Consider the following 57,380-nt stretch of genomic DNA (forward strand, 5'->3'; position numbering starts at 1 on the left):
CCACGGCTCGGTGGACGTGGCGGTGGAGGCGATGCGCCACGGCGCCTTCGACTTCCTGACCAAGCCCTTCGATGGCAAGCGGCTGTGTGCCACCGCGCGCAATGCCCTGACTCATCAGCAACTGAGCTCGCTGGTGGCCCAGTATCGGGAAAACTTCGAGCGCAGCTCGTTCGCCGGCTTCATCGGTGCCTCCATGCCGATGCAGGCGGTGTACCGCATCATAGAAAGCGCGGCGCCGAGCAAGGCGACCGTGTTTATCACCGGCGAGAGCGGTACCGGCAAGGAGGTGTGCGCCGAGGCCATTCATCAATGCAGCCCGCGCCGGGAGCAGCCCTTCATCGCACTGAACTGCGCCGCCATTCCCCACGACCTGATGGAGAGCGAGATCTTCGGCCACGTGAAGGGATCCTTTACCGGCGCCCAGGGGGATCGCAAGGGGGCGGCCAGTCTGGCGGACGGCGGCACCCTGTTCCTGGACGAGATCTGCGAGATGGACCTGGATCTGCAGAGCAAGCTGCTGCGCTTCATCCAGACCGGCACCCTGCAGCGGGTCGGTAGCGGCAAGCTGGAGACGGTGGATGTGCGTTTCGTCTGCGCCACCAACCGGGATCCCCTGGTGGAGGTGAAGGCGGGGCGTTTCCGGGAGGATCTCTACTATCGCCTGCACGTGATCCCGCTCGGCCTGCCGCCCCTGCGGGAGCGCGGCGAAGACATACTGTTGCTGGCGCGGGATCTGCTGCTGCGCTATGCGAAAGAAGAGAATAAACGTTTCAGGGACTTCGATGCCGAGACGGCGCGGGTGTTGCTCGATTACCCCTGGCCAGGCAACGTGCGCGAGCTGCAGAACGTGGTGCGCAATATCGTCGTGCTCAACGACAGGGAGCTGGTGAGCCCGGACATTCTGCCACCCCCCCTCAACGGTGCCCGGGCCGGTGTCCTGCCGGTGCCAGCGTTGGCCGACTTGGATGCCACGACCGCCCCGGCGCGGCCCAGCGCCCCGATCCGCCCGCTCTGGCTGGTGGAGAAGGAGACCATAGAGCAGGCCATCGCCAGCTGTGATGGCAACATCCCCAAGGCCGCGGCCCTGCTGGAGATCAGCCCCTCCACCATTTACCGCAAGAAACAAGGCTGGGAAGAGGCGAGCCAGCGTTAAAAGGAGGGGGCTGGAGATCAGCCCCTCCACCATCTATCGCAAGAAACAAGGCTGGGAAGAGGCGAGCCAGCGCTGAAAGGCGGGGGCTGGAGATCAGCCCTCTTTCCCTATCCATTCATGCAAGAAGCCGGTTCGATCCAAGGCTCCCCCTTACCGCTTAATACACCATGGCCAGGCTCATCAGCATCAGGCCGAGGGCGGCGAAGGCCCCCTCCTTGATAGCCAGACGGGGCACCAGCGCCTTGGGCAGGGCCGGGAACAGGCTAAGTGCAAAGCCAAGGCCGGGCATCAGCCAGTGAAAGCCCGGACTGCGCTGGGCGGGGTCGGCGGCGCCATTGATGATGATAAGCAGGATGAACAGGGTGAAGGCGGGCAGGATAAACCAGCGGGCGCTGCCCGAGGCGACGGCCCGCAGCGGTGAGATGCGATAGAGCACCAGGGTCACGATGAACAGCACCAGGGGGGCCAACAGATAGAGTGGGGCCGGATTCATGACGGAAGTTCTCCAGATGATGGCAGGTTGAAGGAGGCCGAGCTCATCGGCCTGCTGAGGGTGACGGCGATCAGGGCTGTCACCGCTTGATCGGGGATCCCCCAAGGCGGGTCTCCAGACGATGGGGAGCGAGTTTACTCAGCCCTGGCGAGGGATGACCAGCCTGGTTGCCCCGGCCTGTGAAGCCGATCCCAGGGCAAAGGTTTGCCTGTGCCGGGATCAGCGCAGCCAGAACCAGGCGCCGGCAAACGCCAGCCAGCTCAGCGCCAGCAGTATCCAGGGCAACGGGTGCTGGCGGGAGATCTCGATCACCTCGAGCTCGCTCTCTTCTTCCTGTTCACCTTGCGGCAGAGACTTCGCCTTGGCGTGCAGTTTCTTCTGGCGATTGGCCTCCCGTGCCCGCGCCTTCATCTGCTTCTTGTATTCATCTATGCCCTTCTGGATCCCTTGCGCGATCAGCTGGGTCTGCTCCTTGGTCTGGCCCGGTTTCTGGTTGGCGCGGGCGATCTTCATCGCCTCTTGCTGGGTCTCGGGGGAAATCTTGTCGTACTTTGCCATTCGAGGCGCTCCTTGGCGTCGGTTGGCGGGAAGTATGCCATAACTGCTGCCCGCAGACTGCCATTTGGGCCGACGAAATAACCCGGTGCCGCGCCGAAAAAGGGCCTGGATATCAGAACGCCAAATCAGGTTGCGCGGGTGATCACATTTAGCGGAATTTGTGAGTCGTCGATGAAAAATCGTCACATGTTGTTTGTTATATTACCGCCCGACCCGAGGCTGGGTCGTCCAATAACAAAATAACAAGGTGATATGGAAATGAATTATAAATTTATCAAAGGAAGTGTCGCACTGGCTGTACTCGCCGCTCTGAGTGGTTGTAATTCCTCCAAGAATGAAAGTGTCGCCCCCTGTACCGAGAATGTCTGCAAACTGACCGTCCTGCACACCAACGATACCCATGGCCGTTTCTGGCACAACGTCGATGGTGAATATGGCATGGCGGCCCAGAAGACCCTGGTCGAGCGGCTGCGCGCCGAGGCCAAGGCGGCGGGCAGCGAGGTGCTGGTACTCTCCGGTGGTGACGTGAACACCGGGGTGCCCGAGTCGGATCTGCAGGATGCCGAACCCGATTTTATCGGCATGAACAGCATCCGTTACGATGCCATGGCGGTGGGCAACCATGAATTTGACAACCCTTTGACTATCCTGGAAAAACAGCGTGAGTGGGCCAAGTTCCCCATGCTGTCAGCCAACATCTATGACAAGGCCAGCGGCAAGCACTACTTCGACCCCTACAAGGTGTTCAAGCTGGAGAGCGGCCTCAAGGTCGCCGTGCTGGGCCTGACCACCGAAGACACCGCCCAGTTGGTGGATCCCAACAACGTTAAGACCCTGGAGTTCCGCGATCCGACCACGGAGGCGGCCAAGCTGGGCAAGCAGATACGCGCTGGCAAGGAAGCCAACTTGGTCTTCGCCATCACCCACATGGGCCACTACGCAGATGGTCAGCACGGCAGCAATGCCCCTGGCGATGTCGAGATGGCGCGCGCACTGCCAGCCGGTACCCTGGACGCCATTATTGGTGGTCACTCCCAGAACCCGGTCTGCATGGAGCCGGGTACCCCCGACAAATACGCCAACTTCCAGCCGGGGGACGACTGCCTGCCGGATCAGCAGAACGGCACCTGGATCATGCAGGCCCACGAGTGGGGCAAGTATGTGGGCCGTGCCCAGTTTGACTACCAGAATGGCAAGCTGACCCTGACCAGCTATGAACTTATTCCGGTCAATCTGGTGAAGCGTGATGCCAAGAATGCTGTCATTAAAGACACTAATAATAATGTGCAGTTTATTCAGGACGAAATTATCAAGGACCCTGATCTTTACTCCACCTTGCAAGTATTCCAAGAGAAAGGAGAGGCTGAGTTAGGCGTAAAAATTGCCTCCACCGATGATCTCCTGTTAGGGGAGCGTAAAAATGTTCGCTTTATGCAAACCAATTTGGGGCGGCTTATTACTACAGCCACAGCTCAAAAGCTGGGTGCTAATTTTGGCATCGTAAACTCGGGCGGCGTGCGTGCGTCAATTCAGACCGGTGATATTACCTACCGTGATGTACTCACAGTTCATCCCTTCGGTAACACGGTTAACAAAGCAACCATGAAGGGTTCTGAGCTTGTCGATTACCTCGGCAAGGTCGCTACCTTGACCAGTGGTGGATATCCCCAATTTGGCGGCATCAACATGGAAGTCAATTGTGGTGCCAAGAGCGTCACCATTGCCTCCATCGGTGGCAAGGCATTCGATGCCAATGCAAGTTACAGCTTTGCCATTCCGAGTTTCAGTGCTGCGGGTGGCGACAAGTATCCTGTCATCAACACCATCAACGCTGGCCTCGTCGATGCGGGTGTGCTGAAAGAGTATCTGGAAGCCAAACAGAACATCCATGCTGCTGACTACCAGCCTGCGGGTGAAGTTACCTTCATCAACAACACTATCAACCCGGCCAACACCAATAACTGTGGTCAGGAAATCATAGGTAACTGATCATCGCTGAGACCAAAACCGGGGCCATAGCCCCGGTTTTGGTCGTGCGAATAGTTTGACTTGTATCGACGTGGGCAAACAATGGCGCGGTGCCAGTGTGAGTCACATGAAGCCATAGTGATACGTAGTAAAAAGGCGACCCTGAGGTCGCCTTTTTGAGATTTACCGGAGGGAGGCTATTACAGCTGCTCGATACCGGCGATGTGCCAGGGAGCGTTGTCCTTGGCCAGGTTGCGCTCGAGGTGCCACACCTCTTTGATGTCCTCCTCGACCTGCTCCTGGCGATCCATGTAGCGGCCGCTGAAGCGCACGCTGACCTGGGCCCAGTCGCTGCCGTAGTCGGCACGGACCAGCTGGGTGTCCACATACATCACTTCGGTATGCTGCTCGCCGGTCAGTTCGGCGCGCTCGGTCTTGAGCTGCTCGAACAGCTCAGGGCTCACGTACTCGCGTACCTTCTCCAGATCGTTCTTGTTCCAGGCCTCTTGCAGGGTGCGATAGTGATCGCGGGCACCGGACAGGAAACCATTCATGTCGAAGCCCGGGGGCAGACGGAAGGGCACGTCGCTGTCGGCAAAGCCGGTGGCCTGCGGGGCGCTGTGGCTCTGCTCGAACTGCTGCGGGGCCTGGGGAGGCTGATAGCCCGCATAGGCCGCCTGTGGCTGGGCCGTCGCCGCCTTGTTCTTGCGCATGGCGCGGAACAGGAAGACGGCACCCAGGGCCAGCATGGCGATCAGCAGCATGTCCATGCCCTGCAGACCTTCGAAGGCGCCGCTACCCAGCAGGTAGGCGAACAGGCCGCCGGCCAGCAGGCCGCCGAGCAGACCGCCCATCATGCCGCTCTTTTTGGGCGCCGCGGCCAGGGTCGGGTTCTTGCCGTTCACTGGTGCTGCGGCCGGAGCCGGTTGGGCCGGCGCCGTCTTGTAGCTTTTGCCAAAGGATTTGCCGCCACCAAATTTCTTGGCTTCGGCGATGGGTGCCCCGAGGCCAATGGCCAGGATCACGGCAAACAGGGTCAGCATCTTTTTCATTTTGACTCTTTTCACTCTCATGTGGATGGGGGCATGCTCTGCTTGTACGAGGCGCATGGCAGGCTGCCAGTCCCTTTTTGTGGTGCAGCTTGCGACTATGATTAACATGTTTGGCATGAATTATTCATGAACAGATTGTGCCCCATCCAGGGGCTTTTGCAGGAGAAGCGCTATGAAAAACAGACGACCGAGCCGGACGGTGCGCAGACAACGTAACAAGGCGAGAGCCAAGGCACAGGATCAGGTGCTGGTGTGGCCCTTTCTCGTGTTGTGAGGCGGCCCCATAGTCCCGAAGCACGATGAGCGCAGGCTTCGCCAGCAACCACCAAGAGGAGGGTGAAGTGAATGGCGAGCATTAGCGCTCGCGGTGGCGGGGTTTCTTTTGTAAAATTCCCGTCCCCTTCCCGCTGCGGTTTTTATGTGTATGGCAGAGCAAGTGACGGCGAAAAAAGACGCCAAGACACAACAGCTGAAAGTTCCCCCCCACTCCTTTGAGGCCGAGCAGTCCGTACTGGGCGGCCTGATGCTGGATAACGAGGCCTGGGACAGGGTCGCCGAGCGGGTGATCGACAAGGATTTCTACAGCCGTCCCCACCGCCTCATCTTCCAGGCCATGACCCGCCTCTCCAACGCGGGCAACCCCATCGATCTCATCACCTTGCAGGAGGAACTGGAACGCTCCGAGCAGTTGGAAGAGTCCGGTGGCTTTGCCTACCTGGTGGAGATCGCCAAGAACACCCCGAGCGCCGCCAACATCAACGCCTATGCCGAAATCGTGCGTGAGCGGGCCGTGGTGCGGGAGATGATCTCGGTCGCCAACGAGATAGTCGAGGCGGGTTACGAGCCTCAGGGCCGTACTTCCGGCGATCTGCTGGACTTGGCCGAGAGCAAGGTGTTCCAGATTGCCGAGCAGCGCACCAGCGCCAACGAGGGCCCCCAGCCCTTGAAGCTCATCCTGGAACAGACGGTCGACAAGATTGAAGAGCTGTTCAAGACCCCCCACAACGGGGTGACCGGGGTCTCCAGCGGTTACGGGGATCTGGACAAGATGACCGCCGGTCTGCAGCGCTCGGACCTCATCATAGTCGCGGCCCGTCCCTCCATGGGCAAGACCACCTTTGCCATGAACCTGTGCGAGCACGCGGCGCTGACCGCCGACAAGCCGGTGCTGATCTTCTCCCTCGAGATGCCCTCCGAGCAGATCATCATGCGTATGCTCGCCTCGGTCGGTCGCATCGACCAGACCAAGGTGCGGACCGGCCAGCTCGACGATGAGGATTGGGCGCGCCTCTCCTCCACCATGGGGCTCTTGCTCGAGAAGGGCAAGATGTACATAGACGACGCCTCCGGCCTGACCCCGACCGACGTGCGCTCCCGTGCGCGCCGTATCGCCCGTGAGCACGGTGGCCTCTCCATGATCATGATCGACTACCTGCAACTGATGCGGGTGCCTGCGCTGTCTGACAACAGAACTCTGGAAATCGGTGAAATCTCCCGCTCCCTCAAGGCGCTGGCAAAAGAGCTGCAATGCCCCGTGGTGGCGCTCTCCCAGTTGAACCGAAGCCTGGAACAGCGCGCCGACAAGCGCCCGGTCAACTCGGATCTGCGGGAATCCGGCTCCATCGAGCAGGATGCGGATTTGATCATGTTCATCTACCGCGACGAGGTCTATCACGACGACAGCCCCGACAAGGGGATCGCCGAGATCATCATCGGCAAGCAGCGTAACGGCCCCATAGGACGAGTGCGTCTCACCTTCCAGGGCCAGTTCTCCCGGTTCGACAACTACGCCGGCCCGGCCTTTGACGACGATTACTAAACCGGAGCGAATCGCTCCCCCGATGACAAGACACAGTTTTCCCGGTTCGACAATTCTGCCGGTCCGGCCTTAGACGATGACAATTAAGGGCTGACACCCCCCGGTGCCTGGCGCATTCAAGCGCCATCATGCCCTCGTAAGGGAAAACAGATGAAAGCGGCTATTGCCCAAATCGATACAGCGGCCCTGCGCCACAACCTCGCCGTGGTCAAACGCCACGCCCCTTCCTGCAAGATCATCGCCGTGGTCAAGGCCAACGCCTATGGTCATGGCCTGCTGCCGGTCGCCCGTACCCTGGTGGATGCGGACGCCTACGCGGTGGCCCGCATCGAGGAGGCACTGATGCTGCGCTCCTGCGCCGTGGTCAAACCCATAGTGCTGCTGGAAGGCTTCTTCTCGAGCGCAGACTTGCCGGTGCTGGCGGCCAACAACCTGCAGACAGCCGTGCACACCTGGGAGCAGCTCGAAGCCCTGGAGCAGGCCGAGCTGCCGGCCCCCGTGGTGGCCTGGCTCAAGCTCGATACCGGCATGCACCGGCTCGGGGTGCGGGCCGACGAGATGCCCGCCTTTATCGAGCGCCTCGCCAAGTGCAAGAACGTGGTGCAGCCGTTCAACATCATGACCCACTTCAGCCGCTCCGATGAGCTGGAACAGGCCACCACCCGCGAGCAGATCGACTTGTTCAGCAAGTTGACCGCCCCTCTGGCGGGCGAGCGTGCCATGGCAAACTCCGCGGGGATCCTGGCCTGGCCGGACTCCCACTGCGACTGGGTGCGCCCCGGCGTCATCCTGTACGGCGTGTCGCCCTTCCCGAACACGGTGGCGGCGGATTACGACCTTAAGCCGGTGATGACCCTCAAGACCCAGCTCATCGCGGTGCGGGATCACAAGGCGGGCGAGCCGGTGGGCTATGGGGCTAACTGGGTGTCGGAGCGCGACACCCGGCTCGGGGTCATCGCCATCGGCTACGGAGACGGTTACCCGCGCATGGCGCCCAACGGTACGTCCGTGCTGGTCAACGGCCGCATAGTGCCCCTGGTGGGCCGGGTCTCCATGGACATGACCACGGTAGACTTGGGCCCAGGCGCCACCGACAAGGCCGGCGACGAGGCCGTGCTCTGGGGCGAGGGTCTGCCGGTGGAACGGGTCGCCGAGGAGATTGGCACCATTCCCTATGAGCTGATCACCAAGCTGACGTCCAGAGTCTTTATGGAGTACGTCTAGACGAATCCCCCTCATCCCTGGCCCTTCTCCCGAGAGGGGAGAAGGGAGCAAGAGAGTGATAACAGCCGTTTTCTCTTCGCTGGGAGAGGTATAAAGCATAAAAAAGGCCGCCCTTATCGGGGCGGCCTTTTTTATTCTCTGCCGATGGCTGTGTGGATATGAAAAAGCCCCGCATCGGCGGGGCTCGATTCTGTGCCGTCAAGCGGGGCGCTTAGCCGATAGTCATCAGGCTGGCGTTGCCACCGGCGGCGGCGGTGTTGACCGAGAGGGCGTGCTCGATCAGCAGGCGCTCCAGCGGGATATCGGTCTCGCCACGGTGCAGGCCGTGCACGCCGACGATGGCGCCAGCACGGGCGGCGGCGAGCTTGCTCACCTCGATCAACTGATCCGAGTCACCGTGGTGCAGCAGGGCATCGAAGGCGATGTCGCCGTTGGCCCAGTCTGCCACCAGCTGGATGCGTCCGCGCACCTCGGCCGGCAGGCCGGACTGCAGGGTGCGGTTCTGGGCGTTGTCCTGCCACAGCACCTCGGTCCCGACCGCGAGACAAGCCGCCAGCTGGGCCAGCAGATCTGCTTTATCCTCGGCCAGACAGAGCACCCGCTCCCTGGGCAGCAGGCTGTAAGTGTTGCGCTCGCCGGTGGGGCCGACCAGCACCTGGGTCAGGCCGCTCTGGGCCAGCTCGCCATACTGGTCGCACAGGGCTACCAGCGCTTTCTCCTGCTTGGCTGCCCAGTTGCGCAGCGCTTGCAGGGCCGGCTTGGTCGCCTCGGTGCGCTGGGTGGCACCGGACTCCTGACGCAGCTGGCTGGCCACCGCATCCTGCGGGCGGGTCGCCAGCAGGCGGTACATGTAGAGCGGGCCGCCTGCCTTGGGACCGGTGCCGGAGAGGCCCTCGCCACCGAAGGGCTGCACCCCGACCACGGCCCCGACGATGTTGCGGTTCACGTAGAGGTTGCCGACCTTGGCAGTGTTCACCACCTGGGCTATGGTCTCGTCGATCCGGGTGTGGACCCCGAGCGTCAGGCCGTAGCCGCTGTCGTTGATCTGGCTGAGCAGTTCGCCGAGCTTGGCGCGCGGGTAGCGCACCAGGTGCAGCACGGGGCCGAACACCTCGCGGCCGAGTTCATCCAGGCTGTCGAGCTCGATCAGCGTCGGCAGCACGAAGGTGCCGCGGCTGTAATCGGCGCCTTGGGCACGGGCAATCTGATGCACCTTGCGGCCCTTGTCGCTCATGGCCTTGATGTGCTGCTCGATGTTGGCCTTGGCCTCGGCATCGATCACCGGACCTATGTCGGTGGAGAGGTGCTCGGGGTTGCCGACCTTGTACTCGGCCATGGCACCCTTGAGCATGCGGATTACCCGATCCGCCACGTCTTCCTGCACGCACAGCACCCGCAGGGCGGAGCAACGCTGACCGGCGCTGTCGAACGCTGAGGAGATGACGTCCATCACCACCTGCTCGGTCAGGGCGGAGGAGTCGACGATCATGGCGTTCTGGCCACCGGTCTCGGCGATGAGGGGAATGGTGCGACCCTGGGCGTCGAGGCGGCCGGCCAGGTTGCGGGAGATGATGCCCGCGACTTCGGTGGAGCCGGTGAACATGACGCCGCGCACCCGCTCGTCGGCGATAAGGGCGGCGCCCACGGTTTCACCGCGGCCCGGCAGCAGTTGCACCGCGCCGGCCGGGACACCGGCTTCCAGCAGGATGCGCACCGCCTGGGCGGCGATGAGGGGGGTCTGTTCGGCGGGTTTGGCCAGCACAGTGTTGCCGGCGGCGAGGGCCGCGCAGACCTGGCCGCTGAAGATGGCCAGCGGGAAGTTCCAGGGGCTGATGCAGACCACGGGGCCCAGCGGCCTGTGGCTGTCGTTGGCGAAGTGATTGCGGGCCTGGGTGGCGTAGTAGCGCAGGAAGTCCACCGCCTCGCGCACCTCGGCGATGGCGTTGCTGAAGGTCTTGCCGGATTCACGCACCAGCAGGCCCATCAGGGGTTGCAGCTCGGATTCCATCAGATTGGCGGCGCGCTCCAGCACGGCGGCACGCTCGGCCGGCGGGGTCGATTGCCAGATCTGGCCGCTGGCCAGAGCACAGGTTAGCGCACTGTCGACCAGCTCGGGGGTGGCCTCGCTCACCTGACCGACCACATCCCGGTGATCCGCCGGGTTGACCACAGGCTGGAACTCGGTCGGTGCCGTGCTCTCACAACCCAACATGGGCAGCGCCTGATAGCGGGTATTGGTGCTGCCGAGCAGGGCGGCGGAGAGCGACCCCAGGCGGTGTTCGTTGGCGAGATCCAACCCTTCGGAGTTCGGGCGCGCCTCGCCGTACAGATCTCGGGGCAGGGGGATGCGCGGGTGCGGCAGGCCCAGGGTGCCTTCGCGGGCGGCCATCTGCTCGATCTGCTGCACCGGATCCTGCACCAGATCCGAGAGGGAGATGTTGTTGTCCGCGATGCGGTTGACGAAGGAGGTGTTGGCCCCGTTCTCCAGCAGGCGGCGCACCAGGTAGGCGAGCAGGGTCTCGTGGCTGCCGACCGGCGCATAGATGCGGCAGGGGCGACCCAGTTTGCCGTCGGCGACCTTGCCGACCACCTGTTCGTACAGCGGTTCACCCATGCCGTGCAGGCACTGGAACTCGTACTGGCCCGGATAGTAGTTCTGCCCGGCCAGCTGATAGATGGCCGACAGGGAATGCGCGTTGTGGGTGGCGAACTGCGGGTAGATGGCTTCCGGCACCGCCAGCAGCTTGCGGGCGCAGGCCAGATAAGAGAGATCGGTATAGGGCTTGCGGGTATAGACCGGATAGCCTTCCAGGCCGTCCTGCTGGGCGCGCTTGATCTCGCTGTCCCAGTAGGCGCCCTTCACCAGCCGGATCATCAGGCGGTGACGGCTGCGCTTGGCCAGATCGATGACGTAGTCGATCGCATAGGGGCAGCGCTTCTGATAGGCCTGGATGACGAAGCCGATACCGTTCCAGTCGGCGAGGCTCGGGTCGAAGCAGAGCTTCTCCAGCAGATCGAGGGAGATCTCCAGTCGATCGGCTTCCTCGGCGTCGATGTTGATGCCGATGTCGTACTGCTTGGCGAGCTGGGTCAGGGAGAGCAGGGTGGGGTAGAGCTCCTCCATCACCCGATCGTACTGGGCGCGGCTGTAGCGCGGGTGCAGGGCGGAGAGCTTGATGGAGATGCCCGGACCCTCGTAGATGCCGCGGCCGTGGGAGGCCTTGCCGATGGCGTGGATGGCCTGCTCGTAGGAGGCCAGATAGCGCTTGGCGTCCTCCTCGGTCAGGGCAGCCTCGCCAAGCATGTCGTAGGAGTAGCGGAAGCCCTTGCTCTCGGTGCTGCCAGCGTTGGCCAGCGCCTCGGCTATGGTCTCGCCGGTGACGAACTGTTCGCCCATCAGCCGCATGGCCATGTCGACGCCCTTGCGGATCAGCGGCTCGCCGCCCTTGCCGATCAGGCCCTTGAGGGAGGTATTCAGACCCGCCTCGTTATGGGTGGCCACCAGCTTGCCGATGATGAGCAGGCCCCAGGAGGCGGCGTTGACGAACAGGGAGGTGCTGTTGCCCAGATGCTGGCTCCAGTTGCCACCGCTGATCTTGTCGCGGATGAGGGCGTCACGGGTCGCCTTGTCCGGGATGCGCAGCAGCGCCTCCGCCAGACACATCAGGGCCACCCCTTCCTGGGAGGAGAGAGAGAACTCCTGCAGCAGGCCCTGCACCAGGCCCTGACGGCCACTGGCACCCTTCTGGTTGCGCAGCTTCTCGGCGATGCTCATGGCGAGCTTCTGGGTCGCCTCGGCCTTGTCCTTGGGCAGGCGGGCTTGCTCCAGCAGCATGGGCACGGCCTCGGTCTCGGGACGACGATAGGCGGAGGTGATGGCGGCGCGTAGCACGGACTGCGGCAAGATGCTCTCGGCGAACTCGAGGAAGACCTGGATGCCCTGCTCGGTCAGCGCCTCGACGGCTTCTTCACCAGCGGCAGCGGCCAGGCCGGACTGCTCGGGCGGGGTCAGGCCGCGATCCAGCTGCTCCAGATAGGTGAAGATCGCCTGCTTGATCAACCAGTGGGGGGTGCGATCCAGGGTCTGCGCCGCCTGCTTGAGCCGGTCGCGGGTCGCATCATCGAGTTTAACGCCAAGAGTGGTGGTGGCCATGGGACTTCCTGTGTCTAGAAGGTAACAATATTACCGGACGGTTAAATTTTGGCGATAATGGTGCAACCAGGTGCAACCCGCAAGTTATAAATTTTAATGCCTGCGCTACATTGCTGAATTAAGCCGTGCCTGCTGGGCTGGGGATAGTGCCGGACGAGGTGTCGCCACCGGTATTTTTTGCCGGGAGATGAGGGACTTGGTGGCTTGTCTCCCTCTGCCTTGGAAAAAGGTGCAACCCAGAATGATGTGAGGTTGCTCTTTGCTCGTCTGACCTCCGCCATCGGGGGAGGGAGCGTCAGCGGCCGACTCTATTCTATGCTGAGAGCGGGTTTGCAGATCACATCCATCAGTGACAAGGAGAAAGCCATGGCGCGTGTCAGTACCTATCTCAACTTCGCCCGGGAGACGGAGGCCGCCTTCCTGTTCTACCGGGAGGTGTTCGGCGGCGACTTCAACGGTCCCATCCACAGATTCAAGGATTCCCCCGGCTGCCCTGGCCAACCCGCCCTGTCCGAGGCGGATGGGGAGCTGGTGATGCACGTGGAGCTCGCCATCCTCGGCGGCCATGTGCTGATGGGGACGGATGCTCCCGCCAGCATGGGCTTCACCCTGGTGCAGGGCAACAACAGCTATCTCAATCTGGAGCCGGACAGTCGCGCCGAGACCGACAGGCTGTTTGCGGCCCTGGGGGCGGGAGGCAAGGTGGAGATGGCGCTGCAGGAGATGTTCTGGGGCGACTACTTCGGATCCCTGGTGGATAAATTCGGTACCCACTGGATGTTCAACTGCCAGAGCAAGACCTGATAGCGGCTTTGTCATGAAAAAGGGCGCCTTGGCGCCCTTTTTATCTGCTTGTTCTGACCAAAACCTTATTTGCTGCGACCCACCATGTCGGCGGGCACCACCCAGGCATCGAACTGCTGCGCCGTGAGGTGGCCGGAGGCGATGGCCGCCTCCCGCAGGCTCAAGCCCTGATGGTGAGCGTGCTTGGCGATCTCGGCCGCCTTGTCGTAGCCGATGTGGGGATTGAGCGCCGTCACCAGCATCAGGGAGCTGGCCAGCAGCTCGTCGATGCGCGCCCGGTTCGGGCTGATGCCGAGGGCGCAGTGCTCGTTGAAGCTCTTCATGCCGTCCGCCAGCAGCCGCACGCTCTGCAAAAAGTTGTGGGCGATCATGGGCCTGAACACGTTCAGCTCGAAGTTGCCGCTGGCGCCGCCGATGTTGATGGCCACGTCGTTGCCCATCACCTGGGCGCACAGCATGGTGAGCGCCTCGCTCTGGGTCGGGTTGACCTTGCCCGGCATAATGGAGGAGCCGGGCTCGTTCTCGGGGATGAGCAACTCGCCGAGGCCGCTGCGGGGGCCGCTCGCCAGCCAGCGCACGTCGTTGGCGATCTTCATCAAGGAAGCCGCCAGCGTCTTGAGGGCGCCATGGGCAAACACCTGGGCATCGCTCGCCGCCAGCGCCTCGAACTTGTTGGGGGCGCTGACCAGTGGCAGGCCCGTCTGCTCGGCCAGGGTCTTGGCCACCGCCTCGGCGAAGCCGGGGGGGCAGTTGAGGCCTGTGCCGACCGCGGTGCCGCCGAGGGCCAGCTCATAGAGATGGGGCAGGGCAGCGCGCAGGTGGCGCTCCCCCTGACCGAGCTGGGCGACCCAGCCGGAGATCTCCTGCCCCAGGGTGAGGGGGGTGGCATCCTGCAGGTGGGTGCGGCCAATCTTGACGATGTCGTCGAAGGCGGCGGCCTTGCTGGCGAGTGTCTCCTTGAGGGCGACCAGCGCCGGCAGCAACTGCCCGGTGATGGCGATGACGGCGGCCAGGTTCATGGCGCTCGGGAAGACGTCGTTGCTGGACTGGCTCTTGTTCACCTCGTCGTTGGAGTGCACCAGCCGCGCCTCGCCCCGGGCGCCGCCGAGCAGCTCGCTCGCCCGGTTCGCCAGCACCTCGTTGAGGTTCATGTTGGTCTGGGTGCCGGAGCCGGTCTGCCACACCATCAGCGGAAACTCGTCCCCGTGCTGGCCGCACAGGATCTCGTCGGCGGCGGCCATGATGGCCTGGGCCTTGCGCGCCGGCAGCAGCCCGAGATCGTGGTTGACCCGGGCGCAGGCCGCCTTGATGCGGGCGAGGGCCAGGATGATCTCCCTGGGCTGGCGCTCCCCCGAGATGTTGAAGTGATGCAGGGAGCGCTGGGTCTGGGCGCCCCACAGTCTGTCCGCCGGGACGGCTATCTCCCCCAGGCTGTCTCTTTCCATCCTGATGTTCATCTGCGCTCTCCTGCCGATTGGGTGTTCCCTAGCATGACCATAAAGCGCGGCCGAGGCCAGTTTGCTTATTTCTGCGCCTTGCATATAATAAGTAAAGCTTATTATATAGGTTGGCTATGATGAACAAACAACCCGATTCCATCGGCTTCCTGATCGGCGACGTGCAGCGCCTGATGCGCCGTCAGTTCCAGCAACAGCTGGAAGGCAGTTGCCTGACCCTGGCCCAGGCGCGCGCCCTGGTCCATATCGCCCGCGATGAGGGGATCCGCCAGGTGGAGTTGGCGGAGCGGCTGGATATCCAGCCCATCACCCTGGCGCGTCAGCTCGATCAGCTGGCCGAGAACGGCCTGGTGGAGCGACGCAACGATCCCAGCGATCGACGGGCCTATCAGCTCTATCTGACCGAGGCGGCGACCCCCTATCTCGCGATGATCAAGCAGGCCTCGGCGGCGGTGCATCAGCGCGCCATGGGCGAGCTGGGGGAGGAGGCGACGCGCTCGCTCTGCGACTCCCTCAAGACCCTGCGCACCAATCTCTCCCACTCCTGATCCTTTCTCCTTCAAGCACCATTAGCGGAGCGTTTTTATGAATGCCACTTCTCCCTCCTCCCAGGGCCTCGTCTCACCGAGCCCCGTTGCCCCGAGCCCCGGCGCCAACCGCCGCCGGACCCGCCTGCTGTTGCTGGTGGTGGTACCGGCGCTGGCCCTGCTCGGCATAGGCGCCATCTACATGCTGGGTGGCCGTTACGTCGAGACCGACAACGCCTACGTGAAGGCGGACAAGGTGCCCATCAGTACCGAGGTGCTGGGCCGGGTGGCCAAGGTCTATGTCGGCGAGAACGAGCAGGTCAAATCTGGCCAGCTGATGTTCGAGCTGGATCCGGAATCCTTCCAGGTGGCCGTGACCAAAGCCGAGGCGGAGCTGGCCAAGGTGCGCACCGATCTGGTGGCGCTGCAGACCAGCTATCGCGGTCAGCAGGCGGAGATCGACGTGGCCCGCACCCGTCATGCTTATGCCCTGAAAGAGGAGCACCGTCAGGCGGATCTGGTGGCCAAGCACTTCACCTCCACCGCCAACTATGACGATGCGCGCCAGCTCACCATCCAGACCGCCCAGCAACAGGTGGCGCTGGAAGAGGGGCTCAAGCAGATAGAGGCCTCCCTGAACGGCGACGTCAACCTGCCGGTCGAGCAGCAACCCGCCTATCAGGAAGCGGCCGCCGGCCTCGCCAAGGCCAAGCTGGATCTCGCCCGCACCAAGATTTATGCCCCCGCCAACGGCATCGCCAGCCAGTTGCCCAAGCCCGGCCAATACAGCCTGGTGGGCATGACCGCCATGATGCTGGTGGAGACGGACAGCCCCTGGATAGAGGCGAACTTCACCGAGACTGAGCTGACCCATGTGCAGCCAGGCCAGCAGGTGGACATCAGCGTGGATACCTATCCCGATGCCCGCTGGCACGGGGTGGTGCAGAGCCTGAGCCCGGCCACCGGCTCCGAGTTCTCGGTGATCCCGGCCCAGAACGCCACCGGCAACTGGGTCAAGATCGCCCAGCGGGTGGCGGTGCGGATCAAGCTCGACGAGGTGACGGATCAGCCCGTGTTGCGGGCGGGCCTGAGCGCCATGACCAAGATCGACACCGGCCACAAACGCAGCCTGCTGGGCTGGTCATTCTGAGGTTGATATGACAACGCAAAGCCATCAGGGGGCCGATCAAAGCTCCCAGCGTGGCTTCATCACCCTGTCGGTGATGTTGGCCACCATCATGCAGGCGCTGGACACCACCATCGCCAACGTCGCCCTGCCCCACATGCAGGGGGCCATGGGGGCAACCCAGGATCAGATCTCCTGGGTGCTGACCTCCTACATAGTGGCGGCGGCCATCTTCATGCCGCTGACCGGTTTTATCTCGGCGCGGATCGGCCGTAAAAGGCTGTTTATGTGGTCGGTGGCGGGCTTCACCGTCGCCTCCATGCTGTGCGGCGCGGCCCAGAGCCTGGATCAAATAGTGCTGTTCCGCTTGTTGCAGGGGATCTTCGGCGCCAGCTTGGTGCCCCTCTCCCAGGCCGTGCTGCTCGACACTTACCCGCCGGAGAAACACGGCTCCGCCATGGCGCTCTGGGGCATTGGTGTCATGGTGGGCCCTATCCTGGGGCCCTCCCTGGGTGGCTGGCTCACCGAGTATTACAACTGGCGCTGGGTGTTTTACATCAACCTGCCGTTCGGCCTGCTGGCCTGGTTCGGCCTCGCCGCCTTCATCGAGGAGACCAAGCTCGATGCGAGCCGCCGCTTCGATCTGCTGGGTTTCGCCTTGCTCAGTCTGGGGATAGGGGCGCTGCAGATGGCGCTGGACAGAGGGGAGTCCCAGAACTGGTTCGCGAGCCCGGAGATCGTCATCGAGACCATCTTGATGGTGATGGCGTTTTACCTGTTCGTGGTGCACATCTTCACCCACCCACATCCCTACATAGAGCCGGCCCTGTTCAAGGATCGCAACTTCAGCGTGGGGCTGGTGTTCATCTTCATCATCGGCATCATCTTGCTGGCGACCATGACCCTGCTGCCCCCCTTCATGCAGGGGTTGATGGGCTATCCGGTGATCGACGTGGGCTACCTGCTCGCCCCGCGCGGGGTCGGCACCATGTTCGCCATGATGCTGGTGGGCCGGCTGTCGGGCCGGGTGGACGTGCGTTACCTCATACTGACCGGGCTGCTGCTCACCAGCTTCTCCATGTGGGAGATGACCCTGTTCAACACCGACATCAGCAGTTGGGACATAGTGCGCACCGGCATAGTGCAGGGGCTGGGGCTAGGCTTCATCTTCGTGCCGCTCTCCACCATCACCTTCGCGACCCTGGCGCCGCGCTATCGCAACGAGGGGACGGCGCTGTTCAGCCTGGTGCGCAACATCGGCAGCAGTATCGGCATCTCAGTGGTCATCACCTATCTGGCCCAGCGCACCCAGATGAACCACGAGGTGTTCGCCTCCTACATCACTCCCTTCAACACGGGGTTGCAGCAGGGAATGGGGGCGGCGGCGCTGATGACCCCCAAGGGGCTCGCCATGCTCAACGGCGAGGTGACCCGTCAGGCCAGCCTGCTCGCCTATCTGCAGGATTTCCGGCTGATGATGTGGGTGACCCTGTGCGCCATCCCGTTGGTGGTGCTGCTCAAGACCCCCAAGGGGGGCACCGGCAAGCGCGACGAGATGGCGATCCTGGAATAGGGGGTTGCCCAGTAATCTGCGGATAAAAAAGAGGGATGGCTCAGGCCATCCCTCTTTTCATGTGCGCATCGCGCCGACGTCGTCACACCTTGGGCGAGAAGGGGGTCAGCCCGGCCAGCGGGGCGGCGTCCATAAACTCCTGGGGCGTCTCGCCGTGCTTGAAGATCTTGAAGCCTTCGCTGCGGGCGCTCCAGTATTCGATGGTCTCGCCGCTGCTCTCGCCACTTATTTGGAGCAGGCTGGCCTCGCGCAGGGCCACCACGTGCTCGCTCGGGTTGATGGCACAGAACTCGGCGAGGCGCTCGTCCCGGGTCTCCCCCATGTGGCCGCTGATGCTGGCATCCAGATAGTGAGGGTTGATCTGCTGGGGGAAGAGGCCGAGGGCCGGCAACACGGCGGCGTTGCACACCGGCATGTCGTTGGTGGTGCGGATGCTGGGGGTTGCCACGTTGCAACCGGCGCTCCAGCCCACATAGGGCACACCGCGCTCGCGCACCGCGCGCTGGATCGGCACCACCAGGCCATATTCGTGCAGCAGCTGGTTCAGGCGCCAGGTGTTGCCCCCGCTGATGAAGATGGCATCGGCCTGGTTGATGGCCTCCACCGGATCGTCGAACTGGTGGATGCTGATGGCCTCCACTCCCAGGCTCTCGCCGAGCTCATTGGCCCTGGCGTCCCAGTCACTGCGGATCACCGCATAGGGGATGAGCAGGATGCGCTTGACCTGTTTGCGGGCGAGCAGGCTCTGCACCCGCTCACGGGCCCAGCCCAGCAGGCCCGGGTATTCGGTGGCTTTACCGTTGCTCAGAAGAAGCAGTTCCATTATGACTCCTCGATATCGAAAGGCGCAGGGTCAACTGACCCTGAGAAAGGCAGGAGGGCACCATACCCCCATAGCGCCGCCAAGTGTGTGATCTCACCGCGTTTTGTGTCCGGCTGCCGACGGAGTGCCTATTTTTTGGCCTAATGACTCCTTGGTATCAGGGCGCCGAATGGACGTCTGCATAGAGCAGCATCAGCTCGGCCAGGGAGTCGACCTCGAGCCGCCGCATCAGGCTGGCGCGGCACACCTCGACGGTGCGCACCGAGATGCAGAGCCTGCTCGCGATTTGCTGGTTCTTGTGGCCCAGGGCGATGAGCTGCAACAGCTGGTGTTCGCGAGGGGTGAGGCGACGGTAGGCACGCTGGTGTTCAAGGTGGGTTGCCGCCGCCTGAGTGGCCTGCCAGGCACGCTCGATGGCACTTAGCAGGGGGGCGAGCTGCACCGGTTTTTGCAGGAAGTCGACCGCCCCCTGTTTCAAGGATTCCACTGCCAAGGGGACGTCCCCGTGGCCGGTGAGAAAGAGGATGGCGATGGGGCTCTGGGCCTCCTTCAGCCGCTGCTGCAACTCGGGGCCCGACAGCCCCGGCATGCGGCAATCCAGGATCAGGCAGGCGGGCTGGTGGAGCGCCACCTCGGCGAGGAAGCGCTCCCCATCGTCAAAGCAGCTGAGCGCCAGATCGCAGCTCTCCAGCATGAAGCCAAGGGAATCGAGCACGGCCCTATCGTCATCGACCAGATAGAGCGGGAGTTGGCCTGTGATCGGCATGTCAGTTCCTCGGGGGTTGGGAGGCAGCGGCCTCCGGTGGCGTGGCGGGGAGCTCGACCTGGGCGAGGCAGCCCCGGGGCTGGGCGTCCCTCAGGCTGAAGTGGCCGCTGTGAAACTCGACCACGTCCCGGCAGATGGCGAGACCGAGCCCCATGCCATCGGCCTTGCTGCTGTAAAACGCCTGCCGCAACTGGGCCTGGGAGGCCGTGAGGCCGGGGCCGTTGTCCTGCACCTCCAGCCGCAGCCGATCCGGCTCGAAGGCGATCCGCAGCTCGACCCTGGGCTCGGCATCCGTTGATGGAACACCGGCCTGCGCCGCGCTCTCGGCGCCATTCTTGACGAGGTTCACCAGCAGTTGCTCCACTCCGGTGCCATCCAGCAGGAGCTGGCGTGGCTGGCCCTGCCAGCGGAGGATCAGCTCGACGCCAAGCGGCGCCAGCATCTGCTCCAGCAGCGGCGTCAGCCGCGCCATCAGCGCCACCAGATCCGTGGGCTCCGGGCTGCGAGGCCGCTTCTGCCAGCGGGATCGCAGCCGCCCTATGGTCTGGCTGATGCGCTCTACCTGCTGGCCTATCTGCTCCAGGGCCAGGGTCAGGGCGGGATCCTGCGGGGCTTGTGTTTGTTTCGCGATGCGCCGCAGGGCGCCCTGGCTGTAGCCGGCGATGGCGGTCAGGGGCTGGTTGATCTCGTGGGCCATGTTGGCGCCGAGTTCGCCAAGCTCCGCGAGGCGCCTGGCCTGCTCGAGCTGACGCGCCTGCTCATCGAGCCGGTGGCGGGCTTTGAGCAGTCGCCGCTGGCTGCGGTTGAACAGATGTTGCAGCAGCAGGTGGTGGCCGCCGAGCAGCGCCAACAGCAACAGGGCGCCCCAGCCCCACTCTTGATGCTGGCGCAGCCAGTGCCAGGCCTCCTGCCACCAGGGGCTCTGCAGGGGGTGGCGATCCAGCTCCTTGAGCAGGCGATCGATGGCGAGGGGGCTGGTGGGCACAGTCCAGCCCGCCGAGTCGGCGGCTCGGGCGGCCTCGCTGTCCGGGGGCAGGGCGAACAGGGCGCGGGTGACCGCCAGCGCCAGTGCGGGGGGAACCCGCTCCGTGCTCGCCAGGGACCAGTTCGGGTAGAGCCGGGTCGAGCTCTGGCAACCGAGGCTGGTGGCGGCCTGCCTGTCGAGCACCCGAAAATCCGCATAGGCGACCTTGCCCTCCCGCGCCATGCGTTCGAGCTGGCAGACCGGCACTATGGCGGCGGCCACCGCCTTATGCTGCAGCTGGGAGATCAGTCTATCCAGTGGGAATCCGGTGAAGTTTATCGCTGAAAAGAAGTCATCTATCCGCACACCTTGCTGATAGGCCTCGAAACGGTAGGCGAGATAACCACCGAAGGCCTCCTGGGACACGGCGGCGACCGCCTCTCCCTTGAGATCCTGCCAGCCCTGGAAGGGGGCGTCGGCACGCACCACCAGGGCGGCGCCGATGGCGAGGTTGTCACCCCCATCCGGGCTCCTCAGGGTCGCGAGCCAGGCGAGGGGATACTGGCGTGACAGGCTGACTAGCTGACCTGGGTTGGTGATGACGAAGTCGATCCGTTCATCGGCGACGGCCTCGGCCAGCCCGTCGAGCTCCAGCGGCACCAGGGCGAAGTGCTGACCCGGCACCCTCTGCTCCAGCCAGCCCATCAGCGGTTGCCACTGCTGCCGGGCGAGGGGGAGGCCGCGAGTCGCCAACACGCCGACTCGCACCGGCTCTGCTTGGACAGATACAGGCACGGGCTGGCTCTGCACCGGCTCCGCTTGGGCAGATATAGGCACGGACTGGCTCGGCTCGGACGCGGCCAAAGCGGGCAGGGCCATCAGCCAGAGCAGCAGGCCGGACAGCAGCCAGCTCAGCCGCCGGCACCGGAACGATGGCGAGGGTTGGAGGAACAGGGGCGTGAACATAGGCGGCCAGTCTATCACCGGGAGGGCCATCAGGGGCCGGCTTGACCCCCTGCCGGACGCGCAATGGGGGGCCCGTCACAGTTCGGCCAGAGGCTCGCCGCTTTTCTTGCGCTGGATCAAGGGGGCCCCCGCTATGTGGAAAACCACAATAGAGACGGATTTTTCTGCCGGGGACAATGGCCTCATCCCCACGCTTGCCCTCTGGGCGAGCCAGCAGAAGGAAGAGTCCATGGAGCCCAGCAAGCGCCGATTGTTATCCGGCATTGCCGCCATCACCGCCGGGGCGGCCCTGATCCCCGTCGCTCAAGCCCGGAGCCCGCGCCATGCCGCCCCGGGTGCCCGTCCAGCCATAGGCCGGGGCGATCCCGGCAAGCGTTACGGCATGCTGATTGACTTGCGCCGCTGCGTCGGCTGTCAGGCCTGCACAGTCGCCTGCACCATAGAGAACCAGCCCCCCCTCGGCCAGTTTCGCACCACCGTCAGCCAGTACGAGGTGAGCGAGGTGGCGGCCCTGGAGGCCCCTGCGTCCCTCTTCATGCTGCCGAGGCTCTGCAACCACTGCGCCGAGCCCGCCTGCCTCGACGTCTGCCCCACCGGCGCCACCTTCCAGCGGGACGACGGCATCGTCGTGGTCAACAACGACTGGTGCGTCGCCTGCGGCTACTGCGTGCAGGCCTGCCCCTACGACGCCCGCTTCATCAACCACGAGACCCACGCCGCCGACAAGTGCACCTTCTGCGCCCACCGGCTGGAGGCGGGGCTCCTGCCCGCCTGCGTGGAGAGCTGCGTCGGCGAGGCGCGGATCATTGGCGACTTGAACGATCCCGAGAGCCAGATAAGCCGACTGCTGCGCGAACACGAGCCGGCCCTCAAGGTGCTCAAGCCCGAGGCCCATACCCAGCCGAGGGTCTTCTATCTCGGCATGGACGAGGCCTTCGTCAGCAAGATCGACGGCAACCCGGCCCTGCGCACCCTGCTGACCGACGATGGCAAGGAGATAGCCCATGACCATTAACGAACTGCTGGCCCCGGATCAACCCATCACCTGGCTGCCCTGGGCGGTGCAATATTTCTTCCTGATTGGCCTCGCCTACGGGGCCCTCTGGCTCGGCGCCGCCGATCTGTGGCGCAAGGCGCCGGACAGTCGGCTGCAGACCCTGGCGGCCGTGCTGATGATGGCGGCAGGGCTGGTGGCCCCCATCGCACTGACGGCGGATCTGCACCAGCCCGCCCGGGCCTGGCACTTCTACGCCCAGACCCGCTTCAGCTCCATCATGTGGTACGGCGCCTATCTGCTGCCCCTGTTCAGCCTGCTCAGCATGGGGCTGGGCTGGTTGCTGCTCAGGCCTGCCCTGGCGAGCCGTGGTCAAGGGGATGACGCCATAGCCCGTCTCGCCCGGCTGCTCTGTCTGGGCACCTGGTCGAGTGAGTCTTGGCTCAAGCCACTCTCCCTGCTGGCGGCCCTGAGTGGCCTTAGCATCGCCCTCTACACCGGCCTCGAGACCATGGTGGTGGCGGCGCGCCCGCTCTGGCACACGCCCTGGCTGCCCTGGTTGCTGGTCATCAGCGCCCTGCTGGGGGCCCAGGGCGCCCTGCTGCTGCTCAACCGAGTGCTGGCGGGCTGGCGTGGGCAGACGGAGGCGACCCTGCTGCGCCAGAGCCGCTGGACCCTCGCCTTGCTCGCCCTCTCCCTGCTGGGCTGGGCCCTGTTTGGGGGGGCCTCGGCGGCTGAGGCGAGCGCGCTCTACCGGCTCGATCCCAGCTGGCGGCTAGCGGCCCACTGGCTGCTGCTGACCCTCTGCCTGCTCGGCGCCCTGATGCTGGTGGGAAGGGGCTCCCGCCGAGTGCAGTCCTGGCGGCTGTGGGGGCTGGCGCTGCTCATCCTGCACCTGGTGTGGGGGCTGCGCTGGCTGGTGCTGATCCAGGGGCAGCTCGCCCCCAAGTACGGGGCCGGCGTCTATCTCTACCAGATAGCCTGGGGCCCAGAGGGTGTGCTCGGTATCCTCGGCACCTTCGGCCTCTTGCTGGCCCTGCTGGTGGCGCTCAGCGAGCTGGTGCTCACCCCCTATCCCCATCCCAACACAGACGAGGCACGCTAGATGGATCACAGCAAACGCAAGTTTCTCAAGGGCGCCGCCATCGCCGGGGGCACAGGGCTCTTCGTGGCGGGATACAGCGACACCCTCAAGCAGGTGGTGAGCGGGGTGGCCACCGGCAGCGCCGGCAAACCGACCCGGGATCCCATCCACGGCAACTCGCTCCCGGTGGAATACCATGTCGATGCGCAGGGGGAGCTGCACCCCAACCCGGCTCAGCGCCTCGCCAACACCATGTGCCTCGGCTGCTGGACCCTGTGCGGAGTGCGGGCCCGCATCGACAACGAGAGCGACAAGATAGTGCGGATCCTCGGCAACCCCTATCACCCGCTCTCCGCCCGCCACCACATCGACTTCAAGACCCCGATAAAGCAGGCATTGCTCGGCACCAGCGGTTATCAGGAAGGAGGGCTGGAGGGCCGCTCCACCGCCTGCGCCCGGGGCAACGCCATGCTCGAGCAGCTCGACAGCCCGCACAGAGTCACCCGCTGCCTCAAGCGGATAGGGCCGCGCGGCAGCGGCCGCTGGCAGAGCATCCCCTTCGAGCAGCTGATTGAAGAGGTGGTGGAGGGGGGCGATCTGTTCGGCGAGGGCCAGATCGAGGGGCTCAGGGCCATCCGCAACCTCGCGGAGCCGCTGGATCCGGCCAACCCGGAATACGGCCCCAGGGCCAACCAACTGCTGGTGAGCAACGCCTCGGACGAGGGCCGGGATCACTTCATCAAGCGCTTCACCTTCAACGGCTTTGGCACCCGCAACTTCGCGAACCACGGCGCTTACTGCGGCCTGTCGTTTCGGGTCGGGGCCGGCGCTTTGCTGGACGATCTTGAGAAGAACGCCCACCTCAAGCCGGACTGGGACGAGAGCGACTTCCTGCTGTTTATGGGCACCTCACCCCAGCAGTCCGGCAACCCCTTCAAGCGTCAGTCCCGCCAGCTGGCGGCGAACCGGGCGCGGGAGGGCAAGCCCTTCTCCTACGTGGTGGTGGCCCCCAGCCTGCCGAACACGGTGAACATGCCCTCCGCCCCCGCCAACCGTTGGCTGCCCATCAGGCCCGCCACGGATTCCGCCCTGGCCCTGGCCATGCTGCGCTGGATCATCGACAACGACCGCTACGCCGCGCCCTTCCTGGCGGCCCCCAATGCCGAGGCCGCCGAGCGGGCCGGTTATCGCGGTTTCAGCAACGCCAGCCATCTGGTTATCAGCGATGAATCCCACCCGCGCTTCGGTCAGATGCTGCGTTCAAGCGATCTCGGCTTGCCCTTTGAGGGGGAAGCCCATGGGGAGGGGGACGCAATGCTGGTGGCCGATGCGGGCAGTGGCGCCCTGTTGCCTGCGGGCCAGTGCGAGCGGGCCAGCCTCTGGGTGGATCGCCGCATCACAGTTCCGAGCGGCGAGCTGGCGGTCAAAAGCAGCTTCCAGCTGCTGGCCGAATCGTGCCGGGAGCACACCCTGGAGCAGTACAGCGCCGAGTGCGCCGTGCCGGTGAACGAGATCGTTGAGCTGGCGCGGGAGTTCACCAGCCACGGCACCCGGGCGGCTGTGGTCTCCCACGGCGGCACCATGAGCGCCAACGGCTTCTACTCGGCCTGGGCCATCATGATGCTCAACGCCATGATAGGGAACCTCAACGCCCGAGGTGGCGCCGTGGCGAGCGGCGGCAAGTTCGACCCCTTCGGCGCCGGGCCGCGCTACGATCTGGCGAGCTTCCCGGGCATGGTGAAACCCGCCGGGGTCTTTCTGTCCCGCTCCAAGTTCCCTTACGAGAAAACTTCCGAATATCGCCGCAAGCGGGAGGCGGGGCAGAATCCCTATCCGGCGCGGGAGCCCTGGTTCCCCATCTCGGGCCCCTTGCTCGGCGAGCACCTGACCGCGGCGGTGAACGGCTATCCCTACCGGCTCAAGGCCTGGATCAACCACATGGGCAACCCCCTCTACGGTCAGGCCGGGCTCGCCAAGGCCATAGGGGAGCAGTTGAAAGACCCGAGCGTGTTGCCGCTGTTTATCAGCATCGACAGCTTCATCAACGAATCCTCGGCGCTGTCGGATTACCTAGTGCCGGACACCCTCACCTACGAGTCCTGGGGCTGGGCCACCGCCTGGCACGGGGTCATGACCAAGGTCTCCACCGGGCGCTGGCCCGTGGTGGAGCCTCGCGTCGCCAAGACAGCCGAGGGGGATCCGGTTTGCATGGAGTCCTTCCTGATCGCGGTGGCCAAGCGCCTCGGCCTGCCGGGCTTCGGCGAGGGAGCGGTCAAGGGGGCCAATGGCAAGCTGCACGCCCTCAACCGGGCGGCGGACTTCTCTCTCTATGGGGCGGCGAACGTCGCCTACCTCGGCCAACCGGTGCCCGCCATCGGCGCAGAAGATCTCGTCTGGTCCGGGGTGGAACGGATCATGCCGGTGCTGAACGCCACCCTGAGCCCGGAGGAGGCGGGCCGCGCCGCCTACCTCTTCGCCCGGGGTGGGCGCTTCGAGCCGGTGGCCAAGGGGCGCGATGAAGCCGGTCAGCCGAGCAAGCGTTGGCCCAAGCCACTGATGTTGTGGAACCCCGAGGTGGGTAGCCGTCGCCACAGCCAGAGCGGCCAGTTCCTGAGCGGCACCCCGCGTTTCTTCCGACCCCAGCTGGCGGATGGTACGCCGCTCAGCGAGGCGTTCAAGCCGGCCCAGTGGCCCCTGCTGCTCACCAGCTACAAGTCCCACACCATGAGCTCCATGAGCATCGGCTCGGATCGCCTGCGCCAGGTGAACCCCAGCAACCGTGTGCGGCTCAACAGCGAGACGGCGGCGCGCTTAGGCATAGAGAGCGGGGACAGGGTGCGGGTCAGCACCCCGGATGGCAGCCTGATCGGGGTGGCCGAATGTGTTGCCGGGGTACAAGCGGATGCCATCGCCATCGAGCACGGCTTCGGTCACAAGGAGCTGGGGGCGAGGGCGCACTGGGTCGATGGCAAGGAGATAGCCGCCAGCCCCTTGCGCGGGGCCGGGGTCAACCTCAACGATCTGGCGGTGCTGGATCCGAGCCGCCATGGCCGCTACCCCCTGGTGGACTGGGCCATCGGCTCCTCGGCGCGCCAGGGCCTGCCGGCCAGGGTCGACAAGCTGGTGTAGCGCCAGAGACAAAAAAGCGGGGCCATCATGGCCCCGCTTTTCATTGAGAGATCCTTGGGATCACTTGTCCAGTTCGAAGTCCACCCACACCAGGCGGTGATCCGAGCTCACCCCCTTGGCGATGCCGAGCTTGGCGTCATACACCAGGTGGTAGCCGGGCTCGAAGCTGGCGGGCCAGAACACCCCTGAGGCCACCGCATTGAGGTTGGCGGAGGGGATCAGGTGATCGAGCTGCAGGCCGCTGCTGCTGGTGATGCGCTCAGGGGTCGGCCTGTTGTTGTTGCGCTTGCACTGATCCGGTTGGCTCGCGAGGCACTCGGGACCCCCCTGGCTCACCGGGATCAGGGCGCCGTTGGTGACCGCCTGATTGACCAGCACATGGTTGTGCAAGTCCTGGATGGCGGTCAGATCCCCGTCGCCGAGTTGGGGATCGGCGTTGAGATCCCCGGCGATGACGAAGCGAGCGCCCGCTGGCAGACCACCGGCCTTGCCCGCGTCATCCACCATGTAGCTGGCCGCTTCCACGTAGTCCTGCCAGAAGGCGACTTCGGCCCTGTTGTGCTTGACGTTGTGGCGCGCCGCGTTGCCGAAGATGGGCGGGGTCGGGTGGGAGATGAGGAAGTGGATGACCTGCTCCCCCTTGGCGGTCTTGACCCGCACCGGCACGTCCGCGTGGTTTTTGGAGGAGAGCGGGAACTGCGCCCAGGCCGCGGCGTCATACCAGGGCTCGCCACACTGGCGGCCGGCCGGGATCGGCGCCTTGGGGTTGTTGCAGTCGTCGATAATGGGGTTGGTTTCGCCCGGCATGTCCTTCCACTTGAAGTGCTGGAAGGTGCGGATCCCCTTGGTGTCGATGGGATATTTCGACATCACCGCGAAGGCGTACTGGCCGTGGTAGTTGCCAAAGCCCCAGGCATCGTCCGGCCCGCTGTTGACCTTGCCGTCCAGGTTGAGATCCTGGCCGCTCATCAGGCCGGTGTTGGTGGCAAAGTTCTGCATCACCGGGTAGCTGATGGCCTGCACCTCGGCGTGTTGCGGGTGGGCGAGGTAGTTGCTGTTGAACGCCTGCAGATCGGCGCTGCTCTCGCCCTTGCCGTTGTTGTCGAACTCGTTCAGCAGGAAGACATCCGGGCGGGTGCGCTGCACTATCTCGGCGATATTGCGGATCTGCTGCACGTCTTTCGCACGGGTGATCTCGGCCTGACTGAGGCTGCCGTCACCGGCCTGATAGCGGGCGAGCAGGGCATCCTGGGCGGCTCTGTCCAGCGCCAGCTCGGCGCTCAGCATGCCGGCGGCGGTGCGGTCGAAGGAGAGGTTGAAGGTAGCGAAGCGAACCATGGGGGTCGGGGTCTCTGAGTCGTTTTGGCTGTTACAGCCTGCCAGCATTCCGAGGGAAATGGCAGCGGCGACCAGGGTTTTGTTGATGTTTTTCATTGTAATATTCCGTAGCATCAAGATGTTATGCCTCTGTAGGGTCAAGTGAGGCGCGGACATTATAGGGATGTCGGTCACAAGAGGGGCTCTGAATGGGCCAAACTGTGTGTCCATTCACAAAGTGCCGTGAAAAACGCCATGAAAAGTGTCGTGGACAAGGGCGCCAAGAGTTGGAACATGAGGTCAGCCAGGGTGCAGTAGTCAATCCTGCTGTGAATGAACCTGGGTCTGAATCTATTCACCATAGTGTTGGGAAGGAGGCGGGATGAGTCGGCAGCAAACGGCCCTGGTGGTCGAGGGGGGCGCCATGCGCGGCATCTTCGCCGCCGGGGTGCTGGATGCCTTTCTGGCGAAGGGGAAGACGGCCTTCGATCACTGCATCGGGGTGTCGGCGGGGGCGGTCAACCTGGCGGCCTATCTGGCCGGTCAGCAGGGGCGCAACCACAGGGTCATCACCGATTACTCCTGTCGCCCCGAGTTCATCAGCCTGGCCAAGTTCCTGCGCGGCGGCCACTGGCTCGATCTCGACTGGCTGTGGGAGATCACCATTCGCGAGATCAGGCTGGATCTCGCGCACTTCGCCGAGAGTGCGGTGCCCCTGACCGTGGTCACCACCCGGGTCTCTGACGGTCAGGCCGCCTATCTCAGGGGGAGTGCAGAGGCGCTGGAGCAGCAGATCAAGGCCTCCTGCTCGGTGCCGCTCGCCTATCGCGACTTCGTGCGCATTGGGGGGGAGGCCATGACCGACGGCGGGGTGGCGGACTCCATCCCGGTGCGCCACGCCTACGAGCAGGGGGCGCGAGAGATCACTGTGGTGCTCTCCCGGCCGCTGGGCTATCGCAAGAGGGCGCCCAGATTGCCGGCCCTGCACCGCCACCTGCTGCGCCGCACCCCGGCGCTGGCCGAGGCGAGCCTGGTGCGTCATCGCAGCTACAACGACGCCATCGACTTTATCCGCCAGCCGCCAGGGGATTGCCGCATTCGGGTCATAGTGCCCCCCGCGGGCTTTCGGGTCGGCCGCATGACCACGGACAGAGACAGGCTGGAGCAGGGTTATCAGATGGGCTGGCAGGCGGGATTGGCCTATCTGGCCGAGACCGAGTCGGCCAGCCAGAGAGCCGGGCTGAGCGGGGACGCTAAGCCCTAGTTGGCCGCCCGACGCTGGGCATGATCCTTCGGGTGAAGGTCGGCATCACGGACAGGCACAGCATGGATGGACTGCGCCAACCAGTCCCAGTCCAGAGGCGGGGAGCCGGCCTTGAAGCGCTGATAGGCCCGCCCCTGCTGCACGGTCAGGAACAGGGTCGCCGGCAGGCCGAGACGATTGAGGTAGCGCACCATGACCTCACCCCGGTAGGTGCAGAGGCGCAGCTGCAGCTCGGACAGGGTCAGTCCGTACTCCTTGCCCGTTTCATCCCAGATTTCAAACATGAGAGGTCGCTCCTTGCGATGAGGAGTCCACTGTTTCTAAAAAACCGGGGGAGGGCAATTGTCAGATTTGACAGTGCCAAATGGAATTCGGCCAGAAAAGCGAAAACCCGGCGCCAGGCCGGGTTTTCTGAAGAATGGTGGAGGGAGAAGGATTCGAACCTTCGAAGGCAGAGCCGTCAGATTTACAGTCTGATCCCTTTGGCCGCTCGGGAACCCCTCCACGGGGTATTACTATTTCTTGGCCTGCTACTCAGGAAGATGGTGGAGGGAGAAGGATTCGAACCTTCGAAGGCAGAGCCGTCAGATTTACAGTCTGATCCCTTTGGCCGCTCGGGAACCCCTCCACGGGGTATTTTCCTGATTTTTTCGCACTTGAATGGTGGAGGGAGAAGGATTCGAACCTTCGAAGGCAGAGCCGTCAGATTTACAGTCTGATCCCTTTGGCCGCTCGGGAACCCCTCCCCAAGTGCGAGGCCGCATACTACCAGATCCCATGGGGTTGTGAACCCCTCAGCTCCATTCTGACGAGAAAAAAGTATCGTTTGGTCATTTTTTGATATCTCTCGCTCAAAAATCACGCTTTTCAACGACTTTCATGCCGGGGATAGGGCACTTGGACAGGCCGGGGCGGGAGGCGGGTCAGCCAACCATTAGCCAACAAAAAGAGGAGCCCTGGGCTCCTCTCACACAGAAATGGTCGGCCGGGCTCAGGCGTCGCGGGCCTGCTGGCAGCCGTCGACCGCATGGGCGATGAGTTCCAGCGCGTTCTGCTCGCAGGGGGGCAGTTCCTCATCACAATGGCTAAGCGGGGTGACCCGGTCGCCCCATTTGAGGAGGGCGGCGCCCCAGGTCAGGCCGGCACCGAAGGCGGCGCTCAGCAGATAGCTGTTCGGCTTGACCCGGCCCTGCTCCAGCGCCTCGCACAGGGCGATGGGCACGGTGGCGGCCGAGGTGTTGCCGTAGTGCTCTATGTTGACCATCACCTTGTCCATGGGGGCGTTCATGCGCTTGGCTAGGGTCTCGATGATACGCATGTTGGCCTGGTGCGGGACGATGAGATCGACCTGCTCCGGCGCTATGCCCGCCTGAGCCAGCACGGCGCCGGTGGCCTCGCCCATGCCACGCACGGCGCGCTTGAAGATCTCCTGCCCCTCGAAGTTGAAGGTGAACAGGCCGTCGATGTCGGCGAAGCGCACCCGATCGGTACCAAAATTCGGCACGTGCAGGATCTCGCGGGCCTCACTGTCACAGCCGAGCTTGTTGGCGATGAGGCCAGACTCGATGTCGCTCGCCTCGATCACCACGGCGCCGGCGCCGTCACCGAACAGCACGGCGGTGTCGCGCTTGGCCCAATCCAGCAACTGGGTCAGTCGCTCGGCGCCTATCACCAGCACCTTGCTCATCATGCCGGTTTGCACCAGGGAGGTGGCGACCGAGAGGGCATAGACGAAGCCGGTACAGGCTGCATTGAGATCGAACACCGCCGCCTGGTGGGCGCCGAGGGCCTGTTGCACCGCGGAGGCGCCGTTGGGGACCAGGGTACCCGGGGTGGCGGTGGCCAGTATGATGCCGTCGAGAGCGCTGGCGTCGAGACCAGCGCAGGCCAGGGCGCGGCGACCGGCCAGGGTGGCGAGCGCCTGGGTGCTGACGTGGGAAACCCGGCGTGCCTTGATGCCGGTGCGCGGATAGATCCACTCATCCGAGGTGTCCATGATGGTGCTGAGATCGTCGTTGGTCAGCACTGCGGGGGGCAGGCACTTGCCCCAGCCGGTGATATTGGCGTATTTCATCTTGTGGTCGCTTCTCGTTATGAGTCGCCCATGGACGGGCAATCGGACGATTATGCCGCACGGGTCAACCAGTGTCATCTGGTGGTCATATTACCGCGGGGGCGTGAGGATGGTGGCGAACAAGGTGGTGATTTTGCTTAAGATCCCCCCCTGCCTTGGCCTAAGATGGGGCCCAGGACCGGCTCTCTTCCCCGAGGTGATGTTAGTGCACAAAGCGAATCTCAACCTGTTGCCGACCCTCAAGATCTTGCTGGAGACCCGCAACATCAGCCGGGCGGCGGAGCTGCTGCACCTGAGCCAGCCCTCCATCAGCAAGCAGCTGACCCAGTTGCGCGCCGAATTTGGCGACGAGCTGCTGGTGCGAGAAGGCCAGCGCTGGCTGCTGACCCCGCGAGCCGAGAGTCTGGCGGCCCAGCTGGCGGACTCCCTCGGTGCGCTGGACAGGCTCTATGAGGCGCCCGAATTCGAGCCCGGCCGCTGCGAGCGGGTGTTTAGGCTCGCCTCCTCGGACTACGTGGCCCAGCACATACTGCCGGATATCTGCGCGGCGCTGGCCAAGGCAGCGCCCCTGGCGGCCCTCGAATACAGCCTGTGGGACAAGCGCCAGCTGCCGCAGCTGTGGCAGTCCGAGCTGGATCTGGTCTCCACCATCACGGATCTGGTGCCGGATCAGATTCGGGGCCTGCACCAGGGGGAGGACAGGCTGGTGATCCTGATGGGGCGCCACCATCCGTTCTCGGGCGCGGCCCCCTCGCTGGAGGATTACCTCGCCTGGCCCCACCTGCAGGTGAGCGGTGGCGGCGACAAGGACAGCCCGGTGGAGCGGGTGCTGGCGCCGCAAGGCCTCTCCCGGCGCTGGTTTGCCCGGGTGCCCTTCTTCCAGGCGGCGGTGGAGGTGCTGCTGCGCACCGACTGCCTGATGACCACCCCGGCCCACATCGCCTGGCAGCTCTCCCGGGAGCACGAGCTGAGCTTCTGCGATCTGCCCTTCGCCACTCGCTCCCAGCAATATCATCTGCTGTGGCATCAGCGCCATCATCAGGATCCGGCCCACCGCTGGTTTCGGGAGCTGGCCTATCCCTTCCTGCGGGATCATCTGCAGCGCACCGTCACCGAGAGCCGCAAACAGCTTGGGCGCAAGCCGCAGGCGACGGGGCCACAGTTTGAATGATCCTGATCTCAGGCATTGTGTAGTCGATTGTGCTGCTTCATCACCATTGGCTATGGGATCTATTCATAACTTTCACTTCTTGCATGATGTCGTCCCCCTTACCCTGAGGGCCGACATCCATTTTCAGGTGAGCAAGGAACGGGTATGGAATTGACGAGTTGGCTGGCACTGGCGGCAATCTGTGTGATGGGGGCCATCAGCCCGGGACCCAGCCTGGCGCTGATCATCCGCAATACGGTGCAGGGCGGGCAGGGGCATGGTGTGGTGACGGCACTTGGCCACGGGCTGGGAGTCGGCATCTACGCGCTGATCACCGCCTTCGGCCTCTCGCTGCTGATCACCCAGACCCCGCTGCTGTTCGACATCATCCGTTACGGCGGCGCCGCCTTCCTCGCCTGGCTCGGCATCAAGGCGCTGCTGGCGAAACCCGCCAGCGGTGGGGTGGAAGAAGAAGGCCATGGGCTGAAGGGTCGCCAGGGGGCGTTCGAGGGCTTTATGGTGGCCTTCCTGAACCCTCAGCTCGCCATCTTCTTCATCGCCCTGTTCAGCCAGTTCGTCCACGCGGACACCGGCTGGCGCGAGGGCATCATCATGATGCTGACCGCCGGCGGTATAGACGCCGTCTGGTACGTGCTGGTGGCGCTGGTGCTGTCCCGCGGCCCTGTGCTCGCCTGGCTCAAGGCGAAGTCCTTCGTCATCGACAAGATAAGTGGCCTGGTGTTGCTGGGGCTGGCACTGAAAGTCGTGATCTGAGGTGCTCCCACGGCCGAGCCATCGCGGTACTGACGCAAGGCGAAACCCTTCGTCATCGATAAAGTCAGCGGTCTGATGTTGATCGACCTGGCGCTCAAGGTGGTGATCTAAACCCGCGTTTGGCGCCAGGCTAGCCCGCGCAATCTCTCTGCCCCCTTCTCCCCTCGCGGGAGAAGGGCTGGGGATGAGGGGGCGCTACGTAGGTGTGTCTCGACCCGGCGAGAGCCGCATCTCCTGCTCCGGGGCTGCTGCGGATCCAATCCTGTATCTTGCGGTGATCTTAAGCGGGATCAAGGCAGGGAGGCGCCGGCCTCGCTAGAGTGGCGCCTTTGCTGCCGCCTGCGAACCCGACCCTATGCACGATCAGACCCAGACTCGCCGCTTCGAACGCCATCGTCTCGAACAGAATCGCCTCGAACTGCTGGCCCCGGCCAAGAACCTCGCCTACGGCATCGAAGCCATCAACCATGGTGCAGACGCCGTCTACATGGGCGGCCCCGCCTTCGGTGCCCGCAGCGCCGCCGGCAACTCCCTCGAGGACATAGAAGCGCTGGCGCGCCATGCCCACCGCTTCGGCGCCCAGGTGTTCGTCGCCTTCAACACCCTGCTGCACGATCACGAGCTGGAGCAGGCCAGGCGTCTGACCCACCAGATCTACGAGGCCGGTGCCGATGCGCTGATCGTGCAGGACATGGGGCTGCTGGCGCTGGACTTGCCCCCCATAGCGCTGCACGCCAGCACCCAGACCGACAACCGCACGCCGGAGAAGGTGAAGTTTCTACAAGACGTGGGTTTCTCCCAGGTGGTGCTGGCCCGGGAGTTGTCCCTCGAGCAGATCCGCGCCATCAGTGCGCAGACCTCGGTGCAGCTGGAGTTCTTCATCCACGGCGCGCTCTGCGTCTCCTACAGCGGTCAGTGCAATATCAGCTACGCCCGCACCGGCCGTAGCGCGAACCGGGGTGAGTGTGCCCAGCTGTGCCGCTTGCCCTGCTCGCTGCAAAAGCCGGACGGCGAGGTGCTGGTGGAGAGCAGTCACCTGCTCTCCCTCAAAGACATGGATCAGAGCGCGAACCTGGAGGCGTTGATCGAGGCGGGGATCCGCTCCTTCAAGATTGAGGGGCGGCTCAAGGGGCTGGATTACGTGAAGAACGTCACCGCCTGGTATCGCCAGAAGCTGGACGCCATCCTGGAGAAGCGCCCGGATCTGGTGGCCAGCTCGGCCGGCCGCTGCACCTATGGCTTCACACCGGATCCGAAGAAGAGCTTCAACCGTGGTGGCACCGACTACTTCCTGCACGGTCGCCAGCTGGGGATCGACTCCCCGCGGAGCCCGAAATACCTGGGGGAACCCCTCGGTCGGGTCAGCAAGATCGGCCGGGACGGCATCGAGATAGAGGGCAAGGCCCTGAGCCTCAACAACGGCGACGGCCTCGGTTTCTTCAAGCCGAACGACGAGCTGGTGGGGATGAGGCTGAACAAGGTGGAAGGCAAGCAGTTGCTGCTGTCGGAGCCCGTGCCTGGGCTCAAGGTCGGCGCCGAAATCTACCGCAATCACGATCAGACCTTCAGCAAATTGCTGGAAAAGCCGAGCGCGGAGCGTCGTATCCGGGTCGATATGCAGCTATCCGAGTGCGACGCCGGGTTGCGGCTCGCGTTCTGCGACGAGCAGGGGGTGGAGGCCTGTGTCACCCTGGCCTGCGACAAGCGGCCCGCCGACAACCCGGAGCGGGCGCTGCAGCAGGCGCGGGATCAGCTCGCCAAGCTTGGCAACAGCCTGTTCGTGGCGCGCAAGATTGAGTTGGCGTTCACGACGCCGCTGTTTATCGCCGCCTCCCAGCTCAACGGCCTGCGCCGGGACGGCATAGCCGCGCTGGAGGCGGCCCGCCTCGTGAGCTATCGGCGACCCGAGCGGCGGGTTCCCTTGGCGGACGTCAGCTATCCCCAGCATCGGCTCTCCTACCTTGGCAACGTGCTGAACAAGGCCGCCGAGGACTTCTTCCGCGAGCACGGGGTGGAGCGCATAGCCCCTGCCTATGAGGCGAACAAGGAGGAGGGGGAGGTGATGCTGATGATCACCAAGCATTGCATCCGCTACAGCCAGAACCTCTGCCCCAAGGAGGTGCCCGGTCTCAAGCCCGAACCCCTCGAGCTCAAGATGGGCAAGGACAGCTTCCGCCTGCGCTTCGACTGCAAACGTTGCGAGATGCAGGTGATGGGCAGCCTCAAGCGCTAATGGCCTATCCGGCCACCCTCTGGGCATAGGGCAGGAGCGGATTCGATGGCAGTATAGGGAGGCTCGAGAGGGAGCCTGCCCGATCACGAATTTTCCGCAGGGATCGGTGAGCACTCTCGGGATCTCCGTGAGTAGACAAAGGATCTGTCATGAAAATCAATGAATTGCCTTTTTGTACGACGAACTGGGCCGAGATAGCGCCCACCGAGCACAAGGGAGAAACCGGGGTGGCCTTCTGGCACACCCAACACTTTGGCGAGTTGCGGGTGCGGCTGGTGGAGTATTCCGCCGGCTATCTGGCGGATCACTGGTGCAGCAAGGGCCACGTCCTGTTCTGCATCGAAGGGGAGCTGCACACCGAGCTGCAGGATGGCCGCGTCTTCACCCTGACGGCGGGCATGAGCTATCAGGTGGCCGACAATGCCGAGCCCCATAGGTCCTCCACCCAAGCCGGTGCCCGGCTCTTTATAGTCGATTGAGCCGCGCTTTTCTTCCGTTCTCCCAAGAGGTTGCCCATGCTTGAACTCAGACCCGGCTGTGAATGTTGTGACACAGGCCTGCCCGCCGACACCGGCCACGCCTATATCTGCTCCTTCGAGTGCACCTTCTGCGCCGATTGCACCGAGCAACTGCTGCATCATGTCTGCCCGAACTGCGGCGGCGAGCTGGTCAGTCGCCCCCGCCGTCCCACCGCCAAGTTGGCGGCCAATCCCGCCTCCATAAAGCGCGTTTTCAATCCGGCCCTGAGAAACAAGGCAAGATAAGCAGCCTTTCGGGTCCGGGCCGCCATACCCGGACCTGACTTGCCCCGGCCCCTGATCTGAACCGCACCCTTTCAGATTGTGCTTTACCTTCTCCCGGCGGTAGCCCCTATCAAGGGACTCCAACCAGAGGAGAGAGCGAGATGACGGAGCGGTTTGCAGGAGAGGGGGCGCAGGCCTATGACGAACGTATTCCCTTGCTGGTGCCAGGTTATGAGTTGCTGCATCAGCTGAGCGCCGCCCAGCTGATGACGCGGCTCGGCCCCGGCGCGCGGGTGCTGCTGGTGGGGGTAGGCACCGGCAGCGAGCTGGTGTTGCTCGGCCGGCTCTGCCCCGACTGGCAGTTTGTCGCCCAGGACATCTCGGCGGACATGCTGGCGCTGGCGCGTCAGCGGGCCGACGAGGTGGGGATGGGAGCGCGGATCAGCTGGCTGCTGGGAGACTTACCCACTGCCTCGATGCAATGCGACGGTGCACTCTGTCTGCTGGTGCTGCATTTTTTGGATAAAGACACCAAGGCGGCGCTGCTTGCCGATATCTCCCGCCAGCTCAACGGGGGGGCCCCGCTGCTGTTGGCGGATCTGATGGTGCCAGCAGACCCGGTCGAGCGGGCCGTGATGGGGCAACAGGCCCGGCTGGCGGGTCTGCCCCGGCCGGCCAGCGAACGCATGGTGCAGCGGCTCGCGGATGACTTTATCCCCCTCGAGGAAGGGCAACTTCAGCAACTGTTGCAAGACTCGGGCTTCGAGGCGGGGCAGCGCTATTTTCAGGCACTCGGCTTTCATGGCTGGTTGGCGCTGCGGCGTTGAGTCAGCCTCAATGCCATCTTCTCGGGGAAGGGGAGGGAGTAGGGTCGCCCAAGACTGGGCACCCCTCCGGCGGGGCCCGCAGGCGCCCGCCGCAGATCACACCACTTATTTCTCCATCACCACATTCCAGGGGCCATCCGCCTGGATGAAGAACAGTGCCGGTTCCTTGCCCTCCACCTTGGCCACATGGGGCACCTTGTCGGTCAGGGCGAAGTAGGCGCCTGGGCCGAGATGGTATGCCTTGCCTCCTACCGTCAGAGTGATGGCGCCGGACACCAGGGTCACATAGTGATCCGCATCGTGATGGTGGTTTGGCGTCACCAGTCCCACCGGATACCTCAGGAAGAACCGGCTCGGCCCGCTGGCCATGTCACCGGAGACCGGGGCGGCGGCGATGCCGTTGCCCATGTCCTTCCACTTGAGATCGGCCTGAGTCATTACCATGGTCTCGGCGATGACCCAGGAGGGAACGCCGACCATCAGCAGCGCCGACAGCGAGAGGACGACTGCATGCATGAATTTCATCTGCTCTCTCCTTTGCGAGTTGAAAAACGCTTCCATCTGCGGCGAGGCCATCGACGCCTCGCCTCTTCAATCATAGGTCTGAGGTCGCATGCCGGGGTTGCCGAGGGCCTGAGGCGCCGCGCGTGAGGTGGCGGGGATGCTGGTTGCCTGAACGAGCCGGAACCAGCCTCTTGGCAAGGGGCGCCGAGATGGACTAGAGGATCAGAAGAGCAGCCATCCTGGGGTCACCGTTTGATGACGCCAGTGGCCCGGATCCCGCCCAGAGGAGGCAAAGATGGCCGAGCAACAATCCCCGTTCGATGCCGAGCAATACAAGGGTGCGCAGCGGGCGCAGTGGAACAAGGACGGCGCGGCCTGGCGACGCTGGAATCCGACGCTGGACGCCTGGTATGGCGAGGCGACCCGCCAGATGCTCGAGCTGGCGCACATTGTACCCGGTCAGCGGATCCTGGACGTTGCCGCCGGCGCCGGTGAGCCGGCGGTCAGTGCCGCCGCCCGGGTCGGGCCCGGAGGCTATGTGCTGGCGACCGACATCTCGGAGGGGATCATGGAGCAGGCGCGCCAGGTCGCCGATGCGCTTGGGCTCAGCCAGCTGGAGACGCGGGTCATGGATGGCGAACAGCTGACGCTGCCCGCCGATGCCTTTGACGCCGTCCTGTGCCGGCTCGGCCTGATGTACATGCCGCGGCCGCTGATCGCGCTGCGGGAATGGCGGCGGGTGCTGAAACCCGGCGGCCGAGTCGCCGTCCTGGTGTTCTCCACGGCGGATCGCAACGACTGGGGGGCCCTGCCCGCGTCCATCATCCGCCACCGCGCACGGCTCCCGGCTCCCGCTGCGGGGCAACCCGGGCCCTTCAGTCTGGGGGCGCCTGGGGTGCTCGAAGGGTTCTTCCGGCAGGCGGGATTCGCGAGTCCCGAAGTGCAGGCTCTGCCCGTGCCCCATCGCATTGGCAGCGCAAAGGAGTACGTGCGGGTCGCCCGGGAGGCCTTCGGCGGGCTCAACGCCATGATGGCGCACCTGCCCGCGCCGGAGCGCGAGTCCATATGGAACGAAGTCGCGGCCGCGATGGGCCGCTTCGAATCGCCGGACGGGTTCGAGGTCGGGGGGGAATGCCTGCTCGTGGCGGCGACCAAATGAGCCGGGCCAGCCGCGCATGTCGGCTGGATGCGACTCATGGGATCAGAGCCGCTTCCGCCCCTGCGCTCAACACGCGATGCCTTCGAGTTTCAACAGCGCCTGCTTGATGGGCAGGCCCCCCGCGTAGCCGGTCAGGCTGCCGTCCCGGCCGATCACGCGGTGGCAGGGGACTATGATGGACAGCGGATTGCGGCCGTTCGCCGCCCCCACCGCCCGCATGGCGGTCGGCTTGCCGATGGCAAGCGCGATGTCGCGGTAGCTGCGGGTCTCGCCATAGGGGATGTCGCACAATGCCTGCCACACCGCCTGCTGAAATGGCGTGCCCTGGGCCGCGAGCGGCAGGGTGAAGCGTTGCAGCTCACCCGCGAAGTAGGCCCGAAACTGCGCGAGATAGGGGGCCAGTGCCTCGCTGTCTCGCTGCCACTCATCTTGTTTTGGCAGGGTGCGCAGGCCGTCCACGAAGTCCACGTGGCGCAGGCCGGTCTCGTCGATGGCGACCAGCAGCGCGCCGCAGGCGGTATCCAGAAAGTCATAACGGATCATGATGTTGTCTCCTTGTTTTCCTGTGACGTCACGGCTTGAGTCAGCAGCGCGGGTTGCTCGCTCATGGCGTGCCACAGCCAGCTCGCGGCATAGGCGCGCCAGGGTTGCCAGGCGGTGCTCAAGGCCTTCACCTCCTTGACCGGTAACTTGATGCCGCCGCCGAGCGCCTTTTGCAGCACCAGATCGGAGGCGGGGAAGGCATCCGGATCCTGGCCGGTGCGCAGTCGCCAGTAGGCGATGGTCCAGGGGCCTATGCCCGGCAGCGCCAGCAGTTGCTCGTCGCTCGCCGTGGCGAGGGTGATCTCACCGCTCGCGATCGCCGCGGCTATGCCCTGCAAGGTTCTGATCCGGCTGCCCGGCATGCCGATGCCGTCCAGATCGAGCGCGCACAGCTGTGCCGGGGTCGGCAGCGCGCTGACCCCGAACTGCGCCTCGGTGCGTGTCACCAAGCGCCCCATGATGGTGATGGCGCCCTTGACCGACACCTGCTGGCCGACGATGGCGCGCAGCAGCACCTCATACTCATCCCAGCCCCCCGGCAGTCGCACCCCGGGCCAGCAAGCCTGTATCCGCGCGAGCAGCGGATCCTGTCCGAGCCGCTCGCCGATGCGGGTCATGTCTGCATCGAGATCCCACATGCGCCGCACGCGATACAAGAGATCCGGCAGCGCACCTGGCGGCAGATCCCGCAGCGTCAGCTTGAGGTGGTTCCCCTCGCCGGGCTCGATGCGGATCCAGCCTTCCCGCTCGCCTACCTTGTGGCGCCGCTCGTAGCCGTGCTCGTCGACGCGCTCCAGCCCCGGGATGGCGCGCAGCCGGTAGAACGCCAGCATGGCTTGCACGTCGAACGGCGGCCTATACGTCAGTTGCAGTGTCAGGCTCGGTTGAGTTGTCGCTGCACCGCCCTCTTGCGATACGCCGTCCCGCTTGCGCAGTGCGCTCGGGGCCAGGCCATAGGCGTGCTGCCACGCATCGTTGAAGCGGCGGATGCTCGCAAAGCCTGCCGCGAACGCGATGTCGGTGATGGGCAGCGCGGTCTCCGTCAGCAGCCGTTTCGCGAGCAGCAGGCGGCGCGTCTGCTCCACCTGCTTCGGCGAGGCGCCGAGGTGTTGCTCGAACTGGCGTCTCAGCGTGCGCTCCGTGATGCCGGCTTCGGTTGCAAGCACGCCGAGCGTGCTGTCCGCGAGCTCACCGCGTTCGATGCGCGCCAGCACCTGGCCGACCAGGCTTGGCAGCTCGCCGCCGGACGAGGGTGCGAGCTCCGGTCGGCAGCGCAGGCAGGGGCGCAGTCCGTGTTGTTCCGCCGCCGCGGCGACGCGGAAATACTGCACGTTATGCTCGTGAGGCGCACGCGCCGGGCAGATAGGCCGGCAGTAGATGCCGGTGGACAGCACGCCGGTGAAGAAGCGGCCGTCGAAGCGCGCGTCCCGGGCGAGCCGGGCGGCGTGGCACTGCTCGCGGGTGAGACCGGGGATGATCTCATCTGGGGATCCGGGCTGCTCGATATTCATGGGGACGACTCCGCAGATGCTGTTCATGCTCTGAGACTAAGCGGGGACGAGGGGGCTGACTAGCCAAAAACGGACAGGGATAGGAAAAATAGTCGGGGCAGGGATCTTATGGACAAGAGGGATAAAAAAATGGCGCCCCGAGTCAGGGCGCCGTTTGTTGCATCAGGGCAGAGGTTACTTTAGATAACGCTGCTCAAGGTGTTTGCGCAGCCACTGCGGATTCAACGCCTCGCCGGTTGCGTTGCGGATAAGCGTATCGGTGTCGTGCAGGCTGCCCTGGGACCAGATATGGCGGCCAAGCCACGCGAAGATCTCCGGCAGGCGGCCCGCCGCGATCAGGCCGCCCATCTCGCCCAAGTCTTTCTCCAGTGCGAAGCGCAGCTGCGCCGCGTACATGGCGCCGAGCGTGTAACTCGGGAAGTAACCGAACGAGCCGTCCGTCCAGTGGATGTCCTGCATGCAGCCATTGCGGTAGTTGTCCCTCGTCGACAGCCCGAGCCACTGCTGCATCTTTGCATCCCACAGCTCGGGGATGTCAGCGACCTCGATGCGTCCCTCGATGAGATCCCGCTCCAGTTCGTAGCGCAGGATCACGTGGGCCGGGTAGGTCACCTCATCCGCATCGACACGGATGAAGCCGGGCTCGACGCGGTTGTACAGCTTCGCAAGGTTCGCCGGATCCAGCGCGGGCTGGGTGCCGAAGTGCGACCGGATGCGCGGCGCGAGCAGGGCCAGGAACGCCGGCGAGTGGCCGAGCTGCATCTCGCAGAACAGGCTCTGGCTCTCGTGAATGCCCATGGATCGTGCCTCGGCGACCGGCTGGCCGAGCAGATGGCGCGGCAGTCCCTGCTCGTAACGGGCGTGACCCGTCTCGTGCACTATGCCCATCAGGCTGGAGACGAATTCGTCCTCGTTGTAGCGCGTGGTGATGCGCACGTCCGTCGGCACGCCGCCGCAGAACGGGTGGCTGCTCACGTCGAGCCGGCCGTGGGCGAAATCGAAGCCGAGCAGCCCCATCACCTCCTGACCGAGCGCCTGTTGCGTCGCTATGGGGAAGGGGCCCTGCGGGAGCAAGATGGCGTCCTGCTTCTGCCGCTCGCTCACCGTCTGGATAAGGCCGGGCAGCCAGCTCGTCAGATCGCCGAAGATCTCGTCCAGCCGCGCGCTCGTCATGCCGGGCTCGTACAGCGCCAGCATGGCGTCGTAGGGGCGCACGTTCAGCGCCTCGGCGCGCAAGGCCGCCACTTCTCGCGACAGCTTCACCACCTCTTTCAGGTTCGGTGCGAAGCCCGCCCAGTCATTCTCCTTGCGCTGGCGACGCCAGGCGTGCTCGCACTTGCTGCCGGCCAGAGACAGGGCCTCCACCAGCGCCGTGGGCAGCAGGCTCGCATCCTGCCAGTGGCGCTTGATCTCGCCCAGGTTCGCGCGCTGGGTCGCATCCAGGCTCTCGCCTTCGGCCTTGGCTATCCAGCCGCCAAGTTCCGGGGCGGTGCGCTTCTCGTGAATGAGCACGCCGAGCTCGGCCATGGCCTCGGCACGCGCCTCGTTGCCGCCCTCCGGCATCATGGCGGCCTGATCCCAGCCGCAGATGGCACTGAGGTGGCTGAGACGGTGCAGCTGTTGCTGATGTTGTTCGAGCTTCTGATATGACATGGAATTGTCCTTGTTATCGCCCTGAGAGAATCGACCCCGTACCTGGCATGATCGGGGCGCCTCGATGCTAGCACCGCCGTCAGGCGTTTTTCCACTCCCGGTGCTCAACCGAGCCGCTTCTGATGGCGTTCGCGGTTCTCCGCCTTCTGGCGCTCGCTCTTTCGCAGCAAGACATAGAGCGCGCCGCTGCCGCCGTGACGGCGCTCGGCACTGTGAATGGCCATGACCTCGGGCAGTTGTGGCAACCAGGCGCTGACATGGCTCTTGAGCATGGCGCGCGGGGTGCTGCGCTCCCCCTTGCCGTGCAGGATCAGCAGGCAGCGGATATCCCGCTGAGCGCAGTCCCGGATGAACTGCACCAGGGCGACCCGTGCCTCGTTCAGCGTCTTCTGATGCAGATCCAGGCTGGCCTGCAGCTCGTATTTGCCGAGCCGCAGCTTCTTGTAGACCCCCTCCTGCACCCCGTCGCGCTTGAAGCCGACGATGTCGTGGGGATCGAGCATCTCGATCCCTTCCATGCCGAGGGGATCTTGGGATAACGGGTCGGCACTGGCGGCCTGTCGGCGTGCGAGTTGCGCCTCGGTCGGAGGGTTGTTGCCCGCAGGAGGGGCTAGATGGTCGCTGCGAAGGGGCCGCACACCGGCCACCTCCTGCAGGAACAGTGAGAGTTCGTCGTCATGAGACACGGCAGGCTCCCCGCATGAGAATGAGCGGGCATTATAGCGGGGCAGGGCCTTGCTTTGAATGGCAGCCAGCGGTCGGCCGGTTTACCCGCCGGCTTATTGCTGCCTGGTCGGCGGCTCAGTCCTCACCTGGTCTGGCGCCCCGCCGGTTTATTGCTCCTCGGTGGGGGGCTTGGCGTTCATCACCTTGTAGATGAAGTAGACCGCGTAGGAGCTGATCAGCAGGAAGGTGCCGATAATCACCAGCATGGACATCAGCCCCACGCTGTTGCCAAACATCAGGTTCATCCAAAATTCCATCTCGTTCACTCCTGTCGTCCTCTTGATGACAGGCATGATAGATACCTCTTTGGGAGGAATGAGATGATCCCGATCAAGTCCCGTTGTGGTTATTAAACCGGCAGTCCGTTCTGTGAGCTGCCTCGCACCCGGCACCAGATTGAGGAGGGGCCGGGTGATCTTGGCGGCCGTTCAGGCCGTCAATTCGTCGTCTGCGTCGCGGTCTGCGCCTTGGGCTCGGTGAGCGCAGTGATGCGCCAGCCTTGCTGCTCCAGCAGGGCGAGCAGGCCCTGATCGCCGTAAAGATGCAGCGCGCCTACCACGATAAAGCTCTCGTTTGGCAGCGTCGGCCACTTCTTGACCCAGTTGCGGTTGCGCTCCGCCAGCAGGGTCTGTTCCAGCCAGGCTTGCAGTTTCGGCGGTGCCATCTCCTCCCTGAGCAGGTTGATGAGGGTGGCTTGATCCCCGTCTTGCCACGCGCTCATCACCTTGGCAAAACCGGCCTCGAGTTCGGGCAGCTCATCCAGGGTGCTCTCCAGCATTAGGGTCTGGTTGTCGCCGACGCTGGCGAGGTAGCCGAGCTGCTCGAGCAGGGTCTCCAGCCCGACGATGGGTTTGCCCCCCTCGTTCGCCCGCTTCGCGAAGTGCTGATCCACCCCATACTCGCCGCTGTAGCCGGTGCGCTCCAGCGCCGCCTGGGTCAGGGTGATGGCCGCGAACCAGGGCCGCAGCGGGGCCAGCATGGTTTCGGTGAGACCGTTCTGGCCGGCGGCGATCAGGGTGCGGCGGTAGAGATCGAGCGGCAGGTGATCCTTGAGCGTCTTGCCATCCACCAGTCGGGTGATGGCGCCCATCTCTTGCCACTGCGCCTGGGTGATGTGGGTCATGTCGACCTCCATCACCAGGGTGCGGCTCTGTTGCCAGGCGCGCTCGACGGGATCGGGCAGGGGATAGAGGGAAGGCTTGCCCGCATGGATGGAGCCCAGCAGCCAGTGTTGCTCGTTGCCTTTTTCGATGCGATAGAAGGCCGGATCGGCGATGGCCTGCAGCGGCAGCAGCAGGCACAGCAGCAGGGAGAACAGCGGGGGATGAAATCTCATGAGGTACCTTATGCGAGCGGGATGACTTCTCTATGATAAGTCCTCATTTGTCACAGCCAAGAGGTTTCCCATGCCCCACCTTCGTTTTCGGGCAGTTTCTGTCGACACCCTTCAGCGGATAAGCACTCCTCTGCTGGCGGAACTCTGCGCCCTGACCGGCGGCAAGCCGGAGTTTGTCACCCTGGAGTGCGTCGACAGCATCCGGGTGCGTGACGGCGCCATCGAGGCCGGTTTCCCCTTCGTGGAGCTGGTCTGGTTCGAGCGGCCCCAGGAAGTGCAAGATGCCGCCGCCGCCCTCATCACCCGCCACCTGAAGGCGGTGCTGGGGGAGCAGACCTATGTGGTGGTGCAGGTGCTGCCCATAGTCAAGAGCCACTACTACAGCAACGGTGAGCACTACTAGGGCATCTGTGTGGCTGGATCCCGCAGGGGCAATGGGCGGAACTATCGCCCCCTGCGCGATCGATGGTTGTTGCGGCTCAGGCGGATTTGATCAGCAGCCTGTCGAGCCAGCGGCTCGGCAGCAGACGGCGCAGCACGCTGAACAGCTTGGTCGGGAAGGTGACCGGATAGCGGTGTTTCGGCCGCTTGCTCTTGAGTGCATGGAGCAGCGGCGCTATGCAGGCCTCGCTTGGCAGGGTGAAGCCACGGGCGCCTCCCTCCCGCTCCAGCCGGCTCAGGGTCTGGCCATAGGCGGCCTGATGGCGGCTCGCCTCGGGAGCGATGTGGCGCAGGAAGGCGGCGCGGGCATTGGCGCGAAAGCGGGTGTCGATGGGGCCGGGCTCGATCAGGCTCAGTTGCACGCCGGTGCCTTTGAGCTCCAGGCGCAGGGTGTCGGTGTAGCCCTCCAGCGCGAATTTGCTGGCGTTGTAGGCGCCGCGAAACTTCATGGCCACCAGGCCGAGCACTGAGCTGTTCTGCACTATGCGCCCTTCTCCCGCCGACAGCATGGTCGGCAGCACCTGACGAATGAGGTGATGCCAGCCAAACAGGTTGGTATTGAACTGCTCCCGCAGCGCGGCCGTGGGCAAGTCTTCCAGCGCACCGGGCTGACCGTAGGCGCCGTTGTTGAACAGCCCATAGAGGCGCCCCCCGGCCAGGGACAGGGCCTCGGCGGCGCCCTGCTCTATGCTGGCCTCGTCGGCGAGATCCAGCCGCACTGCCAGCAGACCCTGCTGGCGCAGCGAGGCCACATCTTCCTCCTTGCGGGCGGAGGCGATGACGGTGAAGCCGTGAGCCCCGAGCGCCTTGGCGGCGGCGAGGCCGATGCCGCTGGAGCAGCCGGTGATGAGTACGAAGGGGTGGGGCATGGGGTTGTCCTTGGCGGGGTCAGAATGGCTGAGGGCATGGTAGCCCGAGCGCCCCAAAAACAAAACCGGGCCCAAGGGCCCGGTTTGCTTATCTGCTACCCCCTGATTACAGGAAGGTGAACGGCATGATGATGTGGAACTTGACGTCATGCTCGGAGCTGAACATGTTCGGGTAGTACCAGCTGCCCTTGTCGTCCTGCTCGTTGTTGTAGTCGGTGTAGTGCAGCTTGAACAGGGTGCCCTTCAGCTTGCCGTCTTGCACTGTGTACATGACGTCGAAGTTCGCAGCCCACTCTTTACCGCCTTCCAGAGTACCGTCGCCGTTGTTGGCATCCCAACCGTAGGCACCGGAGATACCGGTGGACCAGCCAGGTGCACCCACCAGATCATCCAGGGAACGGGTCACACCGAAGAACACAGCCTTCTCTTCGTTGTGGTTCCAATCTGAGCGGGAATCCCACCAGATCTCGTTCGCACCCTGGGAGTTGCCGTAGCCGCGGGTCAGACGGGGCAGGTAGTTGCCCAGATCCCCTTCAGCCTTGGTGTACAGGCCTTCCAGACGGAAGCCGTAAGGACCCGATGCCCAGCTCGCGGTCAGGGCTTGTTGCCAGGCCAGGCCGTCATAGTCTTCGTTGTCGGTGTTGGAGCCATAGAACTGGTAGCTGGTGTTCAGGCCACCCAGCACGTCAAACTTGTGTGCCAGTTTGAAGTGGTAGCTGTCCATGTAGCCTTCGGACTGACCGAAGCCACCGGTGACGGCGGTGCCGTTCTCGAAGGTGTAACGGGCTGCCAGACCATGGATGTAGTCGATCTTGTTGGCATCGGTGAAGGGGTCGCTGGCGTAGGGGCTGCTCTTGGAGAAGCCGGCGGTGTTCTTGAACCAGGGTGCCTTGTATTCATCGGCGATGGCGTAGGTCAGGTAAAGGCCACCGAAGTTACCCTCGATCTGGCCACCACGGTAGGTACCGGGTTGATAGGACCAGTTCACGCCCAGGATGCCGGGGACATACAGCTGGGTGTAGCCGCCCTTGGCGGTGACCTTGTCACCAAATTTAAATTTCAGGGATGCGGTGGAGAGGCTGAAGCCATTCTCGGGAACACCGTCACCACCTGAACCCCACTGGTCACCCCAGAAGGAGAATTCGTTTTCTTCGTTGACGCCGTTGCTCTCGTCAACCGCCAGGTCATAGGCGCCGAAGCCGCCCACGTCGATACCGACCACATCCCAGGCGTAACCTGAGTTGAAGTTAAGGGCTGCCTGCGCGGTGGCGTGGCTCAAGTTGGAGTGGTATTTGCCATCCTGACCGGGACCGGCTTGTACGCGGTCACGCTCACGTTGGAAGTAGAACAGACCGCCGGACAGCTTGGCGTCATCGGCGAACGCCTCGTAGGACTTGCCGTATTCCGGGCTCATCATGTCCTGAGCGGCCAATGCCATACCGGGGGCGACCAGCGCTGCAACCACGGCAGCGCTCAACGCGGCACGCTTGAAGATCACTTTTTCCATTTTGTATTGCTCCTGATTTTATGGACTTAGCTTTTTTTTCCGGCAGTCAGGCAGTGGCCCGCCGCTCGGTATTGGCATTGCAATCTATACCCCGAAGGGCAAAATTTTTGGTCTGGCTGTGCCCTGTGTTCGCGGATGCCTTGGCGCATCGCTGAAGGGCAGTCTGTATTTTTACAGTCTTTATTTTTTGGCTCCGACCCTTGGCGATCGGATAACACCAGAGTACGTTCGCGGTGCGAAATATCAACGGAAAGTTCCCTTAAAATTTCAAAAATATGACCGAGTGCAAATAATCATGATTCTTGGTGTGGGCACTCTCAGCCCGCCTGTGTCGGCGGTGACAGCGTTTTCAGGTGAAATGCTTCGCCATCGCAGGCGGATCTCGCACAGGATGCGGAACTTTCGCCGTTAACCTGGTGGCAACAGATAATTTTGTGTCACAAAAAAAGATAAGAGCTCCGTGGGAGGACGCCGTTTCTCAATGGCGGGGCCGATTTCTTTTGGTTGCGCAGAGGGGTCACCGGATCAGGAGATGGATAAGCCACGACGATTGCGTAGAGGGAAGATCAGGTCTGACACGGGATACGGGGCTCTGCCAAGCCAGAGGATGGATGAACAGCCAATAGACACTGACCCGGGGATACGTGGATCCGCCGGGTCAGAGGGAGGATAAAGGGTAGGTCAGACCTGACCCAGGATACGGGGGATCTGCTGGGCCTGGTGATGGATATGTTGCGAGACCTGGACCGAGAGCTGGCTGCCCTGGTGGGCATGTTGGCTGATACGGCCGATCAGGGTGGCGAAGCTGGCCAGCCTGTGCTCCTGACTCCTGGCGTTGTCGGCCCCCTGCAGGGCGATGACGGCGGTGCTGCGGGCTATCTCCCGCACCGTCTGGGTAGTCTGGCGCAACTGCTCGGCCTGCTGGCGCTGGCCGGCGGCCTCCGTCGTGATGCGGGTCAGCACGGTGGCGAGCTGATCCCCTGCCTGGGTGAGGCTCGCCAGGATCTCGGTGATCTGACCGAGGGATCGCTGGGTATCGGCCGACAGATGCCGCACCTCGTCGGCGACCACCGCGAAGCCACGACCCTGCTCGCCGGCCCGGGCCGCCTCGATGGCGGCATTGAGGGCCAGCAAATTGGTCTGTTGGGAGATGTGGCCGATGACGTCGACGATGGCGGTGACATCCTCCACCGAGCGCTTGAGCTGCGTCAGGGCGCCGCTGCTCTCGTCGATGGCCAGACCGGTCTGGGCGGTGGCGGCCAGCATGCCGCCCACCAGCTGCTCGCTCTGGCTCATGGAGTGTTCGTTGTGCTGGGCGTGCTGGGCGATGTCGGCGGCGACCTGATGCACCTCGCTCGCCAGCTGGTTCAGCTCCTGCATCATCTGATCGCTCTCATCCACCACCTGCTCCGTGGTGCGGGTGCTGTGATGGATCTCCTGCACCTGCTGCACCATCTGCTGTAGGCTCGAGGAGACGCTGGAGAGCTGGCCCGCCTTCTGTTGCTGATCCTGTTGCAGGCGAAGGATGAGGCGGTTGTAGCTCGCGACTATGTCGGCGAGCTCGTTGCGCTCGGATCTCGCCGGCAACAGCTGGGCCTGACCAGTGGCATCGAGTTGTGCGAAGGCGCCGCGCAGTTGCAACAGCGGCTTGACCAGCCAGCGCCGCTGCACCAGCGCAAACAGCAGGGCGACGATCACCAGACAGAGCGCCAGGGAGCCGAGAATGGTGGCGAGCTCCTTGTTCACATCCTGACGCGCGCTGGCGAGTTGTTCCCCCAGCCGATCGCTTGCCTGCAACAGTTGCGCTATGTCCTGCTGCACCATCTGGCGAGCCGCCTGCTGCTGTTGCAACGCCTTGCGACTGTTGTCCAGCTCCTGTGGGTAGCGCTTGAGCAGGGAGACCAGCTCGCTGCGCGGCTGTTCGCCGAGTTCCCGGCGCTCGGGTTCGCCAAGAGTGAATTCGTCGGCGGGAGCCTCTTCAAAGATCCCGAGTGCCGGCAATGCCGCCAGCTTGTCAGCCTGTTTCTGCAGGGCGCTCAGTTCGAATTGCAAGCCTTCCAGCAGCTTGGGGCTGGCCTGCTCCATGTAGTTCTGACGCAGATGGCCGAGCCCTGGCAGGGTCGCCAGCATGTCGGCGGCAAGCAGGCGGTATTGATCGGCATTCAAGGGATCCGTGCCCGTCGCCCCCTGCTGACCGTAGCGCAGCAGCGCTTTGGCGTGGGCGGTCAGCTCGTTCTCGGCATTTTGCAGCAGCCACTGGCTGTTGCCGGAGAGCTTGCCCGCCGCCAGATAATCGCTGTCGATGCGCTCACCCATCTGCTCGAGCAGGGTACGCAGCGGTGCGCTCAGACCGGGATCCTGTTGAGCCAGCCGACCGAGTGCCTGTTTGCGAACCCCCTGTGCTTCGGCCAGACGCAGGGGATCGCCGCTGCCGAGGTAGTCGCGAAGCGCCCCCTGCAGCGGGCCGTTCAGCCGCTGTTGCAGGCGTTCGTGTTGACGCTGGGTCTGCTCCGCCTGATCCAGCTGCTGCCAGCCATGAAACAGGGCGGCGGCCTGGATGCCTGCGACCAGCAGTAAAACCAGAGAGGAGAGGGCGGCATAATGGGCAATTTTCACATCAACATCCTGCTTGAACCACGCGATGGGCTGGAGCTTAAGCAGGAGTGATGGCGTTTTTATGACAGTGGCGGGCTCGTCTTGCGCGCCTTGGGGGTCCGTACCAGCAAGCCAAGCAGGGCGCCCCCCATGATGAGCGCCCCTGCCAGCAGGTGACGGGGAGTGAGCTGCTCGCCGTTGAGCCAGACCAGCAGCAGGGTACTCAGCAGCGGGGTCAGGTAGGCCAGCGCACCGATGCGGCGCGGATCCCCGTCCCGCAGTGCCAGATACCAGGTGATGAAGGCCGCCCCCATGGGCCCGAGCGCCAGCCCCGCGATGAGCAGCCAGTCAGCCGTCGGGATCCTGGCGAGGGGTAACGGCCCCTCCAGCATCCAGGCGAGCAGCAGCGCCAGCAAGCCGGCGGGCAGGCAGGCGGCGGCGGTCACCACGGCGGGGGCGGGTGGCAGACGACGGGAGAGCACGGAGTAGGCCCCCCAGATGATGGCGGCGCCCAATGCCAGCAGGTAGCCGGGCAGATAGGCCTGCTGCAACTGCAGCTCGCCGTCGACCATCACCAGCACCGAGCCGGTAAGGCCCAGTGCCCCGGCCAGCAGGTGATGCAGGTGCAGCGGGTGGTTTGGCAGCAGCAGCGGCGTGAACAGAATGATGCACAGGGGCCACAGATAGTTGATGAGGTTCGCCTCGAGCACGGGGGCGTGGCGAAAGCTCATGAACAACAGCAGGTGATAGAGCAGCAGGGCCGTGATGGTCACCAGCCAGGTGACGGGGCGGGCCCGCCACTGGCGCCAGAACGGCAGGGCGCCGGCGCCGCAGAAGAACAGCACCAGCCCCACCAGCACCAGCGGCGAGACGCTGGTGATACGGGAGGTGAGCGCAGCAAGCGAGGCCCACAGCAAGATGGTGAGCAGGGCCAGACCGGTGGGCTTGTCCCACCAGGAAACAGCAGACATCCAACACTCCTTTGCAAGATGAACAAAAACGAGGGCCAGTCTATCAGACTGGCCCTCGTGCGGCAGTGAATGCTGGGGTTTGTTTGCCCGGCGCGGGACGGGGGATGAGTGATGCGGCTCCCCGGGAGGTTTGTCCGTGGCGCCCTCTGGGGCTCGCCTACTTGTTGTCCGAGAGGTTGGTTGATTTCTGGATCACTTCCCCCGCCCGCTCCACATCCCTGCCCATGCCGTGGATGGTGTTGCATCCCAGCAGTAACAGGCAGGCACCCAGCATCAACAGGCCTCGTAATCTGTTCATCATTCTTTCTCCTATGGCGGCGTTGTCCATTATCCATGTTCTCGTCAGGGGGTCAGCTTGAGCAGGCGTCCGTTAGCGGCATCGGTCAACAGATAGAGGGCACCGTCCGGTCCCTCCTTGACGGTACGGATCCGCTCTCCCAGCTCCGTCAGCAGCCGCTCCTCAGACACAATCTTGTCCCCTGCCAGCCGCAGATGCAACAGGGCCTGGCCGCGCAGGGCGCCGACGAACAGGTCTCCCTGCCACTGCTTGAACTGCTCGCCCCGATAAAATGTCATGCCCGAGGGGGCGATGGAGGGCACCCAGATCCACTGCGGGGGTGTCATGCCCGGCGCCGCCGTGCCCGAGCCAATCTTGCCGCCCCCGTACTCCTCGCCGAAGGTCACCCTGGGCCAGCCGTAGTTGTGGCCGGGCAGGATGAGATTGACCTCGTCCCCGCCCTGAGGGCCGTGCTCGTGGGCCCAGAACTGCTGGCTGCCTGGGCGCAGTGCGGCCCCCTGCATGTTGCGGTGACCCAGGCTCCAGATCTCGGGCAGGGCCCCGGCTGTCCCGACGAAAGGATTGTCGGCGGGGATCCGGCCATCCTTGTGCAGGCGCACCGTCTTGCCGAGGTGGTTGTCCAGGCTCTGGGCCCGCTCCCGTTCGGTGAAGCGATCGCCCAGGGTGATGAAGAGGTAGTCATCCTCCGTCAACAGCAAGCGGGAGCCGAAGTGAGCGCCACCGGCGACCTTGGGTTGCTGGCGAAACAGCAGTTGCCAGTCCGTCAGGGCATCTTTTTGCAGCCGAGCCCTGGCCACCGCGGTGCCGACGCCTCCTTCGCCGGGCTCGCTGTAGCTCAGATAGAGCCAGCCTTCCTTGTCCAGCGCGAGATCGAGCAGGCCACCCTGACCCTGGTTGGCAATGGGGGGCAGGCCCGAGATCGGGTGACGCTGCCCCTTGGCATCGAGACGCAGCAAACGGCCGGGGCGCTCGCCGACCAGCAGATCCCCATCGGGCAGGAAGGCCAGCCCCCAGGGGTGAGCCAGCCCCTCTGCGAGTGGCACCAGGGTCAGCGCCCTGACCGGTGCCAGCAGGCCGAGCAGCAACAGGATGAGCAATAAACGCAAGGTGGGAACCTCCGCTGGATATCGGGTCTTGGCGTGAGCCGTCGTCGCTGAAGTATAGAGGGGGGAGGGGCGTCGACGGCGCGGCTCTGCTTGGCCCCTCAGTTTTCATCTATTTCGTCGCCGGTCGCCCAGTCCTGTGTGTGACGGGGACGTACACTTTCAGCAGTGGCCTTCCGATGGTCTCGCGGGAATGAGAGCTGTCAGATCCCCTCGTGAGCCATCGGCCATTGACCAGCATGCGGGATCTGAGGTGGCGCCCGTTTTCCGCCTCGCATGGTTGACAATGAGGGGGGCCGAGCGCCCAGATGACAGCATCTGAGCCCGCTCAGGCCAGCATTTATGGAGGAGACTATGTCATCACCCGCGTCGGCGCCCAGGCGCCTTCTGCCCGATCTGCTGGCCGGCGTCACTGCGGCGGCGGTCGTACTGCCCAAGGCCATGGCCTACGCCACCGTGGCCGGTCTGCCGGTGGCGATCGGCCTCTACACCGCCTTCGTGCCCATGCTGATCTACGCCCTGCTCGGCTCGTCCCGGGTGCTCAACGTCAGCTCCACCAGTACCCTGGCCATCCTGACCGCGACCCAGCTCGGGGTGGTGGTGCCGGATGGCGATCCCGGCCAGCTGATCACGGTGACGGCCACCCTGACCCTGCTGGTGGGGGCCATGCTGATGCTGGCGGCGGTGCTGCGGCTCGGGTTCGTGGCCAACTTCATCTCCCTGCCGGTGCTGGTGGGTTTCAAGAGCGGCATCGGGTTGGTCATCATCCTCGATCAATTGCCCAAGCTGTTCGGGGTGCACCTGCAGAAAGAGAACTTCTTCATGGATCTCTATCACCTGGGGCAGGCGCTGCCCGAGACCTCTTTGGCGACCCTGGGGGTCGCCCTCGCCACCTTGGTGGTGCTGGTGCTCATGGAGTGGCGCTTCCCGCACTCCCCCGCCCCCCTGCTGGGGGTGGGGCTAGGTATCGCGCTGGTGTGGGGCTGGGGACTGAACGAGGCGGGTGTCGCCATCGTCGGCACCATTCCCACCGGCCTGCCCAGCCTGACGATGCAGGATCTGGCGCTGGTGCTGCAACTGCTGCCGGGGGCGGCGGGCATCGCGCTGATGAGCTTTACCGAGACCATTGCCGCCGGCCGCGCCTTCATGGGGGAGGGGGAGCCCGAGATCAATCCGAACCGTGAGCTGGTGGCCACCGGGCTGGCCAACCTGGGGGGCGCCTTCTGCGGCAGCATGCCGGCGGGGGGCGGCACCTCCCAGACCGCGGTGGTTCGCTCCGTCGGCGGGATCAGCCAGCGCGCCTCAGTGGTCACGGCGGCGATGGCGCTGGCGACCATGATCTTCCTCGCCCCCCTGTTGTCCTGGCTGCCGAACGCTACCCTGGCGGTGGTGGTCATCGTCTACTCGGTGGGGCTCATCCAGCCGGGCGAGTTTCGCAAGATCGGGCAAATTCGCATGATGGAGTTTCGCTGGGCCGCCATCGCCTGCCTGGGGGTGCTGCTGTTCGGCACCTTGCAGGGGATAGTGGTGGCGATCCTGGCCTCCCTGTTGGGGCTGGCGAGCCAGACGGCGCAGCCCCGGGTCCATGTGATCGGCCGCAAGCCGGGGGAGGATGTGCTGCGCCCGCTCTCCGAGCGTCATCCCAAGGACGAGACGATCCCGGGGCTGCTGATCCTGCGGCCGGAGGGGCGGCTCTTCTTCATCAACGTCCAGCACGTGGCGGCCCAGTTGCGGCAACTGATCGAGAGCCAGCAACCCGAGGTGGTGGTGCTGGACATGAGCCGGGTGCTGGATGTGGAGTATTCGGCGCTGATGATGCTGATGGAAGGGGAGCAGCAGGTGCGCGCCAGGGGCGTCGAGCTTTGGCTGGCCGGCCTCAATCCCGGGGTGCTCGAGAACGTGCGCCGCAGCGGCCTGGCCAGGCAACTCGGCCCGGACCGCATGCTGTTCAATGCCAGGGCGGCCATCCGCCAATATCAACAGCGCATGGGATAGGCTTCAGGTGCCCTCTCGGGATGGGGTTTTCGTCGATATGGTAGGGTTAGGGGGAACCTCAGGCTCCCCCCGTGATGGCATTCAGAACTGTTCCGGAATGAAACGGAACGGGTGGTCGGTGGGCTTGGCCTTGCCTATCTTGCGCTTGGGCAGCTTGACATGTTCGACCGGCAACTCTTCATAGGGAATGTGGGCCAGCAGGTGGGAGATGATGTTGAGCCGCACCTTCTTCTTGTCTTCGGAGCGCGCCACGAACCAGGGGGCCCAGGTGGTGTCAGTGGCGGCGAACATGGCGTCCCGCGCCTCGGTGTAGTCGTCCCAGCGATTGAATGACTTGATGTCCATCGGCGAGAGTTTCCAGGTCTTGCGACCGTCGTCGATGCGATCCCGCAACCGGCGCTCCTGCTCCTCCGGACTCACCTCCAGCCAGTATTTCAACAAGATGATGCCGGCATCGACCATGGACCACTCCATCTGCGGCGTGCTGACCAGGAACTTGTCGCTCGCCTCCGGGGTGCAGAAGCCCATGATCCGCTCCACGCCGGCTCTGTTGTACCAGCTGCGGTCGAAGATGACGATCTCGCCGGCGGCGGGCAGATGGGGGACGTAGCGCTGCATGTAGAGCTGGCTCTTCTCCCGCTCGGTGGGCGCGGGCAGGGCCACGACCCTAAACACTCGCGGACTGACTCGTTCGGTGAGTGCCTTGATGGTGCCGCCCTTGCCCGCGCCGTCACGTCCCTCGAACACGATGCAGACCTTGAGCCCCTTGTGCACCACCCACTGCTGCAGCTTGACGAGCTCCACGTGCAGGCGCCGCAGCTCCTTCTCATACTCCTTGGTGCCAAGCGGCTTGTGCTCGGGCGCCTCTGTGACTTGTTCTACCTTGGCTTTCTTCTTGTTACCCATGATGTCCTTCTCTTGTCTCAAACAGGTGGAGAGCGGCCGTCACCCTTGACGGTTACTCCTTGAGTGTACATGACGATATATTTGATAACAGTCATAAAACAAATGGCGAGCCAGGTATAAGGCCGCTTGAACCTGCCGGTCTGAGCAGACCTTGTGGTTATCCAGTCATGTCTCTCTCACTTGATGATGAGGATGCTCATTGTCAATATGGATAACCCACGGAACGCCTGTTAATTATTTATATTCAGCTCCAATTCAATTAAGGTTGCATTCAGTTTTAATGGCAGAGTTAAATTCAGCTTTAATACAGGTTGGGTACATGATGGGCTAATAATTAAGCCTCAAGATATCAATGTGAGTCCTTTAAATAAATGATGAATGAAAATTGTGTGAACCTTGCAGCAAAACAGTAGTCGGCTTCTGTCATCGCCAAAGGCGTTTGTTATAGTTCCCTCACTTAAAAACAAGATGCTCAATAATGTGGTTGGCCGAATTTAACATCGATGTGTTAACAATCGGAACCAGCTGTTCCGCGCTGTTGGAGTGTGCATCTATCGACTCACTGCAAAGGTGAAAGACCAGACAGGCCAAGCGCTGTACTCGATCAGCATAGCGTCTCTGCATGGTGCAAGCGCAAGAGGATGACGCCCTTCTGCCTGGTGCAGAGGTTGGTCATCTGCATGATCGCCTCAAAGGCCAATGCGTGCCAAACGAAGTCGTTTCAATAATTCAAGCGTGGCTTTTGTCGCCTGCTTTTATTTAGATTTTATTATCTATTCTCTAATGGTGGATATTATTTCGAGGCACATTTGTGGCCCTTTTATTCTTGGTGATAGAGCATAAACATCAGTCATTCTAAAGGTTGATGTTTCTGTTTTGGATTCTTTCGAATAAGTACAAATAGAGCTCAGATAACGGAGCACCATTTATTAATAGCGTTGATAAAGTTGACTCGGCAGAACGAAGGGGGATGTGAAGCGTTCACCTAGGCCGATGTTCGGGCACTGCAGCGCTAATTCCCAATTTTTAATCTCCCCTGCACAACGACGTGCAGGGACTTCATTGGTCATGGAATCGACTTGGTGAGGCACTGATTGTCTTCAGTGCCTCGCAATAAAACATCGCAATAAAGGAAGAAATAATGAAAACCAAGTGGCTCCCGATTGCTGTCGCCGTTGTGTCAGCACTTTCTGCTCAAGCCGCCGTCTCTGCCGAGGCCGCCGGTTTCGACTACTACGGTTATTTCCGCTCCGGCATGGGCACTGGTGATGGTGGCTCCATGCAAGACGCCGTGGGTGGCAGCTTCGAGAAGAAAAAGCTGGGTCGTCTGGGTAACGAGTTCGATACCTATGCCGAAGTCGGCTTTGGCAAAGAGCTGAAGAGCGATGACACCAAGTCTGTCTATATCCAGACCATGTTCAACATGTACGACGGTGATACCAACAGCAAGATGGATGATTCCAACTTCGGTTGGGAAAACCTGAACATGCAGCTTCGCAACTTCATGGGGCTGGGGGAGACCTCCTGGGTCGGTATTCGTCAGTACAACAAGAGCTATAGCATTGGCTCTAACGATTACGACTATTGGAACCAGACCAATATCGGCGGCGGTATCGAAGGAATGAAGCTGGGCCAGGGCAAGCTCTCCGTGGCCGCGCTGCATCGTGATATTGCGGACTCCTATATCAACGATGATGCACAGAATGTTGAGGACATGATCGACGCCAATCAGTTGGAGTTGACCTACGACAGCCTGCCCGTGTGGAACGGCGCAACCCTGGCCATGGGTTACAAGTTCCTGAACGCCGATGCGACCACCGAGCAAACTGATGTCCTTCATAAACATGACTTCGCCGATGGTCATGCAGTGATGCTGGAGCTGAACCAGTCCCTCCTGGGAACCGGTTGGAACAAGACTACCCTCCAGTACTACGCAGACGGCTCCGCCCTGCAAGGCGTCACCTTCGGTGCGGCCGACACCCTGAACGGTACCGTCGAGAGCGGTAACGGCTTTGCCATCCGCAACCACGGTATCATCCCGCTGGCCGCCGATTGGGAACTGAGCCACGCCATCAACTACGCCGAAGCGAACGACATCAAGCTGTGGGATGGTAAAGAAGGTGACGCAAGCGCCTTCGCGGTGAGCGCCAAGGTGACCTACCACTGGACCGATATCACCCGCACCTATGTGGAAGCCGGTTACTTCGATGACGAGAAGACCGAAAACGGTGATGTGGAGTCCCGCAGT

Annotated in this window: 47 protein-coding genes and 3 tRNA genes (1 of these 50 running past the window's edge); 22 read left to right on the plus strand and 28 right to left on the minus strand. The window is 63.7% G+C overall.

The window, feature by feature from the left end; translation table 11 throughout:
- Positions 1–1,153, plus strand: a 1,153-nt coding sequence (locus tag BN1124_RS20155; RefSeq protein ID WP_042644924.1) for a sigma-54-dependent transcriptional regulator, incomplete at its 5' end; no start/stop codon positions are given.
- 157 nt (positions 1,154–1,310) lie between these two features.
- On the opposite strand, the gene BN1124_RS20160 is transcribed toward BN1124_RS20155, so the two are convergent.
- A complete protein-coding gene (locus tag BN1124_RS20160; RefSeq protein WP_042644926.1) occupies positions 1,311–1,646 on the minus strand; it encodes a hypothetical protein in 336 nt (111 codons plus the stop codon).
- Positions 1,647–1,865: 219 nt separating this feature from the next.
- A complete protein-coding gene (locus BN1124_RS20165) occupies positions 1,866–2,204 on the minus strand; it encodes a DUF2956 domain-containing protein (RefSeq protein ID WP_042644928.1) in 339 nt (112 codons plus the stop codon).
- Positions 2,205–2,462: 258 nt separating this feature from the next.
- Here BN1124_RS20165 and ushA point away from each other — a divergent pair, with 258 nt between their 5' ends.
- Entirely contained in the window at positions 2,463–4,193 is a 1,731-nt protein-coding gene (gene ushA / locus BN1124_RS20170; RefSeq protein WP_042644930.1) for a bifunctional UDP-sugar hydrolase/5'-nucleotidase UshA, read from the plus strand.
- A gap of 179 nt (positions 4,194–4,372) precedes the next feature.
- Here ushA and BN1124_RS20175 read toward each other — a convergent pair whose 3' ends face one another.
- Positions 4,373–5,224 carry a Tim44 domain-containing protein gene (locus BN1124_RS20175; protein ID WP_042644932.1) on the minus strand — a complete coding sequence of 284 codons (852 nt, stop codon included), beginning with the start codon at positions 5,222–5,224 and terminating at the stop codon, positions 4,373–4,375.
- 424 nt (positions 5,225–5,648) lie between these two features.
- On the opposite strand from BN1124_RS20175, the gene dnaB reads away from it, so the two are divergent.
- Positions 5,649–7,043 carry a replicative DNA helicase gene (gene dnaB / locus BN1124_RS20180; protein WP_033130625.1) on the plus strand — a complete coding sequence of 465 codons (1,395 nt, stop codon included), beginning with the start codon at positions 5,649–5,651 and terminating at the stop codon, positions 7,041–7,043.
- Positions 7,044–7,193: 150 nt separating this feature from the next.
- Positions 7,194–8,267, plus strand: coding sequence for an alanine racemase (alr, locus tag BN1124_RS20185; RefSeq protein ID WP_042644934.1), 1,074 nt, complete (start codon positions 7,194–7,196; stop codon positions 8,265–8,267).
- A 211-nt stretch (positions 8,268–8,478) separates the two neighbouring features.
- Here alr and putA read toward each other — a convergent pair whose 3' ends face one another.
- Positions 8,479–12,420, minus strand: a complete 3,942-nt coding sequence (gene putA, locus BN1124_RS20190; protein WP_042644936.1) for a trifunctional transcriptional regulator/proline dehydrogenase/L-glutamate gamma-semialdehyde dehydrogenase — start codon at positions 12,418–12,420, stop codon at positions 8,479–8,481.
- Positions 12,421–12,786: 366 nt separating this feature from the next.
- Here putA and BN1124_RS20195 point away from each other — a divergent pair, with 366 nt between their 5' ends.
- The gene (locus tag BN1124_RS20195; RefSeq protein WP_042645007.1) at positions 12,787–13,224 is read left to right on the plus strand and encodes a VOC family protein; all 438 of its coding nucleotides are present in this window, start codon (positions 12,787–12,789) and stop codon (positions 13,222–13,224) included.
- 65 nt (positions 13,225–13,289) lie between these two features.
- On the opposite strand, the gene fumC is transcribed toward BN1124_RS20195, so the two are convergent.
- Positions 13,290–14,681, minus strand: a complete 1,392-nt coding sequence (fumC, locus tag BN1124_RS20200) for a class II fumarate hydratase (protein WP_042644938.1) — start codon at positions 14,679–14,681, stop codon at positions 13,290–13,292.
- A gap of 119 nt (positions 14,682–14,800) precedes the next feature.
- Between fumC and BN1124_RS20205 the strand changes: the two genes are divergently transcribed.
- From BN1124_RS20205 to BN1124_RS20215, 3 genes are read left to right on the plus strand one after another with little or no spacing between them, the layout of a single operon-like run.
- Positions 14,801–15,229 (plus strand): MarR family winged helix-turn-helix transcriptional regulator, encoded by a 429-nt coding sequence (locus BN1124_RS20205; protein WP_197066242.1) that lies wholly within the window; start codon positions 14,801–14,803, stop codon positions 15,227–15,229.
- 37 nt (positions 15,230–15,266) lie between these two features.
- Positions 15,267–16,358 (plus strand): HlyD family secretion protein, encoded by a 1,092-nt coding sequence (locus BN1124_RS20210; protein WP_042644942.1) that lies wholly within the window; start codon positions 15,267–15,269, stop codon positions 16,356–16,358.
- 7 nt (positions 16,359–16,365) lie between these two features.
- Entirely contained in the window at positions 16,366–17,907 is a 1,542-nt protein-coding gene (locus tag BN1124_RS20215; protein WP_042644944.1) for a DHA2 family efflux MFS transporter permease subunit, read from the plus strand.
- Positions 17,908–17,989: 82 nt separating this feature from the next.
- Here BN1124_RS20215 and pepE read toward each other — a convergent pair whose 3' ends face one another.
- The 3 genes from pepE to BN1124_RS20230 form a co-directional block, all read right to left on the minus strand.
- On the minus strand, positions 17,990–18,730 hold the full coding sequence (pepE, locus tag BN1124_RS20220) for a dipeptidase PepE (RefSeq protein WP_042644946.1): 741 nt from the start codon (positions 18,728–18,730) through the stop codon (positions 17,990–17,992).
- Positions 18,731–18,887: 157 nt separating this feature from the next.
- Complete coding sequence (locus BN1124_RS20225; RefSeq protein ID WP_042644948.1) at positions 18,888–19,496, minus strand: response regulator transcription factor; 609 nt, start codon at positions 19,494–19,496, stop codon at positions 18,888–18,890.
- A 1-nt stretch (position 19,497) separates the two neighbouring features.
- Entirely contained in the window at positions 19,498–21,426 is a 1,929-nt protein-coding gene (locus BN1124_RS20230; RefSeq protein WP_082041675.1) for a sensor histidine kinase, read from the minus strand.
- A gap of 229 nt (positions 21,427–21,655) precedes the next feature.
- Between BN1124_RS20230 and dsrO the strand changes: the two genes are divergently transcribed.
- The 3 genes from dsrO to BN1124_RS20245 are packed head-to-tail and all read left to right on the plus strand — an operon-like array spanning position 21,656 to position 26,633.
- On the plus strand, positions 21,656–22,441 hold the full coding sequence (gene dsrO, locus BN1124_RS20235; RefSeq protein ID WP_042644949.1) for a sulfate reduction electron transfer complex DsrMKJOP subunit DsrO: 786 nt from the start codon (positions 21,656–21,658) through the stop codon (positions 22,439–22,441).
- The gene (nrfD, locus tag BN1124_RS20240; RefSeq protein ID WP_042644951.1) at positions 22,431–23,525 is read left to right on the plus strand and encodes an NrfD/PsrC family molybdoenzyme membrane anchor subunit; all 1,095 of its coding nucleotides are present in this window, start codon (positions 22,431–22,433) and stop codon (positions 23,523–23,525) included. The genes dsrO and nrfD overlap by 11 nt, the downstream gene beginning before the upstream one ends.
- Positions 23,526–26,633 (plus strand): tetrathionate reductase subunit A, encoded by a 3,108-nt coding sequence (locus BN1124_RS20245; RefSeq protein ID WP_042644953.1) that lies wholly within the window; start codon positions 23,526–23,528, stop codon positions 26,631–26,633.
- Positions 26,634–26,693: 60 nt separating this feature from the next.
- On the opposite strand, the gene BN1124_RS20250 is transcribed toward BN1124_RS20245, so the two are convergent.
- Complete coding sequence (locus BN1124_RS20250; RefSeq protein WP_042644955.1) at positions 26,694–28,067, minus strand: endonuclease/exonuclease/phosphatase family protein; 1,374 nt, start codon at positions 28,065–28,067, stop codon at positions 26,694–26,696.
- 265 nt (positions 28,068–28,332) lie between these two features.
- Between BN1124_RS20250 and BN1124_RS20255 the strand changes: the two genes are divergently transcribed.
- Entirely contained in the window at positions 28,333–29,214 is an 882-nt protein-coding gene (locus BN1124_RS20255; protein WP_042644957.1) for a patatin-like phospholipase family protein, read from the plus strand.
- Here BN1124_RS20255 and BN1124_RS20260 read toward each other — a convergent pair.
- The 5 genes from BN1124_RS20260 to BN1124_RS20280 form a co-directional block, all read right to left on the minus strand.
- Entirely contained in the window at positions 29,211–29,498 is a 288-nt protein-coding gene (locus tag BN1124_RS20260) for a hypothetical protein (protein ID WP_042644959.1), read from the minus strand. The two genes, BN1124_RS20255 and BN1124_RS20260, sit on opposite strands and share 4 nt — an antisense overlap.
- A gap of 135 nt (positions 29,499–29,633) precedes the next feature.
- Positions 29,634–29,718, minus strand: a tRNA-Tyr gene (locus BN1124_RS20265).
- Positions 29,719–29,757: 39 nt separating this feature from the next.
- A tRNA-Tyr gene (locus tag BN1124_RS20270) sits at positions 29,758–29,842 on the minus strand.
- Between the two features lie 33 nt (positions 29,843–29,875).
- Positions 29,876–29,960: transfer RNA gene (locus BN1124_RS20275), tRNA-Tyr, on the minus strand.
- Between the two features lie 245 nt (positions 29,961–30,205).
- Positions 30,206–31,288, minus strand: coding sequence for a ketoacyl-ACP synthase III (locus BN1124_RS20280; protein WP_042644961.1), 1,083 nt, complete (start codon positions 31,286–31,288; stop codon positions 30,206–30,208).
- Between the two features lie 205 nt (positions 31,289–31,493).
- On the opposite strand from BN1124_RS20280, the gene BN1124_RS20285 reads away from it, so the two are divergent.
- The 6 genes from BN1124_RS20285 to BN1124_RS20310 all read left to right on the plus strand — a co-directional run bounded on the left by BN1124_RS20285 (position 31,494) and on the right by BN1124_RS20310 (position 37,015).
- Positions 31,494–32,459 carry a LysR family transcriptional regulator gene (locus BN1124_RS20285; RefSeq protein ID WP_042645011.1) on the plus strand — a complete coding sequence of 322 codons (966 nt, stop codon included), beginning with the start codon at positions 31,494–31,496 and terminating at the stop codon, positions 32,457–32,459.
- 144 nt (positions 32,460–32,603) lie between these two features.
- Positions 32,604–33,212 (plus strand): LysE family translocator, encoded by a 609-nt coding sequence (locus BN1124_RS20290; RefSeq protein ID WP_042644963.1) that lies wholly within the window; start codon positions 32,604–32,606, stop codon positions 33,210–33,212.
- 355 nt (positions 33,213–33,567) lie between these two features.
- Positions 33,568–35,445, plus strand: a complete 1,878-nt coding sequence (locus BN1124_RS20295) for a peptidase U32 family protein (RefSeq protein WP_042644965.1) — start codon at positions 33,568–33,570, stop codon at positions 35,443–35,445.
- A gap of 149 nt (positions 35,446–35,594) precedes the next feature.
- Positions 35,595–35,924, plus strand: a complete 330-nt coding sequence (locus BN1124_RS20300) for a DHCW motif cupin fold protein (RefSeq protein ID WP_042644967.1) — start codon at positions 35,595–35,597, stop codon at positions 35,922–35,924.
- Between the two features lie 36 nt (positions 35,925–35,960).
- Positions 35,961–36,209: a DUF1272 domain-containing protein gene (locus tag BN1124_RS20305; RefSeq protein WP_042644969.1), complete on the plus strand. Its 249-nt coding sequence runs from the start codon at positions 35,961–35,963 to the stop codon at positions 36,207–36,209.
- A 140-nt stretch (positions 36,210–36,349) separates the two neighbouring features.
- Positions 36,350–37,015, plus strand: a complete 666-nt coding sequence (locus tag BN1124_RS20310) for a class I SAM-dependent methyltransferase (RefSeq protein ID WP_042644971.1) — start codon at positions 36,350–36,352, stop codon at positions 37,013–37,015.
- A gap of 105 nt (positions 37,016–37,120) precedes the next feature.
- Here the strand turns inward: BN1124_RS20310 and BN1124_RS20315 are convergent, their stop codons facing one another.
- Positions 37,121–37,540, minus strand: a complete 420-nt coding sequence (locus BN1124_RS20315) for a cupin domain-containing protein (protein ID WP_042644973.1) — start codon at positions 37,538–37,540, stop codon at positions 37,121–37,123.
- Between the two features lie 274 nt (positions 37,541–37,814).
- Here BN1124_RS20315 and BN1124_RS20320 point away from each other — a divergent pair, with 274 nt between their 5' ends.
- Positions 37,815–38,678 carry a class I SAM-dependent methyltransferase gene (locus BN1124_RS20320; RefSeq protein ID WP_042644975.1) on the plus strand — a complete coding sequence of 288 codons (864 nt, stop codon included), beginning with the start codon at positions 37,815–37,817 and terminating at the stop codon, positions 38,676–38,678.
- Between the two features lie 66 nt (positions 38,679–38,744).
- Here the strand turns inward: BN1124_RS20320 and BN1124_RS20325 are convergent, their stop codons facing one another.
- From BN1124_RS20325 to BN1124_RS20345, 6 genes are all read right to left on the minus strand, one after another.
- Positions 38,745–39,221, minus strand: coding sequence for a methylated-DNA--[protein]-cysteine S-methyltransferase (locus BN1124_RS20325; RefSeq protein ID WP_042644977.1), 477 nt, complete (start codon positions 39,219–39,221; stop codon positions 38,745–38,747).
- Positions 39,218–40,732, minus strand: a complete 1,515-nt coding sequence (locus tag BN1124_RS20330) for a DNA-3-methyladenine glycosylase 2 (protein WP_042644978.1) — start codon at positions 40,730–40,732, stop codon at positions 39,218–39,220. Before BN1124_RS20330 ends, BN1124_RS20325 begins: the two co-directional genes overlap by 4 nt.
- Positions 40,733–40,906: 174 nt before the next feature.
- Entirely contained in the window at positions 40,907–42,385 is a 1,479-nt protein-coding gene (locus BN1124_RS20335) for a carboxypeptidase M32 (RefSeq protein ID WP_042644980.1), read from the minus strand.
- 104 nt (positions 42,386–42,489) lie between these two features.
- Entirely contained in the window at positions 42,490–43,071 is a 582-nt protein-coding gene (gene smrA / locus BN1124_RS20340; protein WP_042644982.1) for a DNA endonuclease SmrA, read from the minus strand.
- Positions 43,072–43,218: 147 nt separating this feature from the next.
- A complete protein-coding gene (locus BN1124_RS21070; protein ID WP_082041677.1) occupies positions 43,219–43,368 on the minus strand; it encodes a DUF3149 domain-containing protein in 150 nt (49 codons plus the stop codon).
- 179 nt (positions 43,369–43,547) lie between these two features.
- A complete protein-coding gene (locus tag BN1124_RS20345; protein ID WP_042644983.1) occupies positions 43,548–44,447 on the minus strand; it encodes a TraB/GumN family protein in 900 nt (299 codons plus the stop codon).
- A 70-nt stretch (positions 44,448–44,517) separates the two neighbouring features.
- On the opposite strand from BN1124_RS20345, the gene BN1124_RS20350 reads away from it, so the two are divergent.
- Complete coding sequence (locus BN1124_RS20350) at positions 44,518–44,850, plus strand: DUF1904 family protein (protein WP_042644985.1); 333 nt, start codon at positions 44,518–44,520, stop codon at positions 44,848–44,850.
- Positions 44,851–44,926: 76 nt separating this feature from the next.
- Here the strand turns inward: BN1124_RS20350 and BN1124_RS20355 are convergent, their stop codons facing one another.
- From BN1124_RS20355 to BN1124_RS20375, 6 genes are all read right to left on the minus strand, one after another.
- On the minus strand, positions 44,927–45,757 hold the full coding sequence (locus tag BN1124_RS20355; protein WP_042644987.1) for an SDR family oxidoreductase: 831 nt from the start codon (positions 45,755–45,757) through the stop codon (positions 44,927–44,929).
- A gap of 106 nt (positions 45,758–45,863) precedes the next feature.
- Complete coding sequence (locus tag BN1124_RS20360) at positions 45,864–47,264, minus strand: OprD family outer membrane porin (RefSeq protein WP_042644989.1); 1,401 nt, start codon at positions 47,262–47,264, stop codon at positions 45,864–45,866.
- Between the two features lie 681 nt (positions 47,265–47,945).
- Positions 47,946–49,880, minus strand: a complete 1,935-nt coding sequence (locus BN1124_RS20365; protein ID WP_042644991.1) for a methyl-accepting chemotaxis protein — start codon at positions 49,878–49,880, stop codon at positions 47,946–47,948.
- 59 nt (positions 49,881–49,939) lie between these two features.
- The gene (locus tag BN1124_RS20370) at positions 49,940–50,830 is read right to left on the minus strand and encodes a DMT family transporter (RefSeq protein ID WP_042644993.1); all 891 of its coding nucleotides are present in this window, start codon (positions 50,828–50,830) and stop codon (positions 49,940–49,942) included.
- Positions 50,831–50,987: 157 nt separating this feature from the next.
- Positions 50,988–51,128 carry an entericidin A/B family lipoprotein gene (locus tag BN1124_RS21075; RefSeq protein ID WP_082041678.1) on the minus strand — a complete coding sequence of 47 codons (141 nt, stop codon included), beginning with the start codon at positions 51,126–51,128 and terminating at the stop codon, positions 50,988–50,990.
- Positions 51,129–51,172: 44 nt separating this feature from the next.
- Positions 51,173–52,234 carry a PQQ-dependent sugar dehydrogenase gene (locus tag BN1124_RS20375; protein WP_042644995.1) on the minus strand — a complete coding sequence of 354 codons (1,062 nt, stop codon included), beginning with the start codon at positions 52,232–52,234 and terminating at the stop codon, positions 51,173–51,175.
- A gap of 351 nt (positions 52,235–52,585) precedes the next feature.
- On the opposite strand from BN1124_RS20375, the gene BN1124_RS20380 reads away from it, so the two are divergent.
- Positions 52,586–54,226: a SulP family inorganic anion transporter gene (locus BN1124_RS20380; protein WP_042644997.1), complete on the plus strand. Its 1,641-nt coding sequence runs from the start codon at positions 52,586–52,588 to the stop codon at positions 54,224–54,226.
- Positions 54,227–54,307: 81 nt separating this feature from the next.
- On the opposite strand, the gene ppk2 is transcribed toward BN1124_RS20380, so the two are convergent.
- On the minus strand, positions 54,308–55,132 hold the full coding sequence (gene ppk2 / locus BN1124_RS20385) for a polyphosphate kinase 2 (RefSeq protein WP_042645013.1): 825 nt from the start codon (positions 55,130–55,132) through the stop codon (positions 54,308–54,310).
- 1,141 nt (positions 55,133–56,273) lie between these two features.
- Here ppk2 and BN1124_RS20390 point away from each other — a divergent pair.
- Positions 56,274–57,380 carry the 5' portion of a carbohydrate porin gene (locus BN1124_RS20390; protein WP_042644999.1) on the plus strand. Its footprint extends 177 nt past the window's final position, so only the first 1,107 of its 1,284 coding nucleotides appear in the window; the start codon lies at positions 56,274–56,276; its stop codon lies beyond the right edge, outside the window.

The organism is Aeromonas eucrenophila (assembly GCF_000819865.1).
Lineage (GTDB): Bacteria > Pseudomonadota > Gammaproteobacteria > Enterobacterales > Aeromonadaceae > Aeromonas > Aeromonas eucrenophila.

Bases quoted from the DNA above. Each gene is read 5' to 3' on its own strand.
- BN1124_RS20360 (WP_042644989.1), bottom strand. From the start codon at position 47,264: ATGGAAAAAGTGATCTTCAAGCGTGCCGCGTTGAGCGCTGCCGTGGTT.
- BN1124_RS20175 (WP_042644932.1), bottom strand. From the start codon at position 5,224: ATGAAAAAGATGCTGACCCTGTTTGCCGTGATCCTGGCCATTGGCCTC.
- BN1124_RS20165 (WP_042644928.1), bottom strand. From the start codon at position 2,204: ATGGCAAAGTACGACAAGATTTCCCCCGAGACCCAGCAAGAGGCGATG.
- BN1124_RS20345 (WP_042644983.1), bottom strand. From the start codon at position 44,447: ATGAGATTTCATCCCCCGCTGTTCTCCCTGCTGCTGTGCCTGCTGCTG.
- alr (WP_042644934.1), top strand. From the start codon at position 7,194: ATGAAAGCGGCTATTGCCCAAATCGATACAGCGGCCCTGCGCCACAAC.
- BN1124_RS20230 (WP_082041675.1), bottom strand. From the start codon at position 21,426: ATGTTCACGCCCCTGTTCCTCCAACCCTCGCCATCGTTCCGGTGCCGG.
- BN1124_RS20290 (WP_042644963.1), top strand. From the start codon at position 32,604: ATGGAATTGACGAGTTGGCTGGCACTGGCGGCAATCTGTGTGATGGGG.
- pepE (WP_042644946.1), bottom strand. From the start codon at position 18,730: ATGGAACTGCTTCTTCTGAGCAACGGTAAAGCCACCGAATACCCGGGC.
- BN1124_RS20300 (WP_042644967.1), top strand. From the start codon at position 35,595: ATGAAAATCAATGAATTGCCTTTTTGTACGACGAACTGGGCCGAGATA.
- ushA (WP_042644930.1), top strand. From the start codon at position 2,463: ATGAATTATAAATTTATCAAAGGAAGTGTCGCACTGGCTGTACTCGCC.
- BN1124_RS21075 (WP_082041678.1), bottom strand. From the start codon at position 51,128: ATGAACAGATTACGAGGCCTGTTGATGCTGGGTGCCTGCCTGTTACTG.
- BN1124_RS20255 (WP_042644957.1), top strand. From the start codon at position 28,333: ATGAGTCGGCAGCAAACGGCCCTGGTGGTCGAGGGGGGCGCCATGCGC.
- BN1124_RS20315 (WP_042644973.1), bottom strand. From the start codon at position 37,540: ATGAAATTCATGCATGCAGTCGTCCTCTCGCTGTCGGCGCTGCTGATG.
- BN1124_RS20280 (WP_042644961.1), bottom strand. From the start codon at position 31,288: ATGAAATACGCCAATATCACCGGCTGGGGCAAGTGCCTGCCCCCCGCA.
- BN1124_RS20295 (WP_042644965.1), top strand. From the start codon at position 33,568: ATGCACGATCAGACCCAGACTCGCCGCTTCGAACGCCATCGTCTCGAA.
- BN1124_RS20335 (WP_042644980.1), bottom strand. From the start codon at position 42,385: ATGTCATATCAGAAGCTCGAACAACATCAGCAACAGCTGCACCGTCTC.
- putA (WP_042644936.1), bottom strand. From the start codon at position 12,420: ATGGCCACCACCACTCTTGGCGTTAAACTCGATGATGCGACCCGCGAC.
- BN1124_RS20215 (WP_042644944.1), top strand. From the start codon at position 16,366: ATGACAACGCAAAGCCATCAGGGGGCCGATCAAAGCTCCCAGCGTGGC.
- BN1124_RS20330 (WP_042644978.1), bottom strand. From the start codon at position 40,732: ATGAATATCGAGCAGCCCGGATCCCCAGATGAGATCATCCCCGGTCTC.
- BN1124_RS20250 (WP_042644955.1), bottom strand. From the start codon at position 28,067: ATGAAAAACATCAACAAAACCCTGGTCGCCGCTGCCATTTCCCTCGGA.
- BN1124_RS20370 (WP_042644993.1), bottom strand. From the start codon at position 50,830: ATGTCTGCTGTTTCCTGGTGGGACAAGCCCACCGGTCTGGCCCTGCTC.
- BN1124_RS20210 (WP_042644942.1), top strand. From the start codon at position 15,267: ATGAATGCCACTTCTCCCTCCTCCCAGGGCCTCGTCTCACCGAGCCCC.
- nrfD (WP_042644951.1), top strand. From the start codon at position 22,431: ATGACCATTAACGAACTGCTGGCCCCGGATCAACCCATCACCTGGCTG.
- BN1124_RS20310 (WP_042644971.1), top strand. From the start codon at position 36,350: ATGACGGAGCGGTTTGCAGGAGAGGGGGCGCAGGCCTATGACGAACGT.
- BN1124_RS20380 (WP_042644997.1), top strand. From the start codon at position 52,586: ATGTCATCACCCGCGTCGGCGCCCAGGCGCCTTCTGCCCGATCTGCTG.
- BN1124_RS20325 (WP_042644977.1), bottom strand. From the start codon at position 39,221: ATGATCCGTTATGACTTTCTGGATACCGCCTGCGGCGCGCTGCTGGTC.
- BN1124_RS21070 (WP_082041677.1), bottom strand. From the start codon at position 43,368: ATGGAATTTTGGATGAACCTGATGTTTGGCAACAGCGTGGGGCTGATG.
- BN1124_RS20160 (WP_042644926.1), bottom strand. From the start codon at position 1,646: ATGAATCCGGCCCCACTCTATCTGTTGGCCCCCCTGGTGCTGTTCATC.
- BN1124_RS20225 (WP_042644948.1), bottom strand. From the start codon at position 19,496: ATGCCGATCACAGGCCAACTCCCGCTCTATCTGGTCGATGACGATAGG.
- ppk2 (WP_042645013.1), bottom strand. From the start codon at position 55,132: ATGGGTAACAAGAAGAAAGCCAAGGTAGAACAAGTCACAGAGGCGCCC.
- BN1124_RS20355 (WP_042644987.1), bottom strand. From the start codon at position 45,757: ATGCCCCACCCCTTCGTACTCATCACCGGCTGCTCCAGCGGCATCGGC.
- BN1124_RS20260 (WP_042644959.1), bottom strand. From the start codon at position 29,498: ATGTTTGAAATCTGGGATGAAACGGGCAAGGAGTACGGACTGACCCTG.
- BN1124_RS20350 (WP_042644985.1), top strand. From the start codon at position 44,518: ATGCCCCACCTTCGTTTTCGGGCAGTTTCTGTCGACACCCTTCAGCGG.
- BN1124_RS20320 (WP_042644975.1), top strand. From the start codon at position 37,815: ATGGCCGAGCAACAATCCCCGTTCGATGCCGAGCAATACAAGGGTGCG.
- dnaB (WP_033130625.1), top strand. From the start codon at position 5,649: ATGGCAGAGCAAGTGACGGCGAAAAAAGACGCCAAGACACAACAGCTG.
- dsrO (WP_042644949.1), top strand. From the start codon at position 21,656: ATGGAGCCCAGCAAGCGCCGATTGTTATCCGGCATTGCCGCCATCACC.
- BN1124_RS20245 (WP_042644953.1), top strand. From the start codon at position 23,526: ATGGATCACAGCAAACGCAAGTTTCTCAAGGGCGCCGCCATCGCCGGG.
- fumC (WP_042644938.1), bottom strand. From the start codon at position 14,681: ATGAACATCAGGATGGAAAGAGACAGCCTGGGGGAGATAGCCGTCCCG.
- BN1124_RS20205 (WP_197066242.1), top strand. From the start codon at position 14,801: ATGAACAAACAACCCGATTCCATCGGCTTCCTGATCGGCGACGTGCAG.
- BN1124_RS20195 (WP_042645007.1), top strand. From the start codon at position 12,787: ATGGCGCGTGTCAGTACCTATCTCAACTTCGCCCGGGAGACGGAGGCC.
- BN1124_RS20305 (WP_042644969.1), top strand. From the start codon at position 35,961: ATGCTTGAACTCAGACCCGGCTGTGAATGTTGTGACACAGGCCTGCCC.